General features: G+C 70.0%; 61 protein-coding genes and 2 pseudogenes (2 of these 63 only partly in view). 41 read left to right on the top strand and 22 right to left on the bottom strand.

Features of this window, described 5'->3' with window-relative positions:
- A protein-coding gene (locus tag EL493_RS16900; protein ID WP_019050567.1) for an acyl-CoA dehydrogenase family protein crosses the window boundary here: on the bottom strand, positions 1-493 show its beginning. It extends 728 nt beyond the left edge of the window; only the first 493 of its 1,221 coding nucleotides appear in the window; the start codon lies at positions 491-493; its stop codon lies off the left edge, out of view.
- A 141-nt stretch (positions 494-634) separates the two neighbouring features.
- On the opposite strand from EL493_RS16900, the gene EL493_RS16895 reads away from it, so the two are divergent.
- From EL493_RS16895 to EL493_RS16885, 3 genes are all read left to right on the top strand, one after another.
- A complete protein-coding gene (locus EL493_RS16895) occupies positions 635-1,831 on the top strand; it encodes a zinc-dependent alcohol dehydrogenase (RefSeq protein WP_030203041.1) in 1,197 nt (398 codons plus the stop codon).
- A 29-nt stretch (positions 1,832-1,860) separates the two neighbouring features.
- Positions 1,861-2,067: a hypothetical protein gene (locus tag EL493_RS16890; protein WP_019050565.1), complete on the top strand. Its 207-nt coding sequence runs from the start codon at positions 1,861-1,863 to the stop codon at positions 2,065-2,067.
- A gap of 87 nt (positions 2,068-2,154) precedes the next feature.
- Complete coding sequence (locus EL493_RS16885) at positions 2,155-3,498, top strand: cytochrome P450 (protein ID WP_019050564.1); 1,344 nt, start codon at positions 2,155-2,157, stop codon at positions 3,496-3,498.
- A 3-nt stretch (positions 3,499-3,501) separates the two neighbouring features.
- Here the strand turns inward: EL493_RS16885 and EL493_RS16880 are convergent, their stop codons facing one another.
- Entirely contained in the window at positions 3,502-4,065 is a 564-nt protein-coding gene (locus EL493_RS16880) for a CGNR zinc finger domain-containing protein (RefSeq protein ID WP_019050563.1), read from the bottom strand.
- Positions 4,066-4,166: 101 nt separating this feature from the next.
- On the opposite strand from EL493_RS16880, the gene EL493_RS16875 reads away from it, so the two are divergent.
- The 5 genes from EL493_RS16875 to EL493_RS16855 all read left to right on the top strand — a co-directional run bounded on the left by EL493_RS16875 (position 4,167) and on the right by EL493_RS16855 (position 8,455).
- On the top strand, positions 4,167-5,360 hold the full coding sequence (locus tag EL493_RS16875; RefSeq protein ID WP_019050562.1) for an epoxide hydrolase family protein: 1,194 nt from the start codon (positions 4,167-4,169) through the stop codon (positions 5,358-5,360).
- Between the two features lie 309 nt (positions 5,361-5,669).
- On the top strand, positions 5,670-6,194 hold the full coding sequence (locus tag EL493_RS16870) for an OmpA family protein (RefSeq protein WP_019050561.1): 525 nt from the start codon (positions 5,670-5,672) through the stop codon (positions 6,192-6,194).
- Between the two features lie 266 nt (positions 6,195-6,460).
- Entirely contained in the window at positions 6,461-7,357 is an 897-nt protein-coding gene (locus EL493_RS16865) for an NAD(P)H-binding protein (protein WP_022565670.1), read from the top strand.
- The gene (locus EL493_RS16860; protein ID WP_019050559.1) at positions 7,354-8,016 is read left to right on the top strand and encodes a CPBP family intramembrane glutamic endopeptidase; all 663 of its coding nucleotides are present in this window, start codon (positions 7,354-7,356) and stop codon (positions 8,014-8,016) included. Before EL493_RS16865 ends, EL493_RS16860 begins: the two co-directional genes overlap by 4 nt.
- Before the next feature lie 85 nt (positions 8,017-8,101).
- Positions 8,102-8,455 carry a histone-like nucleoid-structuring protein Lsr2 gene (locus EL493_RS16855; RefSeq protein WP_019050558.1) on the top strand — a complete coding sequence of 118 codons (354 nt, stop codon included), beginning with the start codon at positions 8,102-8,104 and terminating at the stop codon, positions 8,453-8,455.
- Between the two features lie 645 nt (positions 8,456-9,100).
- Here EL493_RS16855 and EL493_RS16850 read toward each other — a convergent pair.
- Positions 9,101-10,699 (bottom strand): GMC family oxidoreductase, encoded by a 1,599-nt coding sequence (locus tag EL493_RS16850; RefSeq protein ID WP_019050557.1) that lies wholly within the window; start codon positions 10,697-10,699, stop codon positions 9,101-9,103.
- 17 nt (positions 10,700-10,716) lie between these two features.
- The gene (locus EL493_RS16845) at positions 10,717-12,429 is read right to left on the bottom strand and encodes an aldehyde dehydrogenase family protein (RefSeq protein ID WP_019050556.1); all 1,713 of its coding nucleotides are present in this window, start codon (positions 12,427-12,429) and stop codon (positions 10,717-10,719) included.
- 169 nt (positions 12,430-12,598) lie between these two features.
- Here EL493_RS16845 and EL493_RS16840 point away from each other — a divergent pair, with 169 nt between their 5' ends.
- Positions 12,599-13,792 (top strand): PucR family transcriptional regulator, encoded by a 1,194-nt coding sequence (locus EL493_RS16840; RefSeq protein WP_019050555.1) that lies wholly within the window; start codon positions 12,599-12,601, stop codon positions 13,790-13,792.
- A 51-nt stretch (positions 13,793-13,843) separates the two neighbouring features.
- Here the strand turns inward: EL493_RS16840 and EL493_RS16835 are convergent, their stop codons facing one another.
- A complete protein-coding gene (locus tag EL493_RS16835) occupies positions 13,844-14,320 on the bottom strand; it encodes a nuclear transport factor 2 family protein (RefSeq protein ID WP_019050554.1) in 477 nt (158 codons plus the stop codon).
- A gap of 180 nt (positions 14,321-14,500) precedes the next feature.
- Here EL493_RS16835 and EL493_RS16830 point away from each other — a divergent pair, with 180 nt between their 5' ends.
- Positions 14,501-15,367, top strand: coding sequence for an alpha/beta fold hydrolase (locus EL493_RS16830; protein ID WP_022565674.1), 867 nt, complete (start codon positions 14,501-14,503; stop codon positions 15,365-15,367).
- A 160-nt stretch (positions 15,368-15,527) separates the two neighbouring features.
- Here the strand turns inward: EL493_RS16830 and EL493_RS16825 are convergent, their stop codons facing one another.
- Both EL493_RS16825 and EL493_RS16820 read right to left on the bottom strand, forming a co-directional pair.
- Positions 15,528-16,421 (bottom strand): alpha/beta fold hydrolase, encoded by an 894-nt coding sequence (locus EL493_RS16825; protein WP_197724350.1) that lies wholly within the window; start codon positions 16,419-16,421, stop codon positions 15,528-15,530.
- 9 nt (positions 16,422-16,430) lie between these two features.
- On the bottom strand, positions 16,431-16,925 hold the full coding sequence (locus EL493_RS16820; RefSeq protein WP_019050551.1) for a MarR family winged helix-turn-helix transcriptional regulator: 495 nt from the start codon (positions 16,923-16,925) through the stop codon (positions 16,431-16,433).
- A 113-nt stretch (positions 16,926-17,038) separates the two neighbouring features.
- On the opposite strand from EL493_RS16820, the gene EL493_RS16815 reads away from it, so the two are divergent.
- Complete coding sequence (locus EL493_RS16815) at positions 17,039-17,425, top strand: hypothetical protein (protein WP_019050550.1); 387 nt, start codon at positions 17,039-17,041, stop codon at positions 17,423-17,425.
- 119 nt (positions 17,426-17,544) lie between these two features.
- Entirely contained in the window at positions 17,545-18,351 is an 807-nt protein-coding gene (locus tag EL493_RS16810) for a GNAT family N-acetyltransferase (protein WP_019050549.1), read from the top strand.
- Between the two features lie 661 nt (positions 18,352-19,012).
- Here the strand turns inward: EL493_RS16810 and EL493_RS16805 are convergent.
- From EL493_RS16805 to EL493_RS16795, 3 genes are all read right to left on the bottom strand, one after another.
- Positions 19,013-19,423, bottom strand: a complete 411-nt coding sequence (locus EL493_RS16805; RefSeq protein WP_019050548.1) for a MerR family transcriptional regulator — start codon at positions 19,421-19,423, stop codon at positions 19,013-19,015.
- Positions 19,413-20,930 carry a SulP family inorganic anion transporter gene (locus EL493_RS16800; protein WP_019050547.1) on the bottom strand — a complete coding sequence of 506 codons (1,518 nt, stop codon included), beginning with the start codon at positions 20,928-20,930 and terminating at the stop codon, positions 19,413-19,415. Before EL493_RS16800 ends, EL493_RS16805 begins: the two co-directional genes overlap by 11 nt.
- A 189-nt stretch (positions 20,931-21,119) precedes the next feature.
- Positions 21,120-21,674, bottom strand: coding sequence for a DUF6968 family protein (locus tag EL493_RS16795; protein WP_019050546.1), 555 nt, complete (start codon positions 21,672-21,674; stop codon positions 21,120-21,122).
- 147 nt (positions 21,675-21,821) lie between these two features.
- Between EL493_RS16795 and EL493_RS33585 the strand changes: the two are divergent.
- The 3 genes and pseudogenes from EL493_RS33585 to EL493_RS33575 all read left to right on the top strand — a co-directional run.
- A pseudogene (locus EL493_RS33585) lies at positions 21,822-22,967 on the top strand (molybdopterin-dependent oxidoreductase); the annotation flags it as partial.
- Between the two features lie 148 nt (positions 22,968-23,115).
- Positions 23,116-23,367, top strand: a pseudogene (locus EL493_RS33580) (molybdopterin-dependent oxidoreductase); the annotation flags it as partial.
- A gap of 6 nt (positions 23,368-23,373) precedes the next feature.
- Positions 23,374-24,300: a molybdopterin oxidoreductase family protein gene (locus EL493_RS33575; RefSeq protein ID WP_267904613.1), complete on the top strand. Its 927-nt coding sequence runs from the start codon at positions 23,374-23,376 to the stop codon at positions 24,298-24,300.
- 312 nt (positions 24,301-24,612) lie between these two features.
- On the opposite strand, the gene EL493_RS16785 is transcribed toward EL493_RS33575, so the two are convergent.
- Positions 24,613-25,377 (bottom strand): translation factor GTPase family protein, encoded by a 765-nt coding sequence (locus tag EL493_RS16785; RefSeq protein WP_019050544.1) that lies wholly within the window; start codon positions 25,375-25,377, stop codon positions 24,613-24,615.
- Positions 25,378-25,509: 132 nt separating this feature from the next.
- Between EL493_RS16785 and EL493_RS16780 the strand changes: the two genes are divergently transcribed.
- The 9 genes from EL493_RS16780 to EL493_RS16740 all read left to right on the top strand — a co-directional run bounded on the left by EL493_RS16780 (position 25,510) and on the right by EL493_RS16740 (position 34,572).
- Positions 25,510-25,965 (top strand): Zn-ribbon domain-containing OB-fold protein, encoded by a 456-nt coding sequence (locus tag EL493_RS16780; protein ID WP_198041073.1) that lies wholly within the window; start codon positions 25,510-25,512, stop codon positions 25,963-25,965.
- Positions 25,949-27,151 carry a lipid-transfer protein gene (locus tag EL493_RS16775; protein ID WP_019050542.1) on the top strand — a complete coding sequence of 401 codons (1,203 nt, stop codon included), beginning with the start codon at positions 25,949-25,951 and terminating at the stop codon, positions 27,149-27,151. Before EL493_RS16780 ends, EL493_RS16775 begins: the two co-directional genes overlap by 17 nt.
- A gap of 229 nt (positions 27,152-27,380) precedes the next feature.
- Positions 27,381-28,598, top strand: a complete 1,218-nt coding sequence (locus EL493_RS16770; RefSeq protein ID WP_019050541.1) for a lipase family protein — start codon at positions 27,381-27,383, stop codon at positions 28,596-28,598.
- A 145-nt stretch (positions 28,599-28,743) separates the two neighbouring features.
- Complete coding sequence (locus EL493_RS16765) at positions 28,744-29,775, top strand: LLM class flavin-dependent oxidoreductase (RefSeq protein WP_019050540.1); 1,032 nt, start codon at positions 28,744-28,746, stop codon at positions 29,773-29,775.
- 100 nt (positions 29,776-29,875) lie between these two features.
- Positions 29,876-30,811: a TauD/TfdA dioxygenase family protein gene (locus EL493_RS16760; protein ID WP_019050539.1), complete on the top strand. Its 936-nt coding sequence runs from the start codon at positions 29,876-29,878 to the stop codon at positions 30,809-30,811.
- A gap of 140 nt (positions 30,812-30,951) precedes the next feature.
- Positions 30,952-31,596, top strand: coding sequence for an ABC transporter permease (locus EL493_RS16755; RefSeq protein ID WP_019050538.1), 645 nt, complete (start codon positions 30,952-30,954; stop codon positions 31,594-31,596).
- Positions 31,593-32,870: an ABC transporter ATP-binding protein gene (locus EL493_RS16750; protein ID WP_019050537.1), complete on the top strand. Its 1,278-nt coding sequence runs from the start codon at positions 31,593-31,595 to the stop codon at positions 32,868-32,870. Before EL493_RS16755 ends, EL493_RS16750 begins: the two co-directional genes overlap by 4 nt.
- Positions 32,867-33,604, top strand: a complete 738-nt coding sequence (locus EL493_RS16745) for an ABC transporter permease (RefSeq protein ID WP_019050536.1) — start codon at positions 32,867-32,869, stop codon at positions 33,602-33,604. Before EL493_RS16750 ends, EL493_RS16745 begins: the two co-directional genes overlap by 4 nt.
- Entirely contained in the window at positions 33,601-34,572 is a 972-nt protein-coding gene (locus EL493_RS16740; protein WP_019050535.1) for a glycine betaine ABC transporter substrate-binding protein, read from the top strand. The genes EL493_RS16745 and EL493_RS16740 overlap by 4 nt, the downstream gene beginning before the upstream one ends.
- A gap of 127 nt (positions 34,573-34,699) precedes the next feature.
- On the opposite strand, the gene EL493_RS16735 is transcribed toward EL493_RS16740, so the two are convergent.
- Both EL493_RS16735 and EL493_RS16730 read right to left on the bottom strand, forming a co-directional pair.
- Positions 34,700-36,532, bottom strand: a complete 1,833-nt coding sequence (locus EL493_RS16735; protein ID WP_019050534.1) for an acyl-CoA dehydrogenase — start codon at positions 36,530-36,532, stop codon at positions 34,700-34,702.
- Positions 36,533-36,869: 337 nt separating this feature from the next.
- Complete coding sequence (locus EL493_RS16730) at positions 36,870-37,562, bottom strand: PAS and ANTAR domain-containing protein (protein ID WP_019050533.1); 693 nt, start codon at positions 37,560-37,562, stop codon at positions 36,870-36,872.
- A gap of 200 nt (positions 37,563-37,762) precedes the next feature.
- Here EL493_RS16730 and EL493_RS16725 point away from each other — a divergent pair, with 200 nt between their 5' ends.
- The gene (locus tag EL493_RS16725) at positions 37,763-38,068 is read left to right on the top strand and encodes a MerR family transcriptional regulator (protein ID WP_019050532.1); all 306 of its coding nucleotides are present in this window, start codon (positions 37,763-37,765) and stop codon (positions 38,066-38,068) included.
- 39 nt (positions 38,069-38,107) lie between these two features.
- Entirely contained in the window at positions 38,108-38,557 is a 450-nt protein-coding gene (locus EL493_RS16720; RefSeq protein ID WP_019050531.1) for a hypothetical protein, read from the top strand.
- A 4-nt stretch (positions 38,558-38,561) separates the two neighbouring features.
- On the opposite strand, the gene EL493_RS16715 is transcribed toward EL493_RS16720, so the two are convergent.
- The 5 genes from EL493_RS16715 to EL493_RS16695 all read right to left on the bottom strand — a co-directional run bounded on the left by EL493_RS16715 (position 38,562) and on the right by EL493_RS16695 (position 43,088).
- The gene (locus EL493_RS16715; protein WP_019050530.1) at positions 38,562-40,094 is read right to left on the bottom strand and encodes a molybdopterin-dependent oxidoreductase; all 1,533 of its coding nucleotides are present in this window, start codon (positions 40,092-40,094) and stop codon (positions 38,562-38,564) included.
- A gap of 45 nt (positions 40,095-40,139) precedes the next feature.
- Positions 40,140-40,871: an anti-sigma factor gene (locus EL493_RS16710; protein ID WP_019050529.1), complete on the bottom strand. Its 732-nt coding sequence runs from the start codon at positions 40,869-40,871 to the stop codon at positions 40,140-40,142.
- Entirely contained in the window at positions 40,868-41,515 is a 648-nt protein-coding gene (gene sigK, locus EL493_RS16705; RefSeq protein ID WP_019050528.1) for an ECF RNA polymerase sigma factor SigK, read from the bottom strand. Before sigK ends, EL493_RS16710 begins: the two co-directional genes overlap by 4 nt.
- A 122-nt stretch (positions 41,516-41,637) precedes the next feature.
- The gene (locus EL493_RS16700) at positions 41,638-42,288 is read right to left on the bottom strand and encodes a fasciclin domain-containing protein (RefSeq protein WP_022565681.1); all 651 of its coding nucleotides are present in this window, start codon (positions 42,286-42,288) and stop codon (positions 41,638-41,640) included.
- Positions 42,289-42,383: 95 nt separating this feature from the next.
- Positions 42,384-43,088, bottom strand: a complete 705-nt coding sequence (locus EL493_RS16695; RefSeq protein ID WP_019050526.1) for a hypothetical protein — start codon at positions 43,086-43,088, stop codon at positions 42,384-42,386.
- Between the two features lie 160 nt (positions 43,089-43,248).
- Here EL493_RS16695 and EL493_RS16690 point away from each other — a divergent pair, with 160 nt between their 5' ends.
- The 11 genes from EL493_RS16690 (at position 43,249) to EL493_RS16640 (ending at position 49,630) form a co-directional block, all read left to right on the top strand.
- Positions 43,249-44,562 carry an APC family permease gene (locus EL493_RS16690; RefSeq protein WP_022565683.1) on the top strand — a complete coding sequence of 438 codons (1,314 nt, stop codon included), beginning with the start codon at positions 43,249-43,251 and terminating at the stop codon, positions 44,560-44,562.
- 87 nt (positions 44,563-44,649) lie between these two features.
- Positions 44,650-45,528 carry a nitrilase-related carbon-nitrogen hydrolase gene (locus EL493_RS16685; protein ID WP_022565684.1) on the top strand — a complete coding sequence of 293 codons (879 nt, stop codon included), beginning with the start codon at positions 44,650-44,652 and terminating at the stop codon, positions 45,526-45,528.
- Positions 45,529-45,656: 128 nt separating this feature from the next.
- Entirely contained in the window at positions 45,657-46,223 is a 567-nt protein-coding gene (locus EL493_RS16680) for an RNA polymerase sigma factor (RefSeq protein WP_019050524.1), read from the top strand.
- Entirely contained in the window at positions 46,214-46,789 is a 576-nt protein-coding gene (locus EL493_RS16675) for a hypothetical protein (protein WP_019050523.1), read from the top strand. Before EL493_RS16680 ends, EL493_RS16675 begins: the two co-directional genes overlap by 10 nt.
- Positions 46,786-47,151, top strand: coding sequence for an Asp23/Gls24 family envelope stress response protein (locus EL493_RS16670; RefSeq protein WP_019050522.1), 366 nt, complete (start codon positions 46,786-46,788; stop codon positions 47,149-47,151). The genes EL493_RS16675 and EL493_RS16670 overlap by 4 nt, the downstream gene beginning before the upstream one ends.
- A gap of 2 nt (positions 47,152-47,153) precedes the next feature.
- Positions 47,154-47,477, top strand: a complete 324-nt coding sequence (locus EL493_RS16665) for a hypothetical protein (protein ID WP_022565685.1) — start codon at positions 47,154-47,156, stop codon at positions 47,475-47,477.
- A 73-nt stretch (positions 47,478-47,550) separates the two neighbouring features.
- On the top strand, positions 47,551-48,021 hold the full coding sequence (locus EL493_RS16660; RefSeq protein ID WP_019050520.1) for an Asp23/Gls24 family envelope stress response protein: 471 nt from the start codon (positions 47,551-47,553) through the stop codon (positions 48,019-48,021).
- A gap of 1 nt (position 48,022) precedes the next feature.
- Complete coding sequence (locus EL493_RS16655; RefSeq protein ID WP_019050519.1) at positions 48,023-48,211, top strand: hypothetical protein; 189 nt, start codon at positions 48,023-48,025, stop codon at positions 48,209-48,211.
- Positions 48,208-48,525 carry an Asp23/Gls24 family envelope stress response protein gene (locus EL493_RS16650; RefSeq protein ID WP_019050518.1) on the top strand — a complete coding sequence of 106 codons (318 nt, stop codon included), beginning with the start codon at positions 48,208-48,210 and terminating at the stop codon, positions 48,523-48,525. The genes EL493_RS16655 and EL493_RS16650 overlap by 4 nt, the downstream gene beginning before the upstream one ends.
- Entirely contained in the window at positions 48,522-49,058 is a 537-nt protein-coding gene (locus tag EL493_RS16645; RefSeq protein WP_022565686.1) for a DUF6286 domain-containing protein, read from the top strand. The genes EL493_RS16650 and EL493_RS16645 overlap by 4 nt, the downstream gene beginning before the upstream one ends.
- A complete protein-coding gene (locus tag EL493_RS16640; protein WP_019050516.1) occupies positions 49,055-49,630 on the top strand; it encodes a hypothetical protein in 576 nt (191 codons plus the stop codon). The genes EL493_RS16645 and EL493_RS16640 overlap by 4 nt, the downstream gene beginning before the upstream one ends.
- Before the next feature lie 23 nt (positions 49,631-49,653).
- On the opposite strand, the gene EL493_RS16635 is transcribed toward EL493_RS16640, so the two are convergent.
- Positions 49,654-50,136: a hypothetical protein gene (locus tag EL493_RS16635; RefSeq protein ID WP_022565687.1), complete on the bottom strand. Its 483-nt coding sequence runs from the start codon at positions 50,134-50,136 to the stop codon at positions 49,654-49,656.
- 194 nt (positions 50,137-50,330) lie between these two features.
- A complete protein-coding gene (locus EL493_RS16630; RefSeq protein WP_019050514.1) occupies positions 50,331-50,900 on the bottom strand; it encodes a TetR/AcrR family transcriptional regulator in 570 nt (189 codons plus the stop codon).
- 204 nt (positions 50,901-51,104) lie between these two features.
- Here EL493_RS16630 and EL493_RS16625 point away from each other — a divergent pair, with 204 nt between their 5' ends.
- Positions 51,105-52,058, top strand: coding sequence for an alpha/beta hydrolase (locus EL493_RS16625; RefSeq protein ID WP_019050513.1), 954 nt, complete (start codon positions 51,105-51,107; stop codon positions 52,056-52,058).
- Between the two features lie 204 nt (positions 52,059-52,262).
- On the top strand, positions 52,263-52,712 hold the full coding sequence (locus EL493_RS16620) for a hypothetical protein (protein WP_022565688.1): 450 nt from the start codon (positions 52,263-52,265) through the stop codon (positions 52,710-52,712).
- Here EL493_RS16620 and EL493_RS16615 read toward each other — a convergent pair.
- Positions 52,672-53,880, bottom strand: a complete 1,209-nt coding sequence (locus tag EL493_RS16615) for a YbfB/YjiJ family MFS transporter (RefSeq protein WP_052023862.1) — start codon at positions 53,878-53,880, stop codon at positions 52,672-52,674. The two genes, EL493_RS16620 and EL493_RS16615, sit on opposite strands and share 41 nt — an antisense overlap.
- 129 nt (positions 53,881-54,009) lie before the next feature.
- Between EL493_RS16615 and EL493_RS16610 the strand changes: the two genes are divergently transcribed.
- Both EL493_RS16610 and EL493_RS16605 read left to right on the top strand, forming a co-directional pair.
- Positions 54,010-54,621 carry a LysR family transcriptional regulator substrate-binding protein gene (locus EL493_RS16610; protein ID WP_019050510.1) on the top strand — a complete coding sequence of 204 codons (612 nt, stop codon included), beginning with the start codon at positions 54,010-54,012 and terminating at the stop codon, positions 54,619-54,621.
- Between the two features lie 71 nt (positions 54,622-54,692).
- Positions 54,693-55,298: a TetR/AcrR family transcriptional regulator gene (locus EL493_RS16605; protein WP_019050509.1), complete on the top strand. Its 606-nt coding sequence runs from the start codon at positions 54,693-54,695 to the stop codon at positions 55,296-55,298.
- Between the two features lie 19 nt (positions 55,299-55,317).
- Here EL493_RS16605 and EL493_RS16600 read toward each other — a convergent pair whose 3' ends face one another.
- Positions 55,318-55,372, bottom strand: partial view of a nuclear transport factor 2 family protein gene (locus tag EL493_RS16600; RefSeq protein ID WP_019050508.1) — the final stretch only. Its footprint extends 428 nt past the window's final position; the window shows 55 of its 483 coding nt (coding positions 429-483); its start codon lies beyond the right edge, outside the window; the stop codon is at positions 55,318-55,320.

Here is a 55,372-nt window from a genome sequence, read left to right as displayed (position 1 = left end):
GGATGTGGTCGGCGTAGAGCGAGCCGGTGCTGTAGTACTTGGTGCCGTCCAGGCGCCAGTGGTCGCCGTCGCGGGTCAGCCGGGTGCGGTAGCGGTCGACGGCGCCCACGCCCGGTTCGGTGATGGCGTTGCCCACGAGGGTGCCCTCGCCGATCGCGCGCAGCCACCCGTCCCGTGCCGCGCCCGGCGCCGCCAGCAGCTGGTCCTCGACGAACGAGAAGTGCACACGCAGGGCCTGCGGGAGGTTGGATTCGGCGGCGGCGAGGTCGATGAGCAGCCGGAACAGCTGGCGTACGCTCGCGCCGTAGCCGCCGTGCTCCACCGGCACCCGCAGCGCGCCGAAGCGCGCCGCGCGCAGGGCGTCGACCTCGGCGTGGGTCAGGGTGCGGTCGGTCTCCCTGGCGACCGCGCCGTCGGCGATCCGGGCGAAGATCGGGGCGAAGACGTCATCCAGTTCGGAATCGGCCGCGCGTTTCGTCTCTGTGGATGTCATGCCCTCACCATGACGCCGCGCGGCCCGGCACTCACCGGTTGCGCGCAGCGGGATCGCAATGGGTGCGCTCCGGGTACATCGCGCGATTGCGGGTAGTCGCCTCCGTACGCGGCCGAACTTCGGCACGCCAGAGAGGCAGCTATGCGAGCGGTTACCTGGCAAGGCAGACGAAAGGTGTCGGTCGACACCGTCCCCGACCCGGTCGTCGAATCCCCCACCGACGCGATCGTGCGGGTCACGTCGACGGCGATCTGCGGCTCCGATTTGCACCTCTACGAGGTGCTCGGGCCGTTCATGACCGAAGGCGACATTCTCGGGCACGAACCCATCGGCATCGTCGAGGAGGTCGGACCGGGCGTCGACAACCTGTCCGTCGGCGACCGCGTCGTGGTGCCGTTCCAGATCAGCTGCGGTCACTGTTTCATGTGCGAGCGGGGCCTGATGACGCAGTGCGAGACCACACAGGTCCGGGAGCAAGGTAGTGGCGCCGCGCTGTTCGGATACTCGAAGCTCTACGGGCAGGTTCCCGGCGGGCAGGCGGAATACCTGCGCGTTCCGCACGCGGATTTCACCCACATCAAAGTTCCCCACGGCCCGGACGACACCCGGTTCCTCTTCCTGTCGGACGTGCTGCCGACCGCCTGGCAGGCGGTCGAGTACGCCGCGGTGCCCGAGGGCGGGTCGGTGACCGTGCTGGGGCTCGGCCCGATCGGCGACATGTGCGCGCGGATCGCGATGAACCGCGGACTCCGGGTGTTCGGCGTGGACCGGGTACCCGAGCGGCTGCGGCGGGCCGCCGGACGCGGCGTGGAGACGATCGACCTGGACGCGTCACCGGAAACGGTCGCGCAGACCGTCCAGGACGCGACGCACGGCCGCGGCACCGATGCCGTCATCGACGCGGTCGGGATGGAGGCGCACGGATCGCCGCTGGCCTCGGCCGCCCAGCGAGCGGCGGGACTGCTCCCCGACGCCCTGGCCGCGAAGCTCATCGACACCGCCGCCGTGGATCGCCTGGCCGCGTTGCAGCTGGCCGTCGACATCGTGCGCCGCGGCGGGACGATCTCACTGGTGGGCGTCTACGGCGGCATGCTCGACCCGCTGCCGATGAGAGTCCTGTTCGACAAGCAGATCCAGCTGCGGATGGGCCAGGCCAATGTCAAACGCTGGGCCGACGACATCCTGCCGCTGCTCGGCGACGACGACCCGCTCGGCGTGGACGGTTTCGCCACGCACCGGCTCCCGCTGGCCGACGCGCCCGGCGCCTACGAGATGTTCCAGCGCAAGGCCGACGGCGCGATCAAGATCGTGCTCGACCCCGTGCTGCGATCGAATTGACGGCCGATCCCGATTGTCAGGAGGTTCAGATGACACGTACCGGAGCAGAACTCGCACGACTGCGCGAAGAGCGCGCGGAACTGGAGCGCACACGCACGGAACTGGCGAGGTCGATCGAGCGGGTAGCGCGCGTCGGCAGCCCGGCCCAGGGCGAGGAGTACGTGGCGGCGCGGGAGGAGAAGGCGCTCGTCCAGACCCGCCTCGACGAGATCGACGCGATCCTCGACGAGGGCTGAGCCACGGTGATCGACCGGCATCCGGCGTTTGGCGCTGTCGATCGGTGGAATGGCCGAGCCGAACGACCGACGAATTCAGGAGGTTCTATGTCGCATCCTCGGCTGACGGGTTTTCGTGCGGTAGCGACGCTCGCGGATCTGGGACTCGCCGGCTTCGCCGCGGGGGTGATCGCGCGCCGGCGCCGGACGATGGGCCTGCTCGAACGCACCGGTGCCGATGCGCGCGCGGTGGCGCGAATCCACCGGCTGCGCGACGAATTCGGTCCGGGCCCGGTCGAGTTGGTGCTGCCGAGACGGCGGGTGATCGTCGTGCTCGATCCGGCCGATGTCGGCCGGGTGCTCGCGGACGCTCCGTCGCCGTTCGATCCGGCCAACCGGGAGAAGCGGGCCGCGCTCGGCCAGTTCCAGCCGCACGGCGTCCTGGTGTCGCGCGGTGAACTCCGCGCACAACGCCGCGCGCTGAACGAGGCCGCGCTGGACACCGGCGCCGCGCTGCACCGGCTGGCCACGCCGTTCGCCGAGGTGATCGCCGACGAAGCCGCGCGCCTGACCACGGAGGCGACCACCGCGGGCCACCTCGACGCCGCCGGATTCACGGTCGCGTGGTGGCGGCTGGTCCGGCGCCTGACGCTCGGGTCGGCCGCGCGCGACGACGACGAGATCACCGATCTGCTGTGGACGCTGCGCTCGGCGGGCAACTGGTCGTTCCTGGCGCCGCGGCACCGGCGCACCCGCGAGAAGTTCTTCGATCGCCTCTACGACCACGCCGAGTCACCGGATCCGGACAGCCTGCTCGGCGCGCTGCTGGCCACGCCCACGACCGGCGCCACGGACCCGATCGGGCAGGTACCGCATTGGCTGTCCGCCTTCGACGCGGCGGGTATCGCGCTGAGCCGCGCCCTCGCGTTGCTGGCCACCCACCCCGACCAGCGCAGTGTGGCGACGACCGAGGCCCTGAACCAGACCGATCCCGCGACACTGCCCTATCTGCGCGCCTGCGTGCTCGAGTCGGTTCGCCTGTGGCCCACCACGCCGCTGATGCTGCGCGAGACCACCGAGGACACCGACTGGGGCGAGGGTGACCAGCGGTTCACTCTCGACGCGGGGGCCGCGCTGCTCGTGGCGGCGGTCGCGTTCCATCGCGACGACCGGACGCTGCCGTTCGCGCACGACTTCGTCCCCGACATCTGGCTCGACGGTCGCGCGCGCACCACCCCGCAGCTGGTCCCGTTCAGCGCGGGCCCGGCCGCCTGCCCCGGCCGCGACCTGGTGCTGTTCACCACCGGTACACTGCTCGCCCAGCTGCTGCGCACCTCCGATGTCGAGCTGCGATCCACCCCCGGTCTCGATCCGTCCGCGCCACTTCCGTTGACCTACAACAACTTCGGACTGGACTTCACCATCACCACCGCGGCGCTGCAGCAGCGATAGGTGTCAGCCGGTCGCGCGCCGGCCGGCGTGGAAGCGCGCCTTCTTCTCCCGATTCCCGCAGGTGTTCATGTCACACCAGCGGCGGGTCCGACTCCGGCTGGTGTCGAAGAAGGCGGCCCGGCAGGTCGGCGCCGCGCACAGGGCCAAGCGCCCGTCGCGCTCGCCCGCGATGATGCTGATCGCGTCGGCGGCGATCACGCCCAGGGCATCCTCGACGCCGGTGGCCGCACCGAGCAGCCATCGTCGGCTGCCCTCGGTCGTCAACGTGGCCGAGGCCCGGCCCCGAACGCTGTGGTCGTTGACGACCTGGACGGCGGCCGCAGGCAGGACGCCGTGGCTCGCCGCGGCGGTCGCGGCGGCGTGGATCGACTCCCGCAATTCCCTCGCCTGGTCGAGCTGGGCCGCGGTGCAGGAGTCCACGGTCAGGCCGTAGACGGCCAGCCAGTCGACGAGTCGCTGTGGCGTGGGTAGGCGCTCCACCGGATCGCCGTGCCGCTCCGACAGTGTCCCCGTGAAGCTGGTGGCCAGCACGGTACCGAGGCGGAAGTCGGGAAACTCAGCCGTCATGGAACCACCATAGCCGGTTGCCATTCGACGGGACCGCGTGTTAGAACCATCTATGCCGGTTCGCCACCGGCGTGCCGGTTTCGCGATCGCCAGGAGGTCTCGTGTACAACCCGACCAGCGACGTTCTTCCTTTCGCCGCCCACACGCCCGACGCCGAGCTGGACGATCTCCGCGCACGACTGGCCGCGGCGCGATTCCCGGAAGCCGAGACGGTCTACCGCGCCGCCCCCGATCCGCGCCGCTGGGATCAGGGTGTGCCACTCGCCGATCTCATCGAGGTCGTGCACTACTGGCGCACCGGATACGACTGGCGCGCGTTCGAGGAACGCCTCGACCGCATCGGCCAATTCCGCACGATCATCGACGGACTGGGTATCCATTTCCTGCACCGCCGTTCTCCCCGCGCGGACGCCACTCCCCTGCTCCTGACCCACGGCTGGCCGGACAGCATCGTCCGGTTCATCGACATCATCGACGAGCTGACGAATCCGAAAACTGATGGCGCGCAGGCATTCCACGTCGTGGTGCCGTCCCTGCCGGGATTCGGCTACAGCGACAAGCCGGCCACCACCGGCTGGGGAACCGAGAAGATCGCGGCCGCCTGGGTGGAATTGATGGGAAGGCTCGGCTATGGGACATTCCTGGCGCACGGTGGCGACTGGGGCGGCAATATCACCACCGTTCTCGGCGGCCGATTCCCAGGACACGTTCTCGGCATCCACACGACATTCGCCGAGGCTCCGCCCGGAGCGCCGGTCGGGAATCTCACGGCGGCCGAACGCACCTGGGTCGAGGAAACGCGCGATTTCTGGCGCCATCGCGCGGCCTACGCGAAGCAGCAGGCGACCCGGCCGCAGACCATCGGCTATTCCCTCGTCGACTCCCCGGTCGGCCTGCTCGCCTGGATCCTCGACAAATTCGCCGAATGGAGCGACACCGACGACAGCCCGTTCGAAACCATCTCCCTCGACCGCATCCTCGACGACGTCACCCTGTATTGGCTGACCCGGTCCGGCGCATCGGCGGCCCGCATCTACTACGAAAGCCACAACTCGCTGGACCCCGACCTCCGCGTCGACGTCCCGTCCGCCCTCACCATGTACCCCCGCGACACCGAGAAGTGCCCCCGCCCCTTGGCCCAACAGCGATACCGGAAGATCGTCCGATGGAGCACCCCCGAATCCGGAGGCCATTTCCCCTCACTCGAGGTTCCCGACTTCTTCGTCGCCGATCTCCGAGAAGGCCTCACGGCCGCCCTGACTCAGCGCAGGCTGGAATCCGCATCGTGGCGGTGATGCGGACGCAGGATTGGATGACAGGTGCCCGTGCGCCGAGCACGCCTAATCAGCGCACGCTGCAACGGGTTCGGACGATGCGTGAGTCCGACGGTCAGCTCCGTGCTCGTTGTGCCGGAATGAGGATTGATTGTCAGGTGAGTACCCGAGTCTCGAGAGAAGCAAGATTGATGGTGTGATGCGCATATCTCTGTATCCACATTGAACCTGGGCGGTCTGGTGAGCTGGGTTCACCCGATTCGGGTGAGGCGCGGGGACCGGAGTCGGCGCACGATTCGCCCATCCGGCCTTCACAGATCAGGAGACTCCGTGAAACTCGACAATCGCGTCATCGGCATCGCCTCGGTCGCGGTGGCTCTGCTGATGACCGCCGCGTGCACGTCCGACGACGACTCCTCCACCTCGGCGACCACCTCGACGGCCCAGGTCAGCACCATGAAGAGCAGCATTGTGGCGACGGCGTCCTCGGCGGTGAGTTCCGTGCGCGACAACGTGCAGCAGACGGTGCAGGATGCGATCAACAAGATTCTGGCCGCCGCGCCGATCTCGTTCGACGCGGGCAGTTCGGACCTCGACGCGGTCGACACCGCCACCCTCACGGCGGTGGCGGCCGCCCTGCAGGGCAACGACACCAAGATCGAGATCACGACCTACGCCCAGGATTCCAATGTCGCCGACGCCAAGTCCGTGGCCCAGGCCCGCGGCGACAATATCGCCGCCAAGCTCGAATCCGACGGTATCGACGAGTCGCGTATCACGGTCAAGGCCGACGCGAATCCCTCCGATTCGTCGGTGAATCCCGACCAGGCCAAGATCACGGTGGTCGACGGGTAGCCGGCGCCGACAGCGACAAGAGTCGGGTACCACTGAATGGTGGTACCCGACCTTCTGCATGCCGGTAGCCATGCCACGGCAGTACGACAACGTCTCACGCCACTGATCGTTGCCCGCCGTGGAAATCGGCGAATCTGCGGCTGTCGGTCGTCGTGTCGGCCGCTCCCCTGCGTGCCGTGGTTTGAGCTGGGCGCGCGCTCCGGTTGGTAGCCTGGCGCACACTGCACTGTCCTGGCCGTTTTCCGCCCGCGTGGAGAGGAAGCGTTGTGGACGTACTGGTCGCCGGTTCGACAGGGTTCATCGGGCGTCGGCTCTGCCCCCAGCTCGCGGAGTCTGGGCATTCCGTGCGCGCGATGACCAGACACCCCGACACCTATCGCGGCGCGGGCACGCCCGTCGGCGCCGACGTCGCCGACCGTGCCTCGCTCGAGGCCGCGCTGTCCGGTTGCGACAGCGCCTACTACCTCGTGCACTCGCTGGCCGAAGCCGACTTCGAGCGCCGGGACGCGGCGGCGGCCCGCAACTTCGCGCAGGCCGCCGCGGGGGCCGGGGTGCGGCGCATCATCTACCTGGGCGGGCTCGGCGACGACTCGGACCATCTCTCGGCGCATCTACGCAGCCGCAGGCAGGTCGAGACGTTGCTCGGCGAGGCGGGTGTCCCGGTGACGACGTTGCGCGCGGGGATCATCGTCGGGCACGGCGGCATCTCCTGGGAGATCACCCGGCAGCTGGTCGAGCATCTGCCCGCGATGATCACCCCGCGCTGGGTCCGTACCCGAACCCAGCCGATCGCGGTCGACGACGTGATCCGCTATCTGGCCGGTGTCCTCGACGACCCGCGGGCCACGGGCCGGACCTACGAGATCGGCGGCCCCGACGTCCTCGCCTACCTCGACATGCTGCGGCGGGTGGCCCGGATCCAGGGCAGGCCGACCCCGATCGTGCCCGTGCCGTTGCTGTCGCCACGGTTGTCGTCGCGCTGGCTCGCGCTGGTCACCGATGTCGATGTGCAGACCGGCAGGTCGCTGGTCGACTCGATGGTCAACGAGGTCGTGGTGCACGACACCGCGATTCGCGAGCTGCTGCCGTTCGAGACGATCGGCTACGACGAGGCCGTCCTGCGTGCGCTCGGCGAGCGCGTCGGGCTGCGGTACGACGCATGAATGCCCGCGCTCAGCGGCGTCAGGCCCGCGCGGTCGCCGCCGTCGGTGTGACCGGCACGGCACTGCTGGGCGCTTCCCTGGCCGCACCGCCCGCGAGCAACCGCTTCTACGGACTCACCTTCGCCACCGCCGCCACCTTCACCCTCGGCGGGCTGGCCACCACGCCGCCGTCGGCCGGGCCGCGCGACCGGCGCGTCCTCGCACCGGCCGCGACCGGAGTCGCGGCGTTCGGGGTGTTCTACGGGTGCGCCCTGGTCGCGCGTCGAATCCCGGTGCTGCGCAACGCGATCACGCGACTCATGCGCTACGCGGATCGCGGGCGGACACCGGCGGTGCTGCTGACCGCGCTGGCCAACGGCGCCGCCGAGGAAGTGTTCTTCCGGGGCGCTGTCTATCAGGCCGCGCCCCGCTGGCCCGTCGCCGTCTCGACCGGCGCGTACATCCTCAACACGACCGCCACCCGCAATCCCGCGCTGGTGCTGGCCGCCGCGGTCATGGGCACCCTGTTCGGCGTACAGCGGCGATACACCGGCGGTATCCAGGCCTCGCTGATCGCGCACCTGACCTGGTCCACCCTGATGCTGCACTTCATGCCACCGCTGTTCCTCGGCGGCGGTTCCGCGCGGCCTTTACCGAATACCGGAACGCGACAGGCCTGAGCGTGAATCGGATTTCGCCTCACTTCGCGCGGGGCGTTAGTATCGCGAACAACCGCGATCGACCGATGACGAACAGGATGCACTGATGGCTCGCAAGGTTGTTGTCACACTGATCGACGACTTCGACGGCACCTCGGTCGCCGAGGAAACCGTCGCGTTCGAATTCGACGGCGTCGCCTACGAAATCGACCTGTCCTCCGCCAATGCCGCCGCACTGCGCAAATCCTTCGACGAATGGATCGCGCACGCCCGCAAGATCGGCCGAGCCAAGAACTCCACGCGCCGATCCGAGGCCAAGGCCCCCGCCAAGCCCGCGGCCCGCCGCAACGACCTGAGCGCCATCCGCGCCTGGGCCAGCGAGAACGGCCACGCCGTCTCCACCCGCGGCCGCATCTCCGCCGACATCATCGCCGCCTACGAGAAGGCCTCGGCCGCTTAGTGGTCAATGTCTGAGCACCACTGACGACTGCGGCAGGCCTTTTCCCGCTCGAATCAGTAGGCAGCGTCAGAACGATCGGCAGGCTCCGAACGCCCCGCGAGCGTCCGGAGCCTGGCAAGTCCGGCCGACACCTCGGCGCGATTATCGGCACGCTTCATCCACAAGGGCATCTGCGACACCAGAGAGATACTCGAGTTTCGACGACTCCGTTCACGCAGCAACGCGCTGACATACGCCGACAACTCGTCTACCTGTGCCGCATTGTAGGCCCACAGAACACGCCCACAGCACCGGGTCTGCAACCACAGCGGCAGCCCGAAATGGGGATCCTGCCGCGCTCCGGGCTGTCTCGAACCGTTGTGCTCTGAGGACCAGTCGGCTACGGCACCGCATCGATCACAGATCAGTCTGCGCGGCTCGTAGTAGTACTGATTCCAATACCGCGCCGCGGGAAGACCGGGCCTACGCAGATTCGTCGCGCGCCCACCACACTTCGGGCAGGCGACCAGGATCAGTTCCGCGTACGACCACAGCGCCGGTCCGGGATCCAGGTGACGAACTGAGTTGTCTGACGGCATCGTCGGATATTGGCGCATTCAGGCCGTCAGCGCCACCGGGTTTGATACTCCAGCACAGGGCCATGGGTCAGCCCGCGGTCAGGATGGCGTCGGCGGCTTTTTCTCCGATGACCACCGTGGGGGCGTGGGTGTGGCCGCGGATGATCGACGGCATGACCGAGGCGTCGGCGACGCGGAGGTTGGCGACGCCGCGGACGCGGAGTTCGGGGGTGACCACGCTGGCCGGGTCGTTGCCCATCCGGCAGGTCCCGACCGGGTGGTAGAGGGTGTGCGCGTGCCAGGTGAGAGCTTCCTCGAGGGTTTCCTCGACCGTCGGCTGCGCCTGCTTCGGCTGGAGGAAGCCGCCCAGCCGGGTGCCGAGCGGCTCGGCGGTGGCGATGCGGTGGGCGACGCGCAGTCCCGCGAGCATGGCGGCCCGGTCCGCGCCCTGACTGTCGGACAGGTAGTTCGGGTCGACGAAGGCCTTGTCCAGCGGGTTGGCCGAGGACAGGGTGACGGTGCCGCGGCTCTCGGGACGCAGCAGGATGGGACCGATCGCGACGCCGTGGCCGGGTGCGGTCCCGATGCCTTCGTCGTAGAAGGGCGCGGGGCCGAAGATGATCTCCAGATCGGGCAGCTCGAGATCGGGGCGGCTGCGCACGAAACCGTAGGCCTCGCCGACATTGGACGTGAGCATGCCGCGCCTGCGGAGCAGATAATTCGCCAGTTGCAGCGGCTTCTCCGCGTCGAAGAGGGTGTCGGAGTCGGCGGCGAAACCGAGCAGGCAGACCAGGTGGTCGGTCAGGTTGCGGCCGACCTGGGGCAGGTGGTGCTGCACCGCGATGCCCCGGTCCCGCAACTGCCGTTCGTCACCGATGCCCGAGAGCATGAGCAGCTGCGGCGTGTTGATCGCGCCGCCGCACAGCACGACTTCCTTGCGGGCCCGCACGATCCGGGTGCCGGCCTCGGTGCGGTACTCGACGCCGACCGCGCGGGTACCTTCGAACAGCACCCGGGTGGCGTGCGCGCCGGTGAGCACCGACAGGTTGGCCCGTTTCCGCGCGGGCTTCAGGTAGGCGTCGGCGGTGCTGCAACGCGCGCCCCGGTCCTGGGTGACCATCGTGCGCGAGAAACCTTCCGGCTGCGACGAATTCGCCGGTTCCTGTTTGAACCCGGCATGCTCGGCGGCGGTCAGGAAGTCCGAGGTCCAGGATCGGGGGCTGCGCTGCCGGGAGACGCGCAGCGGGCCACCGCGGCCGTGCGCGGGATCGGTGGCATCCTCGACGGTCTCGATGCGGGTGAAGTAGTCGACGATGTTCGCCCAGGACCAGCCCGGACCGGCCAGCCTGCCCCATTCCTCGTAGTCGGCGGCAAAGCCACGCACCCACATCATCGCGTTCATCGACGACGAACCGCCCAGCAGCTTCCCACGCGGATAGAAGATCCGCCGGTTGCCGAGCTGGGCCTGCGGCGTGGTCAGGTAGTTCCAGTCGTAGTCGCTCTGGAACAGCTTGGAGAAGGCGGCGGGGATGTGAGCGAAGTTGACGCGGTCGGCGGCTCCGGCCTCCAGGGCGACGACCTGGTCGCGGGAACGTTCGCTGAGGCGGGCGGCGACGACGGCGCCGGCCGAGCCGGTCCCGACCACGACGTAGTCGGCGGTGGTGCTCGGAATGGTTTCGGTACTCATCGAGGTCTCCAGGTGGGTCAGCCGCGCAGCGCGGAGGCGAAGATCGCGGGCAGGGCACTCCAGCGGGGCTCGGCGGCGAAATCGGTGAGCAGGCGGCCGGTGGTGGCGGCGGTGCGGTTGGTGACGAACCACGGCGGTTTCGGCGCGAGAGTCCATTCGCCGCGCAGCAGCGAGCGCGGGGCCGGACGGAACGGGCCACGGACCACGGTGCGCTCGACCTGGTCGATCAGCCACGCGTTGTGCACGATGCCGATCCCGCTCTGCACATCGTCGAGGGTGTGGCCGGGGAACGCGCCCCAGGCGGCGGTGGGCGTGAGGTAGCCGACCGCGGTCCACGCGTTGACGGCGATGGTTCCGTAGCGCAGTCGCGCGACGAGGTCGTCGAACTCGGCGCCGAGCGCGGCGATCGTGGCCGGGTGGGCGACGATGTTCGCACCCAGCGTCCCGATGAATCGCTCGTTGGCGGTGTCGGCCGCGGTGCGCGCGAAGTCGGCTTCGCTGCCGGGGATCTCGACCACGCCGAGCACCGGGGCGAAGTACTCTCGCGTCAGCAGCTGCTCGTCGGGCGCTGTGGTCAGTCCCGTGATCAGCAACCGTCCGCCTTCCGGTCCGAGCGATTCGGCGGCGGGGTAGCCGGCGCGGGCGTCGGCGGAACGGTCCGTGCTGCCCGGGTAGTACGCCGGTCGCGCGGGCGCCCGGTCGACCGCCGCGCGCAGGGCGGCGAGGAACTCCGCCTTCTGCGGCCAGTCCGCCGAGATGATCACGGCCTGGGCGGCCACACAGTTGTAGCCGCCGTTGTGCAGGCGCTGGGTCGCGATGTGCTCGGCCTGGTAGGCGAGGTCGGCCTTGCTCCATACCCCGGGCAGCACGATGGTCGGCGACACACCACCGAGTTCGCTGCTGATCGGCTTGTCCAGCAGCGGCGTTCCCGCCTTCTTGCGCGTCTCGGCGTCCGCGCCGACGCCCCAGACGATCGCGTCGTGGGTGGCGGCGCTGCCGGTCATGTGGACGTGCGCGACGCGCTCGTGCGCCACCAGGTAGGCGCCGACCTCGGGGCCGCCGGTGAGCACCCGAACCACGCCCGCCTCGATCAGCGGCGCGAGCACCTTCTCCAGGACCGGGCGCAGCGGATCGGTGACCGGGTTGAGCTTGAGCGCCACCACCCGGTTGTGCGCGATCAGTTCGTAGAGGGTGTCCAGCGGGGCGATGGACGTGATGTTGCCGGCGCCGAGGACCGCGCCGATACCGCCGGTCCGGGACGGATCCCGTTGGGCCAGACCGGCTTCGGCCTTGGCGGCGGCACTGCTGACGCCCCGCCGCAGCCACACCTCGGCGCTGAAGCCGTTCAGCAGCAGCTCGTCGAAGACGCCGGTGGGCAGCACACCGACCGTCACCCGATCACCGGCGGCACCGAACTTCGCCTTCGAGAGGGGGCTGCGGCCCTGTTCGAGCTCGGCCAGCGTGTGCGACAGCACGCGCAGCGCGGAGGCCAGGGCATAGGGCCCCGACATCCACTCCTCGCCGAGCAGTGGCGACCCGGGCGCGAGACCCTTGATCGCCGCCGCGGTCTCCACCCATTCCCCCGCGTGGCCGCGGGTGAGTTCGAGGGTGCGATCGAGCAGCGCGCGGCGGCCCGCCAGCGGCAGGCGAGCCCAGGCCAGCTCGCCCTCGGCGAGATCGGCCAACGCGGCATCGACGGCCGTCTCGGCGGCAACCTGTTCTGTCTGCACTTCGCACCCTCCACTCACCTGGTCCGGCTTCGTCGGCCGACTGTGCCATCGAGTGTGGCCTCGCTCACGCCCGAACGGAATGTGTGCGGGTTGCCGAATCGCACCCGGATTTTGTGCTCGCGCACAAGTTGGCTGTGGTCCAGCCCACTTGCCCGGTTACCCTGGTCCCATGCACGCCACCTCGTTGCCGTCCTCGGTCTCCTCGCTCGCCGCGCAGCTGTCCACGGTGGTCGAGCCGATGACCGTCGAGCTCGTGCGGCGCATCATCGCCACGGATCCTTCCTACGCCGGGGCGGGCCTGCTCACCGAGGAACAGCTGCGTAGCACCTGCCTCGACAATCTCACCGCCATCGTCGGACTGCTGTCCGGAACGCAGCCGCTGCTGTTGCAGTCCGCGCGCGAGGCCGGGCGGATCAAAGCCGAGCAGGGCATTCCCGTCGCCGCGCTCCTGCACGCCTACCGGCTGGGCGGCCGGCTCATCTGGGAGGAGCTGACCGCGCGCTCCGCCGGACCGGGTGATGTGCGCCTGCACGAACTGGCCACCCGGCTGTGGGAGGTGATCGACCTCTACTCGGACGCGGCGGTGGAGTCCTACCGCGAGACCGAGGTGGACCTGGCCCGTGCCGACGAACAGGCCCAGAGCCGGCTGATCCGCACCCTCTTCGACGACCACTCGCACAGTCCCGGCCGGATCCTGGATGTCTTGCGCGGCCTCGGCCTGCCCGACGGTGGCACCTTCACGGTGGTGACCGTCGACGCCCAGCCCGCCGCGGTGCCGACGCCCACCCTCAGCGGCGCGCTGCGCACCCTTGGTATCCGGTCGGCATGGGATGTGCGGATCGACGGCGTGGTGGGGCTGATGGTCGCGCCCGCCCCGTCGACGATGGACCGCGCGGGCGAGGTGCTGTCCTCGATCGTCGCCGAGCGGGTCGGTCTCAGTACGCCGTTCACCACGCCGCACGGCATCGCCGCCGCCGTCGCCGAGTCCCGGCAGGCCTGTCGCTCGATTCCACCCGGTTCGGGCGGTGTGGTCCGCTTCGGCGAACGCCCGGTCGCCCATCTGCTGGTCACGGTTCCGGACGCCGCCCGCCGTGCCGCCACCCAGATCCTGGGGCCGGTCCTGATGCTGCCCCCGACCGAGCGCGCCGATCTGATCGCCGTCCTCGACGCCTGGTACCGCTGCGGTGGGTCCGCGGCCGCCGTGGCCGAAACCTTGCACTGCCACCGCAACACCGTCCGCTACCGCCTCCGCAAGATCCGCGACCTCACCGGCCGCGACACCACCGACCCCCGTCAATCCGCGGAACTGTATCTGGCCCTCGGCGCCATCACCCTGCTCGAAACACCTGCCCCGCAGGCGTGAGACACCGCCTCCGCCGCAGGTGCCGGCGTCCCGGAGCTGAGATCTGCCGGCTCACAGGGATTCGGGATCGATATGGATCGGCAGCGCGCCCGTGCGCCACACGATCCGCAACCGCAACTCCGACAGCCGCCATCCGGCATCGGTCCGCACCGCGATTCCGTCGAACACTCCCCCGGCCAGGAAGTGCGATTCGAGCGCGGCCGGATCGCTGCTGCCCGCACCCCACAGGTGCATGGCGGTGAGGTTCGCCCGCAGGCGGGCCGTGTCACCCGCGACGTCGATCAGGTAGTCGGAGGTGACATGGTGGGTCGCCCGGAACATGCGCACTGCCGCGGCCTGCTGCTCGGCGATCACCGCCCGTCCCACCCGGACCGCCCCTGTCGGACCGATCCAGCGGCCGTCCTCGGTGAACACCGAGTCGATCAGCGCTCGGTCAACCCGCTGCTCGTCGACAGCGCTGTAGTAGCGAACGACCAAACTACCGATCTGCGCGCGGTCGCCGGTCCCTGGCTCGAAAGTTTCACTCATGCGGGAAGTTTCGCCAGCCTGTCTTGCATCGGGCTTGCACCGGACATGCGTGTTCATCACCGGGGACAAATCGGGTCCGGCCGGTTCTTCGATGCGTGCAGTGACAGTCGCCGATGCGGCGTTCGATACTCGCCACGTCGGTTTCGCCGGGAGGCCGCTCGAGGGAAAGGGCAGCGGTAGATGGATGTTTCCGTCGAGCCGGCGGCACAGGGCGGGCGTGGCGAACCGCTGGTGCTACTGCACGATCTGGGGCTGAGCTGGCATTCGTGGGGACGATGTGTGGAGGGGCTGACACGGGCGTACGCGGTGTGGGCGCCGACCTTGCCCGGGCATTGGGGCGGACCCGCGTTCGAAGGGGCGGCCGCGCCGTCGACCATGACGGACGCCGTGGAGCGGATGCTCGACGATGCCGGGCTGGCGCGAGCGCATCTGGTGGGCAACGGTTTCGGCGCGTGGATCGCGGCGGAGCTGGCGCGGCGCGGCCGCGCCGGTTCGGTCACCTTGGTCGCGCCGCTCGGGTTGTGGCACGACGCGCCGTCGGTGGCGGAGTCGATCACCCACGAGCTGGCCCGGCGGCATGCGGTCAGCCCGTTTCTCGCGCTGGTCCGCAATCCGGTGGCCGGGGCGATGACCCGACGTGCGGCCCTGCGCTCGCTCACCGGCCGGTCGGCGCCGGCGCTCCTCGATCTGTGCCCGACCACCCGGAGCCGCGCCCTGATCACCACCGTGGCCCCCACGCACTGCACGGTGACGCGCGCTATCCTGCGCTCGCCGGAATTCGCCGAGGGGTGGCGGCCCGAGGCCGGGCCATCGCCGGTGACCACGGTCGTCACCGGCGGACAGGATCGGCTGATGCACCGGTCCGCCCGGGAACTGTTCCCCGACCCCCACATACGCGCCTATCACCGGCTCGAGCACGGCCGCGTGCCGATGCTGGACGATCCCGATCCGATCATCCGATACATCGATGCGGGAGCGGCCGCCGCCCCGTGGTTGCCCGGGCCGAGCGGCGGCCCGAAGCGCACCGTCCGGCGAACGGCCCGCTGACCCCGCCGGGCACACCGCTCGTGACTGTGTGCGGGTCAGGCGGGGACTCCAGGGGGATCGGTATAGGTGACGTCCGGAGTGAACATGCGCTGGATTGCCGCGATCCCGTCGTCGGGATCGGTCGGGTTCCAGGTTTCCGATCACTGCGCGACAGGGGTTTTCATCGGATCTCCGGTGGGTGTCGTGTGGCGGCGACGAGCTGGTCGACGAATTCCTCCACCAGCGTGTTGTAGGCGGTCGGCTGTTCCATGTTGGGGAAGTGCCCGGCCTCGTCGATCGTCGTTCTGCGCCCGCGCGGCACCGCTGCGAGCAGGGCGTCCACGGTCGCGGTCAGTTCGGGCGAGTCGAGCGCACCGTCGACGGCGAGTACCGGCACGGTGATCAGCGGTGCGCGCGGCGCCACATCGGCGACCGGTACGCAGTAATCAGGTTCCGTCGCAGCGTGTTTCGCCAAGGTGCGCGCCGCCATTGCGCGGAGGTCGCAGAGCAGGGCACTGTCGAGGGCGGCCGGTTGACGATACGGGCCGACCGCCCACCGCGTGAACGCGTCCAGCCAGGCGTTCAGGTCCTGCCTCGCCAAGGCGTCGGCCTGGGCCTGGATCAGTGCTCGCGACCAGTCCTCGCGGTAGTCCGGTTCGCCGATGCCGCGGCCGCTCACGATCAGACCTGTCACGAGATGGGGGTACTCGAGGGCGAATTCGACGGCGGTCATGGCACCCATCGACACACCGATCGCCACGACCGAGGTCAGGTGCAGGTGCCGCAGCAGAGCGGCGACATCGTCGACCTTGCGGAAAGGCTGTGTCGCATTGGCGGATTCGCCGTGCCCGCGGGCATCGGGTGCGATCACGCGGTATCGGTGGCGCAGCACCGACAGTTGGGGAGCGAACATGCCGGAATCCACGAATCCCGCATGCAGCAGGACCAGCGGCTGCCCCGTTCCGCCCGTATCGCGATAGGCGAGAACACCCTCTGGGCTCTCGAAACGAAGAATCTCATCCCTCATGACAACTAAGGTGTCATAGTGGCCATCATTTGACAACCAAGTTGTCATTAAGGGGAGCTAGTCCCCCGCCGACTCACTCCCGGATTCGTGATCGAACTCCACGCCCGTGAAGGGCTCGCGGAGATGATGGAGGACCTTCAGACAGGTGTCGATATCCGCGGCGGTCAGGTCGCCGCCGACACCGCGCAAGACCGCGAGTTCCCGGGAAGTCACCGCGGTGATCGCCGCTCGCCCCTGGGCGCTCAGCGCGATCAGCACCGAACGCCGATGCTGCGGATTGGGGCGAACTTCGACCAACTCCGCCGCGATCGCATCGTTGACCATGCGCTGCACGAATTGCCGGCTGAGCGCCTGCGCCCGACCCATCTCCGGCACGGTCATCGGCCCGCGCTCCGCCAGGAGTTCGAGCACAGCGCGCACCCCGACCGAGATCCCCACGGGCAGTGAGTCCTGCTCGATCTTGCGATACACCTGCCGGTACAGGATCCCGACCTGCGCGAACACGTCCACCAGCCGTCCCGCGAGGTCATCGGGGGTGAGTTTCTCGTCCACCTCGCCAGTATGACACCTGAGTTGTCATATCGGCGCCGGCGAGGCATGGCGCGGACCTCGTTTCGCGAGGACACTGTGAACGTAGGGTGCCCACTCGTCCAGGAGGATTTGGGATGGCGAATTTCGGTCCTTTCGATATCGATCCGGAGGATTTCGAGCGCGCGTTCCGGGACACCGGAAACGAGCTGCGCGACATGCTCGACCGGGCCGGGGAGTATCTGGGGCGGGTGGATCAGGGCGGCATCGGCGCGCTGACGTCCCTGTTCGGCCAGTTCACGCAGCAACCGCGGCCGACGGCGCCCGAGGGCGCGACCACCGGCGAGACCGGCAGCGGCGTGTGGGCGGCCTACACGATCGACGACGACGGTCAGGCCACGGTCGACCAGGTGTTCCCGAGCGAGCTCGAGGCGTTACGCGCCCATCGCGACAACACCGACAGCAGGCGCCGCGTGCGCTTTCTGCCGTACGGGGTTCCGGTGAGTGTGCTCGATACGCCCTGATCGAGGTTCGGCTACCGACTGAGGGCGTGGGCAGCGAGAATCTGATTCTGCACCCGATGCGGCGACGGCGGTTCCGGTGATCGGTCCGGCCGTCGACGGCATCGCACCCTCTGATCGGAGTGGCGTTGACAGATCTCATCGAGACCGTCGAATCGGTCGAACAACTCACCGTGGCCTGGCGGGCGCTGGTCCTCGATCGTGATCCCGGGGCCGATGTCCGGGATCTCGACGGTGTCGCGGTCCGCTGGGCGGACTGCCGCTTCGCGTTCTGGAATGCGGTGACGCTCACCGAGACCGGTATCGGCACCCAGCTGCTCGACCGGCGGCTGGGCGAGGTCGCGGCCGTCATGCGCGCCAAGCGGCAGCCGGGGTTCCTCTGGCTGTTCGAGGACCTGCTCGACGGCGAAGCACGCGCCGGACTCGCCGCTGCCGCCGACCGCGCGGGGTTGCAGTACGCGTTTCCCGGCACCGGGATGTCGGCGGAGCTCGCGGGGCTCGCCGAGCCCACGCATCCGGATCTGACCTTCGTCCGGGTCGGCACCGAGGAGCATCTGCGCGCCTACGCCGATCTCAATTCCGCCGGCTACGGCTTCCCCCTGGCCGACGGGCGTGACGGGCTGGCGGGTTCGGCACTGTGGACGTCCGGCGTGCACGCCTGGCTCGGGCTGCGGGCGGGCGAACCGGTGACCTGCGCGGCGACCGTGGCCACCCAGGGGCGGCTGTTCGTCGTGCTGGTCGCCACCGCGCCCACTTGGCAGCGCAACGGTTACGGCGAGGCGGTCACCCGCAAGGCGCTCTTCGAAGGGATCCGCGCCACCGGTCTCACCCGCGCCACCCTGCACGCCACCGCCGCGGGCGCGCCCGTCTACCCGCGCATCGGTTTCACCCCGAACTCACCGATCGCCTTCTACCAACTCGCGAACTGACCTTTCCGCTCCGGACCCCGAGGAGACCGGGCCTCGGCCCGCGAGCGTCGACGTGTGCGTCGGCCGTGGTCCGGAGCGGAACGGAGAGGTCAGCGCACGGGGGTGCGGGCCCTACTTCGGCTGACCGTAGGTGATCTTCCGGCGGGCTATCGTCGACGGGTGCCCCGGTCTGAAGAGATCCGATCCGCTCGCAGCAGATCAGATTCCCGATCCATTCTCGTTCGTGCTCGTCCACGGTGCGCACGGCAGCTCCGCGTCGTGGTCCGCTGCGCTCCGGGAGCCGGCCTTGCTCGGACACCGCGGACTGGCGGTCGACCGCCCGGCCACGGCCTCGACGGCCACTTCCCGCTCGCCTATCAAGCGCCCCAAAAACTCGGCGCCTTGACCGCATTGCCCTCGCCGCCCACGTCGATCACTCTGGAAGACAACGCAACTCACGTCATAGAGACGATTCGCCAGGTCCGCGAGTTCGGGCCGGTGGTCTTGGTCGGTACAAGTGGTGGGGGCGCAACGATCTCGGTCGTCGGGCACAGGGTGCCGGAGCTGATTGCCGGAATCGTCTATGTCTCCGGAGGGTGCTGTGTCGAGTTGCCCGGCGTCGCCGCGTATTTGGCGAACTTGGGACATCAACTCAGCGCGCGGCGGCGATTCCCGGGGGAGGTCAGACAGGCGGTGTCGCCGAGGTCCGCTCGGTGAGCAGCTCGGTGAATTCGGTCGCGTATGCGAGCTGACGGCGCAATCTGTCGGCACTGTCAGCGGCCTTGTCGCGGTAGGCCAGCAGCGTCGTTCGCGCCTGATCGCGGCGTGCGGTGCCGGCGGAATCGCCGTCGAGCACGTCGATCGCCTCGAGCAGCTCTTTCATCTCCGCGAGAGTGAAGCCGAGCGGTTTCATCCGGCGGATGACCAGCAACCTGTCGACATCGGCGGCGGTATAGAGCCGGAATCCGCCGGCCGACCGGGCCGAGGGCTGCACGAGCCCGACCTCGTCGTAGTGCCGGATCGTCTTGAGCGACAGGGCGGTACGGTCGGCCACCTGCCCGATCTGCAGGTAGCCGCCGGAATCAGTGGGCACCGGGCAGCAATCCGGACAACCGGCCGTGGCGGGCCTGTGAGGCCGCGTTCAATCCGACGATCCGCGCCGTCTTGCCCTTCGCCGCGTACTTCGTGGTGACGGCGTCGAGGGTGGCCACGGTGGAGGCGTCCCAGATGTGTGCGTCCGACATGTCGATCACGATATTGGCCGGATCACCCACGTAGTCGAACTGGTACACCAGATCGTTGCTCGACGCGAAGAACAATTCGCCGCGGACCTTGTACACGCGGGTGTCGATCGCGCCGTCGTGATCGGTGTCGGCCTCGGAGACCTTGTCCACCTCGGTGAAATGCGCGACGCGGTGCGCGAACGCGACCATCGCGGTCAGCACACCGGCGACCACACCGTAGGCGAGATTGTGGGTGGCTACCGTGACGACGACGGTGACGACCATGACCGTGGTCTCGGCGATGGGCATGCGCCGCAGTGTCTTCGGCGAGACGGAGTGCCAGTCCAGGGTGCCCACCGACACCATGATCATCACCGCGACCAGTGCCGCCATCGGGATGAGCGCGACCAGGTCACCGAGGCCGACCACCAGGATCAGCAGGAACGCGCCGGCGAGGAATGTCGAGATGCGGGTGCGGGCACCGGAGGTCTTCACATTGATCATGGTCTGCCCGATCATCGCGCAGCCACCCATGCCGCCGAAGAAGCCGGTCACCACGTTGGCGACGCCCTGGCCCCACGCTTCGCGGGTCTTGTCGGACCTCGTGTCGGTGATGTCGTCGACCAGCTTGGCGGTCATCAGCGATTCGAGCAGCCCGACCAGTGCCATCGCGAGGGCGTAGGGGGCGATGATACGCAGCGTGTCCAGGGTGAAGGGCACGTCCGGGAGCAGCCAGCCCGGCAGGTTCGACGGCAGCTCGCCCTCGTCACCGACGTCGGGCACATCGAGCGAGAAGGCGAGGGTGACCGCGGTCAGCAGCACGATCGCCACCAGCGGAGCCGGGACGGCCGTCGTCAGCTTGGGCAGGAACACCAGCACCAGGATGCCGGTCACGACCATCGGGTACACCAGCCACGGCACGCCGATCAGGTGCGGGATCTGCGCGCTGAAGACCAGGATCGCCAGGGCGTTGACGAAGCCGACCATGACACTGCGCGGGATGAACCGCATGAGCCGCGCGACCCCGACCACACTGAGCACGATCTGCAGCACCCCGGCCAGGATGACCGTGGCGATCAGATAGTCGAGCCCGTGGTCGGCGACCAGCGGGGCGATAACCAGGGCGACAGCGCCGGTCGCCGCCGAGATCATCGCCCGGCGACCGCCGACGACGGCGATCGTCACCGCCATGGTGAACGACGCGAACAGCCCGACGCTCGGGTCGACGCCGGCGATGATCGAGAACGAGATCGCCTCCGGAATCAACGCCAGCGCGACCACCAGACCGGCCAGCACCTCGGTCCGCAGTCGTTTCGGACTGCGCAGCGCCGCCAGCACCGATCCCTCGTCGACCGGTCGCTGCGTCGTCGACACCATCAAAACCCCATCTCCCAACCCACACGCGAACTCGCCGGAACGGCGACCCGCCCTCCAGCGGCCCGAACTCTACCCTTACGGGAGGGTAAGGTTCCCCCTCGGAAAGCCGCATCGTGTCCCAACTCTCAACCCTGATCCCCGGCCGATCGTTGTCCCGTCGCGTGCCCTGAGCTGGATGATGTTCGGACGCTAGGGGTTGGTGGGGCGGGCGGGCCAGTCTCGGGGGATGGCGAGGATGGCGGCTACGTCGGAGATGGCCGCGGTCAGGGCGTGGACGTCGTCGAATCCCTGGCCGAACGCCTCGGTGCGGTCGCCGATGCGGAACGGGCACAGGCAGGTGTGGGGGCGTTCGGGGTCGCGGCGAGGGCGGCCGAGCAGGACGACCACCGGGCCCGCCGCGGTGTCGACGGTGCGGGCGCCCAGAGGTTGGCCGAATTCGCGGGGTCGCGGTGGGGAACCGCGGTGCGCTGGGAAGCGGGCGGCGGTGGGTTCGCGGGGGCCGGATGCGGAGCCCTGAGCGGCGAACCGGGAGGGTGCGCTGTGCACATCCAGCAGGGCCGCGTACAGCGCGGAGAGCCGGTCGGCTCCGCGCACCCGATGGGTTCGTGCGCCCGCCACACGGTAGGTGCAGTGCCAGAGCTGTGTCGTGGTGTCCTGCCGGGGGTCGGCGATCTCGATGCCGATCTCGCGGTCACCGTCCCGGACGGTACTCGCCACGACTACTTCGCCCAGTTCGCTGTGCACGGTTCCTCCTGATGGATGGTGGGGCGGCCATCGGCCGGCGAACCCGGCCGTCGTGAAGTGCGGACGGAGTTCGCGCAGCGATGACCCCGGGATGGGTCGGGCGCTGATTTCTCCGTCCGGCGATACCCACGGCGGCGCGCGTCGATCATGGTTCGGTCGCGCCCGCCGGGGTACGTCGCCGATATGGAGCGACGGGACCGGATCGCACAGCCGTGGGGGAAGCGGACGCCGTACGGGCCCGGCGAGGAATGGCCGGTGCGGGTCGACAGATATCTCGACGGGGTCGAGCCCGCCGGCGTCGACCGCTGGGTGCAGTCGGCCTCGGTGCTGCATTCCAACGGCGACGCGCTCGACATCGCGGTCGCCGACGGCCGGATCGTCGGGGTGCGCGGCCGCGCGGCCGACCGGGTCAATCGTGGCAGGTTGGACCCGAAGGACCTGTTCGGCTGGCAGGCCAATCATTCCCGGGAACGCCTCGCCTGCCCCCTGATCCGGCGCGGCGGTGCGTTGGTCGAGACCGACTGGGATACCGCCATGCGCCGGATCACCCAGCACACCAAGGCGCTGCTGGCGGCGGAGGGGCCGTCCTCGATCGGGTTCTACACCTCCGGCCAGTTGTTTCTCGAGGAGTACTACACGCTCGGGATCGTCGCGCGGGCGGGCATCGGCACCAACCATGTCGACGGGAACACGCGCCTGTGCACCGCCACCGCGGCCGAGGCGTTGAAGGAGTCCTTCGGCTGTGACGGGCAGCCCGGTTCCTACACCGATGTCGACCACGCCGATGTCATCGCCCTGTTCGGACACAATGTGGCCGAGACCCAGACCGTCCTGTGGGCCCGCATCCTGGACCGGCTCGCGGGCACGGATCCTCCCCTGCTCCTCTGTGTCGATCCGCGACGGACGGCGGTGGCCGAACGGGCCGCGGTGCATCTGGCGCCGCTGCCGGGAACCAATGTCGCGTTGCTGAACGCGCTGCTGCACGAGGTCATCGTCCGTGGCGGCGTCGACCTGGACTATCTCGCGCGGCACACGGTGGGCTACGACGATTTGCGCGCCACGGTGGCCGGGTACGCACCGGATGTCGTCGCACCCCTCTGTGGGGTCGCCGCCGACGACATCCGCGCGGCCGGGGCGATCCTCGCCGGCGCCCAGCGCCTGCTCTCCACCGTGCTGCAGGGCTTCTACCAGTCACATCAGGCCACGGCCGCGGCCGTGCAGGTCAACAATCTGCAGTTGATCCGGGGCATGCTCGGCAGGCCGGGGTGCGGTGTGCTGCAGATGAACGGTGCCGACGGCGCAGAACACCCGCGAGTGCGGTGCCGACGGCGACATCGCCGGTTTCCGCAACTGGGCCAACGACACTCATCTCGCACAGCTGGCCGAACTCTGGAATGTGGAGCGGGAGCGGATAACACACGACAGCGCGCCGACCCATGCCATGCAGATGATCGACAACGCCGAACAGGGCACGTTGCGGATGCTGTGGGTCAGCGCCACCAACCCGGCCGCGTCGCTCCCGGACCTGGGCCGGATCCGCTCGATCCTCGGCCGCGACAGCCTTTTCCTGGTGGTGCAGGACATCTTCCCCACCGAGACCACCGCGCTGGCCGATGTGGTGCTGCCCGCGGCGGCGTGGGGCGAGAAGACCGGATGTTTCACCAATGCCGATCGCACCGTCCATCTCTCGGACACAGCGGTGGAGCCACCGGGTGCGGCCCGGCCCGACCTCGACATCTTCCTGGACTTCGCGCATCGCATGGGCTTCCGCGACAAGGACGGCGCGCCGCTGGTGTCATGGGATGACGCAGAGGGGGCCTTCGAGGCGTGGAAGCGGTGTTCCGCGGGCCGCCCGTGCGACTACACCGGACTCACCTACGCCGCGTTGCGCGGCGGTTCCGGAATCCAATGGCCGTGCACCGCAGAGCATCCCGCGGGCACCGAACGCCTGTACGCCGACGGCCGTTTCTGGAGCGACCCCGACTACTGCGAGTCCTACGGCAAGGACCTGATCACCGGCGAACCGTACGATGCCGCCGCGTACCGCCGCACCGATCCGGCCGGTCGGGCGATGCTGAAATCCGCCCACTATCTGCCCGCGTCCGAGAGGCCCGATACCGAATTCCCGTTCGCGCTGATCACCGGGCGCACCCTGTACCACTTCCACACCCGGACGAAGACAGCCCGGGCGGCACAGCTGGACGCGGCCGCCCCGCAGGTGTGGGTGGAGATGTCCGAGGACGACGCGGACCGTCTGACGATCGGCGAAGGCGACCTGCTCGAAGTCCAGACCAGGCGGGGCGCGGTGCGGGCCCACGCCCGGATCAGCGGTATCCGGCCGGGAGTTCTGTTCCTGCCCTTCCACTACGGCTATTGGGACACCGGCGGCGACCATGACCGGGCCGCGAACGAGCTCACGCGCACCGAATGGGACCCGGCGTCGAAACAACCGCTGTTCAAGACGGCCGCCGCCTGCGTTCGGAAACTGGCGGCGTCGTCCGGTCCGGCACCGGCGCCGACCGTCGGCGCTGCCGCGCCGGTCGGAGGCGGGGTCGCCGAGACGATGGGCGGGCCCGCCGCATCGGTCGAGGAGGATACTGGGGACGACGTCACCCGCCCGGTGTAGCGGCGGTCCAGGGGTAGCCGCCGGTCGACTCTTGGATCATCGGGTCAGCGTTCGACATCGATGCCGCGGGAGGGAATCTCGCTGGGCGCGAAAACCACCTGGTGGAATGAGATTCCGCATATCGGGCACCTGCTGTCGCCGCTGGTGGACCTGCACCGTGCCGAGTCCGCCCGCGGTATGTGGCGGCGTGCCGCCGAGGTAGGCGATGCCTGCGTCCGGGATTCGGCCTTCGGCCACATGCTGCGTGAGACCCTCGACGGCCGGCGGATCATCGAATTATTTAGGGCGAGTAGGGCTCTCGGACAACGCTCGTCAATAGTCGAGGGCGTGTTCCGGCTGGCAGACGTGCAGCGGGGACGGTAGATAGCGGATGACGGCGTCCAGGAACGGGGCGATGTCGTTACGCCCGCCCGCGTCGCACAGGACCGGTGCGGCGTCGCCGATGTGGGTGAGGTGGCGGACGCGGTCGTACATCCGGCTGGGCGGGAGCCGGCGCGGGGCGTCCTGATTCGTCACCGCGGTCACGAGGGCGCGGTAGTGCTGTTCGGCGATCGGCCAGTGGTGGCCGTAGAACTCGGCAGCCATCGGTTCCAGTGCCCACATCGGGACCAGATCGATGACGCCGGTGAACTCGGCGCCGAGGCCGTGCGGAATCTGCACCGTCAGCGGGACCGCGCCGTGGGTGTGCGCGATCGTGCCGACACAGCGGTCGAAGTCGGCGCCGGGGTGCTCGAGCCCGGTCACCAGGCACAGGCGGGCGACCTGATGATCGTCGGCGACGCGCAGGATCGCCTCGAGCCGGGGCGCGCGTGGCACCGCGGCGCTCATGACGACGACCACTCCGTCGGCCAGCCGGATGGCCCGCTCCAGTGTCGCGAGGGGCGCGTGGCTCGACAGCTCGGTGAGGCGGATCGTGTGATCGGCGTGATCCGTCGTCCACGCGAGCGTGACCTCGGCGCCCGCGGTGGTGGCCGCGGCACGGCGGGTCAGGCGGCGGACGAGCCGCGCGGTCTCCTCCGGGTCCCCGATGATCGTGGCATTGCGGATCGACTGCGGTTCACAGAGTTCGGTGTCCATCGCGTTGTGGTACTCCAGCTCGACTCGAGAATGTCGGCGCATCCTCAATCCGGTCCCACCGTACCCGCGCCTCGCCGCCGGGGAAGCGGAATCCGGCCCCAAAATAGAACGTGTTCCTATACCGTCGGGCAGGTGCAGAAAGAACAACGCCCTGCCGTGGACGACTGGTTCACCGCGGACGACGGCGCGGTGCGTCTGAAGGGAAGTCGCTGTACTGCCTGCGGCACGCCGTACTTCCCCCGGAACACCCTGGCCTGCCGGAACCCGCAGTGCACCGGCCCCAAGGACGGCTCCGAACTCGCCGAATACCTGTTCTCCACCCGCGGCCGGATCTGGTCGTACGCCGATGCCAGGTACAAACCGCCACCGCCCTACGTCTCGCCCGAGCCGTTCGTGCCGTACATCGTCGCGGCCGTGGAACTCGAGGTGGAGCAGATGGTGGTTCTGGGCCAGGTGGTCCGGGGGCTGACGGTGGACGACCTCGCGGTCGGCATGCCGGTCGAGCTGACCCTCGGCGTGCTGTACGAGGACGAGGACACCGAGCACACCGTGTGGATGTGGAGGCCGGTCGATGACCGAGAGCAGTAATCGCGATATCGCCGTCCTCGGCGCGGGCATGCACCCGTGGGGCAAGTGGGGCCGCAACTTCGTCGAATACGGGCTGGTCGCGGCCCGCGCGGCGCTGGCCGACGCCGGGATCGACCACCGCGACGTCGGCTACATCGCCGGCGCCGACACCATCCGCAACGGCTACCCCGGTTTCGTCACGGGCGCCACCTTCGCCCAGGCGCTCGGCTGGACCGGCGCGCGGATCTCGAGCAGCTACGCCGCCTGTGCCTCGGGCGCCCAGGCCATCGCCAACGCGCGCGCCCAGATCCTGGCCGGACTGTGCGACGTGGCGCTGGTGGTCGGCGCGGACACCACCCCGAAGGGCTTCTTCCAGCCGGTCGGTGGCGAACGCCGCGACGACCCGGACTGGCTGCGCTTCCACCTGCTCGGCGCGACCAACCCGATCTACTTCGCGCTGTACGCCCGCAGGCGGATGGCGTTGCACGGTGCCACGCTCGACGACTTCGCCGCGGTCAAGGTGAAGAACTCCCGGCACGGCCTGAACAACCCGTATGCGCGCTATCGCAAGGAGGTGGCGGCCGAGGAGGTCGCCGCGTCGGCGATCGTGTCGGACCCGCTGCGGCTGCTCGACATCTGCGCCACCAGCGACGGCGGCGCCGCCGTGGTGCTGACCTCGATGGAGTACGCGCGCAAGCACGGCATCGCCGATCCGGTCCGCATCCGGGCGCTGTCGACGGTGACGCCGACCTTCCCGAAAACGGTGCTCGACCTGCCGGATTTCGCGACCGACTCCGCCGTGGCCGTCCCGGCACCGGCGCGCGAGTTCCGTTCCGCCGTGGCGCACGCCGCCTACGAGGAAGCCGGGCTCGGTCCGTCGGAGATGTCCTTCGCCGAGGTCTACGACCTGTCGACCGCGCTCGAGCTGGACTGGTACGAGGACATCGGGCTGTGCGAGGTGGGCGGCGCGGAGAAGCTGTTGCGCAGCGGCGCGACCACCCTGGGTGGCAGCGTGCCGGTGAACCCCAGCGGTGGGCTGGCCTGTTTCGGTGAGGCGATCCCGGCGCAGGCGATCGCCCAGGTCTGCGAGCTGACCTGGCAGTTGCGCGGGGAGGCCGACGGCCGTCAGGTCGAGAACGCGAGCGCGGGCATCGCGGTGAACCAGGGCCTGTTCGGCCACGGTTCGGCCATCATCGCCACCCGCTGATCCGGACACGATGGCCGCCGGGACCGGGTCCCGGTGGCCATCACGCCCGCGTGCGCCCCGCACCGGGCCGGAGTACCACGTCGTCAACGGCCGCGGCGTAGGTCGATCCAGAGTCCCGTCCGAGCATTCGCGGATGGCCGCCACTGGGAGGGAAGTCCGAATGGCAGGTAGTCTCGTATCAGATTGGGATGCAGCGTGTTCGACGATCGAACACGGTCGACTGCGCTCAGTGCTGATCGCCTTGGCCGCCGTGTTGTGCTTGACCGGCACCAGCATGGCGGTCGGCCATGCGGAGCCGCTGCCCACCCCGCAGCACGACCCGTTCTACACCCCGCCCCTGGGCTGGGATTCGCAGGCACCGGGCACAATTCTGAACTCGCGCCCAGTCGAGGTGGCCTCGCTGACGCCGCAGACACAGGACGCCGACGCATGGCAGTTGCTGTATCGCACAACCGATACCGGCGGCATGCCCATGGCTACCGTGACGACGGTGCTGCGCCCACGAACCGGACAGGTCAAGGGTTTGATCAGTTATCAGCCTGCCACCGACGCCTCGGCCCCGCAGTGCGCACCCTCGTTCGTGCTCCGGCAGGGCGCGCCGGACAAGTACGATTCCTCGCTGGATCTCATTCAGATCGAGCAGATGCTGTCGTCCGGTCATGCCATTTCGGTACCCGATTGGGAAGGGCCGAAGGGAACGCTGTTCACGCCGCGGCAGCCGGGTTATGCCGTGCTCGACGGCATGCGCGCCGCCCAGGACTTCACGCCGCTCGGACTGTCGGGTACCGATACTCCAGTCGCGGCGATGGGCTACTCCGGTGGGTCCTTCGGGACCAGCTGGGTCGCGCAGATGCAACCGACCTACGCCCCCGAACTGCGGCTGGTCGGTATCGCCATGGGTGGTTGGACCGTTCCCATCGGACCCTACGCGGCCACGCTTGACGGCGGCCCCTTCTCCGGCTTCCTGCCGTCGCTGCTACCTGGCATGCTGCGCTCCGATCCGGTGCTGGCGGCGGCATTCGACAAATATCTGACACCTGCCGGACACGCGCTGATGGCCGCGGGCGACAGCAAATGCGTGACACAGAACGTCGCTCAGCATGCGTTCCTACACATGGACGATTACCTGACGATCCCCTTTTCGCAACTGCTCGAAGAGGTGCGGCCGTCGTTCGACGCGCTGAACTTCAACCCCGTGACTTCGACTGTGCCGCTGTTCCTCTACAACGCCGTGCACGACGAGATCGTCACGATCGCCGGGCCCGACCAGGCGGTGGCGCAGTGGTGCGCGGAGGGTGCGCCGATCACCTACACGCGGGACCAGTTGAGCGAGCACGTCAGCCTCGCGATCACCGCGACGTCCGCGGTTCTGCGCTGGATCGATGAGCGTCTGTCGGGGCAGCCCGCGCCGCAAGGTTGCTCGACGCGCACGGTGCCGACCTTGTAGTTCGTCGGCTCCGACAGCCGCCGAATCTCGAATTACCTTCGGGCTGAACGCAACCCTGGCCAGGCCGAAACGTCTCCGATGTCATCGACGACATGACTACGCAGATACAGATCGCCGGCGAGCAGATCCCGTACGAGCGCCGGGCATGAGCGCCGACGCGCCGCGAATCAGCTCGCTGGCCTTCCTCACCCCGGGCAACTACCTCGACGACGATCCCTACACCGGCCTCGAGGACACCCTGCAACTGTTCGAGTACGGGGAACGGCTCGGCTTCGACGGCGCGTGGGTCCGGCAGCGCCACCTCGAACACGGGGTGGGTTCGGCGGCGGTCTTCCTGGCCGCGGCCGCCCAGCGCACGAGCCGGGTGGAGCTGGGCGCCGCGGTGATCCCGATCGGCTACGAGAGCCCGTTCCGGCTGGCCGAGGACCTCTCGCTGGCCGACGTGCTCTCGCGCGGCCGCCTGCAACCGGGATTCAGCGCGGGCACCCCGCCGCACGCCGACCTGATCGGCGATCTTGTCTTCGACGGCGACTGGCGCACCTTCGACCTGTCCTACGGCCGGGTCTCCCGGCTGCTCGAGAATCTGCGCGGCGGGTATCTGGGCGAGGCCGACACCGTCATCCACTCGCCCGGCAACACCCAGCGCCCCCGCCTCCAGCCGCACAGCCCGGGCCTGGCCGACCGCGTCTGGTACGGCGGCGGCAGCCCCAGGTCGGTGCACTGGGCCGCGGAGGCCGGGCTGAACCTGCTCACCGGCAATATCGTCTTCGGTGACCGCAGCGACGACTTCGCCACCGCCCAGCTGAGCCTGATCGACGACTACCGCGCGCGGATCGATCCGGCGCGGCCCGCGCGCCTCGCGGTCGGCCGGGTGATCGTCCCGTTCGACAGCGCCGACCGCACGACCCGCGAACGCTACCGGTCCTATGCCGCGAGCCGCCACGCCCGCACTCTCGTCCCCCAGGGCGAGCGCCGGATTCTCTACGCCCCGGATGTCGTCGGCACCGCCGAGGAGATCCTGGACCGGCTGCGGGCGGACCCGGTGCTGGCCCGGACCGGCGAACTCCGCCTGGAACTCCCGTACGAGTTCCACCGCGCGGATTACGAGCAGATCCTGCACGACACGGTGGAACTGATCGCACCCGAGCTGGGCTGGAAACCGGCGCCCACCGGGTGAGGCCGGTTGCGCTCGCGGTGAGTTCAATTCTGGTCGGCGCGGCGGGCGGATGGTTTCGTGGGGAAACGAGATCGTCCCGCTCCGAACGAAAGGCCACCGTATGTCCGTCGATGACGCAGCCGTCCCCACCGGCGGTGCGCGCGTGGTCCAGCTGGGAGCGCACATCGGCGCGCGCGTCGACGGGGTGCGCCTCGGCGGCGAGCTGGACGCGCACACCGTGGCCACGATCCGGGCCGCGCTGCACGAGCACAAGGTGATCTTCTTCCGGGGCCAGCACCACCTCACCGAGGACGGGCAGTACGAGTTCGCGCGGCTGCTCGGCACCCCGACCACCCCGCACCCCACCGTCACCTCGGCCGGCGCCAAGACCCTGGCCATCGACTCGCACCAGACCCGCTCGAATGTCTGGCACACCGACGTCACCTTCGTCGACCGGGTCCCCAGCGCCTCGATCCTGCGCGCGGTGGCGCTGCCCAGCTACGGCGGTTCCACCACCTGGGCCTCCACCGTCGCCGCCTACGACGCACTGCCCGAACCGTTGCGGCGACTGGCCGAGACCCTGCGCGCGCGACACAGCAATCGCTACGACTACGCCGCCGACATCGAGGACCGCCCGGACGACAACGACCGCGCCTACCGCCGCGAATTCGAGTCCACCTACTTCGAGACCGAGCATCCCGTCGTGGAGGTCCATCCCGAGACCGGCGAGCGCGCGCTGCTGCTCGGCTGCTTCGTGAAGGAGATCGTCGGGCTGTCCAGTGCCGAATCGCAGGCGCTGTTCCGGATCTTCCAGGACCGGGTGACCCGGCTCGAACACACCACACGCTGGAACTGGTCGCTCGGCGACGTCGCCATCTGGGACAACCGCGCGACCCAGCACTACGCCGTCGACGACTACGACGGCGCCGAACACCGCAGGCTCACCCGCATCACGCTGGCGGGCGCTGTCCCCGTCGGGGTCGACGGCTCGACCAGCACGGTGATCGCCGGCGACGCCACGCCGTACGCGAGCGCTCCGCTGACGCGCGCGGCCTAGGCCGTGACCACCACCGCAACGCCTGCGACGCCGCGGGTCCCCGGCCGGACGCGCCGCATCGATTACCCTTCGGCGACACGTACGACCGGTGATCACGCGCTGACAGGTCCGGCCAGGTCCGGCCCGACGATGGGATTCCCGTGAACTTGTGGAGCTATGTCCAGGGGCGGGGCGAGACGCTGGCGTTCCTGACGTATCAGCATGCGTCGCTGGCCTTTCAGACCGTGCTGGTCGGCACGGTCGTCGCCGTGCTCGTCGCGGTGGCGGTCTATCGGCTGCCGCTGGCCTCGGCGCTCACGCTCACCTCGAGCCGGGTCGCGCTGACGATTCCCTCGCTGGCGCTGCTGGCGCTGCTGCTGGTGCCGTTCGGGCTCGGCGTGGTGCCCTCGTTCATCATGCTGGCGTTCTTCGCCGCCCTGCCGGTGATCGGCAACGCCATCGTCGGACTGCGCTCGGTGCCGGCCTCGGTGGTCGAGTCGGCGCGCGGAATCGGCCTGTCGCGGTGGCGGATCCTGCTGACCGTCGAATTCCCGATCGCGTGGCCGGTGATCCTCACCGGCATCCGGGTCTCGACCCAGATGATCGTCGGCGTCGCGGCCATCGTGGCCTATGTCCTCGGCCCCGGCCTCGGCTCGCTCATCTTCAACGGCCTGTCCCGCCTCGGCGGAGCCAACGCACTCGAAATGGCGCTCACCGGCACCATTCTCATCGTCGTCATCGCGTTGGTGTTCGACGCCCTCCTCGTCCTGCTCGGACGTCTCACCATCGCCAAAGGACTGACATGACCGAGGTGACCAGCCAGCCGGCGCCCGACGCGCCGGAGCGCACCGTGACCGGCGCGTCCATCACGCTCGACGGTGTCGTCAAGCGGTACAAGGGCCAGGACGAGCCCGCCGTGCGGCGGCTCGACCTCGAGATCGAGGCCGGTGACATCGTCGCGTTCGTCGGCCCGTCGGGCTGCGGCAAGACCACCACGCTCAAGATGATCAACCGGCTGATCGAGCCGACCGAGGGCCGGATCTTCATCGGCGGCCGCGACGTCACCCGGGAGGACCCGGACAAGCTGCGCCAGTCGATCGGCTACGTCATCCAGTCGGGTGGGCTGTTCCCGCACTGGACGGTCGCCAAGAACATCGGCGCGATTCCGCGGGTACTCGGCTGGGACAAGCGGCGCATCGCCGAGCGCACCGAGTATCTGCTCGACCTGGTGGGGCTGGACCCGGCCACCTTCGCCGACCGGCTGCCCAAGGACATGTCCGGCGGCCAGCAGCAGCGCGTCGGCGTGGCCAGGGCGCTGGCCGCCGACCCGCCGGTGCTGCTGATGGACGAGCCGTTCGGCGCGGTGGACCCGATCACCCGGGTTCGCCTGCAGGACAGCCTGATCGCGATCCAGCACGAACTCGGCAAGACCATCGTGATCGTCACCCACGACTTCGAGGAGGCCACCAAGCTCGGCGACAAGGTGCTGATCCTGTCCGAGGGCGGGCACATCGAGCAGTACGCGCGGCCGGAGGAGATCCTCACCGACCCGGCGACGCCGTTCGTGGAGGAATTCGTCGGATCCGGGGCGAAACTGGCCTATCTCACGGTCTCGCGGGTGCGCGATGTGGAGGTCGACCCGGTCACCACCGCGCGGATCGGGGAGTCCGCGCAGACGGTGATCGGCCGGGCGAAGGCCGCCGGGCACACCTGGGTGGTGGTCGTCGACGAGGCCGGGCGCCCGCGTTCGTGGCCGTCGCTGACCGAGGTGGCGAGCAAACCGGAGGTCTCCGACTACCTGGACCGCAGGCTGCCCGTGGTCGCGCAATCCTCCACGCTCAACGACGCTCTCGACGCCATGCTGGCCGCCAGCCAGGGCGCCACCCTGGTCACCGACGGTCGCGGTGCGGTCGTCGGGTCGCTGAGCATCGGGTCGGTGACCGACGTGATCCAGACCAAGCTGGCCGAGGGGCACGCCGCCGACGCCGAACCGTCCTACGAGACCTACGTCGACGGCTCCGACCCCACGCCGACCCCGGTGGTGGCCGCCGAGGGGCCCGCGACGGCCGATCCGTCATGAACCGGCTGCGGCGCGCGCCCATCGACGTATGGTTCGAACCGATCATCATCGTGGTGATCGGGGTGGGCTATGTCCTCTGGTATCGGTCGACCACGTTCACCGCGACCGAGCAGGCCTCGCTCGGCTGGGACAACCTGCGGACCACCATTCTCGAGCACATCCGGCTGACCGTGGTCGCCACCGCGATCGTGGTGCTGGTGGCGATTCCGCTCGGCATCGCGCTGACCCGGCCCGCGCTGAAACGGTTCGAGCCGATCGCGGTCAACATCGCCAATATCGGGCAGGCCGCGCCCGCGGTGGGTCTGCTCGTGCTGTTCACGTTCTGGCTGGGCACCGGATTCCGGACGGCCGTCGTGGGCCTGGTCGTGTACGCGATCCTGCCGATCCTGCAGAACACCATCATCGGGTTGCGCCAGGTGGATCAGCGCACGATCGAGGCGGCCCGCGGCATCGGTTTCTCGGCGGCGCGCACGCTCGTGCAGGTGGAGTTGCCGCTGGCGGTGCCGGTGATCCTCAACGGCGTCCGCACGGCGCTGGTCATCCTGGTCGGCACCGCGACGCTGAGCACCTTCATCGGCGCGACCAGCCTGGGCACCCTGATCACCACCGGGGTCACGCTGTTCCTGCCCAAGCTGCTCGTGTCCGGCGCCATTCTGGTCGGGCTGCTGGCGTTGATCATCGATTGGCTCGGCCGGCTCGTCGAACTGGCCGCGACCCCCCGAGGTGTCTCATGAGCCGGACCCGGTCGATCCCCCTGCTGGCCCTGCTCGCCGCGCTGGTCGCCGGGTGCGGGCTGGTGAGTTCGTCGGGGACCTTCCACGACGCGACCCTGCCCGGCGGTGACCGTCCGCTCGACGGCGCCACGCTGGTCGTGACGTCCAAGAGCTTCACCGAGGGCGTGCTGCTGGGCAAGATCACCGCCACCTACCTGGCCGCGGCGGGCGCGTCGGTGACCGACCTGACCGGGGCACCCGGCTCGGCCTCCTCACGGCAGGCCCAGCTCAACGGGGACGCGGACGTGCTGTGGGAGTACACCGGCACCGGCTGGGTGAACTATCACAACCAGACCGAGACGATCACCGACCCGCAGGAACTGTGGCAGCGCGTGCACGACATCGAGAAGCGCGACCACGACCTGGAGTGGTTGCCGCCGGCCAACTTCAACGACACCTACGCCTTCGCCGCCGCGGGCCCGACCGCGCAACGGCTGGGCGTGACCTCGCTGTCGGACGTCGCCGCCCTGCCGGTGCCGGAGCGGACCTTCTGCGTCGATGACGAATTCTTCAGCCGCTCCGACGGATTCCTGCCGATGCTGCAGAAATACGGTATCCCCTACAACGATCCGAACGGGGTGCCCGCGGGCAATGTCACCCGGATGGACGCCGGTGTCGTCTACACCGCGACCGCCGACAGCGCACCGTGCCACTTCGGCATGGTCTACACCACCGACGGCCGGGTGAAGAACCTGAACCTGACCGTGCTCGACGACGACCAGAAGTTCTTCCTGCCCTACAGCGGCGCCGCCGTCGTGCGCGGCGTGGTCATCGAGAACCATCCCGAACTGCGCGCCCTGCTCGGCACCATCTCCGAACGCCTCACCGACGACCTGATGCAGGAACTCAACGGGCGCGTGGACATCGACGGCGAGGATCCGGCGGATGTGGCCTACGACTGGTTGAAGGGCGAGGGCTTGATCGAGTAGCCGCCGCTCCGGCTGCCGAGTGCCGACGCCTCGTCGCCGGCGCACAGCTCCGACAGTGGTGAGCCCGTGCCGGCGAGCACGCCGTAGTCGCGCGGCAGGGCGCGCGCGGCCAGGACATCTATCCCGGTCAGAAGGCGGATTCGTCGAGATCCATGATGTCGGCGTCGAGATTCTGGAGTACAGCGCGGGTGGCGCTCAGCTGCGGCAGCACCGTGCGGGCGAAGAATCCGGCCACGGCGAGTTTGCCGCGATAGAACGCCGCGTCGCGCCCGGCGGCACCGGCGGCCAGCGCCGCGTCGGCGACGACGGCCTGCGCCAGTAGCCGCCAGCCGATCAGCAGATCGCCCACGGCCAGCAGGAAGCGCACCGAACCGAGGCCCACCTTGTACAGCTCCCGCGGATCGTTCCGTGCCGCCATCAGGTAGCCGGTCAGCGATGCCGCCATGCCCTGGACATCGGCCAGTGCGGTGGCCAGCGACTCGAGATCCGACTTCACCGCCTCGCACCCGCCGTCGATGGTGATCGTGATCCGGTCGGCCAGATGGGCCAGCGCCACACCCTGTCCGCGAATGATCTTGCGGAAGAAGAAGTCCAGGGATTGGATGGCGGTGGTGCCCTCGTACAGCGAGTCGATCTTGGCGTCGCGGATGTACTGCTCGATCGGATAGTCCTGGAGGAAACCCGAGCCGCCCAGCGTCTGCAGCGATTCGGTCAGCAATTCGTAGGCCCGTTCGGAGCCCACCCCTTTCACGACCGGCAGCAGCAGATCCTGGACCTGGTGCGCCAGCTCCGGGCCCGCGCCGGACACCGTCTGCGCGACGATCTCGTCCTGGTGTGCCGCCGTGTAGAGATAGACGGCGCGCAAGCCCTCGGCGTAGGCCTTCTGCCGCATCAGGCTGCGCCGCACATCGGGGTGGGCGATGATCGGCACCCGCGGTGCGGACTTGTCCTGCATTTCGGTCATGTCGGCGCCCTGCACCCGCTGTTTGGCGTAGGCCAGCGCGTTGAGGTAGCCGGTGGACAGGGTGCCCGCCGATTTCACGCCGACGGTCATGCGCGCGTTCTCGATCACCTTGAACATCTGCGCGATGCCGTCGTGCACGTCACCCACCAGGTAGCCCACCGCCGGGATGCCGTGGCCACCGAAGGTGACCTCGCAGGTCGGCGAGGATTTCAAGCCCATCTTGTGTTCGACGCCGGTCACGAAGACACCGTTGCGGGCGCGCAGTTCGAGGGTGTCGGGATCGAACAGGTGGTTCGGGACATAGAACAGGCTCAGGCCCTTGGTGCCGGGGCCGGCTCCCTCGGGGCGGGCCAGCACGAGGTGGAAGATGTTCTCGGCCGTGTCGCCGACGTCGCCGCCGGAGATGAACCGCTTGACGCCCTCGATGTGCCAGGTGCCGTCGGGCTGCTCGATCGCCCTGGTGCGTCCGGCGCCCACGTCGGAGCCGGCGTCCGGTTCGGTCAGCACCATCGTCGCCGACCAGCCCCGGTCGATTCCGCCTGCGGCCCAGCGCTTCTGCTGTTCGGTGCCCACCGCGTAGAGCACGTTCGCCATGGCCGGGCCCAGGCTGTAGTAGAAGGCCGCCGACGGGTCGGCACAGTGCAGGATCTCGTTGATCGCCCAGGTGAGCGGGGCGGGCGCGGTGTGGCCGCCCGCGCCTTCGGCCAGTCCCAGCCGCCACCACTGCGCGTCCTTGGCCACCCGCACGGTCGCCGCCAGCGCCTCGGGCACCTCGATGCGGTGTTCGCCGGGCAGGAAGGCCGGCGGGTTGCGGTCGGCGGCGGCGAACGACTCGGCCAGCGGGCCTTCGGCCAGGGCGGCGGCCTCGCTCAGCATCACCCGCGCCGTCTCGGCGTCCAGGTCGCCGAATGCGCGGGAATTCAGGACGGAATCCACTCCCAGGACTTCGAACAAGTTGAATTCGATATCGCGCACATTCGCGATGTAGTGACCCATTGCCGCCTCCGTATCCGAGCAGATGACGAATTACGGAGGAAACGGTGCACGGCCCGCCGGTATCTACGCAACCGTAACCCGGAAAACCTACGGCAACGAAACCGTAGGAACCCAGCAAAAGGGGCTCTGTGATCCCGATCACATAATTTTGGTCAGCTGACCATTGATTTGCCTTGGACGGCCGCCCAGATTTGTTGGATCGCAAGGAATCCGGAGTCGGTGCCACGCGGGATCAGGGTCGCGCGGCAACCATGCCGCAATGTCCGTCATTCGACGTCAGCGACCGCTCCGGCGCACGGAACGAGGAATTCCCGATATCGGTATTCCGCCGTGCCGATCACGTATCGCGCTGCCGGTTGATCCGCTCATGATTGGTCAACAGCAGGTGATCGAAAGCAGTGATGGTCTCCGGTGGCGGCGGCGGGACCAGTTTCAGGTCCGCGATCACCTGGGCGGCGACGTCGCGCAATTTGATGTTGGCTTCCTGCGACCGCCACACCAGCACTTTGAACGCCTGCTCGGCGTCGATGCCGTACATGCGCATCAGCACGCCCTTCGCCTGCTCGGTGACGGCGCGCGCGGCGACGACACCGGCGAAGGCCTCGTCGACGGCCTCCCCCGCGGCGGTGGCGGCCGCGGCGTCGACGGTGCCGGTGAGATCCAGGTAGTAGCCGGTGGTGGCGACCGGCTCGCCGTAGTCGTTGAGGAGGCGATCGGCGACCACCATCACCGTGTGCACCCGGCCGGCGGTGTCGAGGAACCGATGCCTGCTGGAGAAGGGCGCACCCTCGGTGATGGTGCGGTGGATCAGCCCGGCCACCACGTCGCGGTCGTCGGGATGCTTGTGCGAGAGCAGCAACTCGGTGGTCGGCTCGACCTCGCCGGGGGCGTAGCCGTGCATCCGGTACACCTCCGGCGACCATTCCCAGCGGCCGGTGGTGAACCAGAACGTGAAACGCCCGACCTGGGCGGGCCGGTACGCGCGCGCGAACCGCTCGTCGTCGCCGCCCACGGCCTCCGATTCCGTCACGACCCCATCCTTTCGCCTACGAGGTATTCGGAGCGGCAGTGGACGCCGGTTCGTAGGGCTCACTCCGATCTCGATAGGATGCCTGCCAGATAACCTATGCCCTGTGAAGCAGATATTATTTAGCACTCAACCCAGATGAGTGCAAGTACGGACGGCAGGTAATCTGAGACGGATCCAGAGCAACCGAGGTGAGGACGCATATGGTCTCCCCGCACGACGCGGTGCCGGCAGCGCAGGCGGTGTACGCGATCTCCGTGGCCGCCGAACTGGCGGGCATCGGAGTCCAGACTCTGCGCCTGTACGAACAGCACGGGCTGCTCACGCCCGCCCGCAGCGCGGGGGGTACCCGCCGCTACAGCGGCGACGACCTGACCCGTCTGCGCCGGATCACCACCCTCACCGAGGAAGGCGTCAACCTCGCGGCGGTCGCGCGCATCCTCGAGCTCGAAGACACCGTCGCCCGGCTGCGCGCCGAACGCGACCAGCTTCGTGACAGGCGGAAATAGCGGGCCTGCCACAGGCGGGTCCGCGCTAGCCTCGACACTGTGACTGCGAACCGGCCCGTACCCGACCGCCCCGCCGAACGGCATCGGCGGCCCGACGGGGTCGACGACGCGACCGTCGAGGCCGTGGGCAAGCTGTCCGAGGCCCTGGAGACGACCGAACGCGCCCGCGGCGCCCTCTTCGACTTCCACCAGCTCACCGGCGGAGCCGATCTGGCGCTGGGCGAAGCCGTGCAACTGCTGCGCGACGCCGGCCATCACGCCGTGGCGGATCGGCTGGAGACCGAGATGGTCGGCCGCAATGTCGTCCCCGGCCGCTGGACCTTCCAGCTCGTGGAGGAGTACGACGAGGGCTACTACGCCGACTTCCGCCGCGCCGAACGCGAGATCAGGGACGAACTCGTCGGCGGCCGCACCCACCTGTACGAGGCCGAGATGAAGGAAGCCCGCCGCACGCGCGGCCGTCCCGGCCACGAAGCCACGCCGAGCTAGCCGGTCAGCGCACGGTCACCACCCGGCTGTGCCTGCCGGTGGCGCCGTCGGGAAACGGGCTGACCCGCGCGTCGGTCTGCACCGTCCCGGAGCCGTCGACGGCGCGCACCCGCAGCGTGTGGCTGCCGGGCAGCGCGTCCCAGGTCCAGGTCCACTGCCGCCAGGTGTCGAGGGAGTAGGCCGCGGCGAGCGTGGCCTGCTGCCAGGGTCCGTCGTCGACCTGGATCTCGACGGCGGTGATGCCACGGCCTTGCGCCCACGCGACACCCGCCACCGTCACCGGTCCCGGCGCCAGTGTCGCGAAGGCGGCCGGAACGTCGATTCGCGAGGCGGTCTTGATGGGCGCGCGCTGCGCCCAGCCGCGGTCGGTCCAATACGCGCGGGCGCGGTCGAAGCGGGTGAGTTCGAGGTCGACGACCCATTTGGTCGCCGAGACGTACCCGTAGAGGCCGGGCACGAGCATCCGGACCGGATACCCGTGGGCTTGGGGCAGCGCCTCGCCGTTCATGGCGACGGCCAGCAGGGCGTCCGGGTTACCGAGGACCGCGTCGAGCGGGGTGCCCGCGGTGAAGCCGTCGACGCTGCGCGACAGGATCATGTCGGCGTCGGGGTCCGGGCCCGCCTCGGCCAGCAGGTCCGCCAGGCGGTAACCGGTCCAGGTGGCCGTCCCGGCGAGACCGCCCCCGACCTCGTTCGACACGCACGTCAGCGTGATCAGCGATTCGACGGCGGGCCGCGAGCTGAGCGCGTCGAAGTCGAGTTCGATGTCCCGGGCCACCATGCCGTGGATCCGCAGGCGCCACTGCGCACGGGTCAGCGCGGGCAACTGCAAGGCCGTGTCGATGCGGTAGAACTCCGCGTTCGGGGTGACCAGGCGGGTCAGGCCCGGAACGCCGAGGTCCATGGCGGGCAGCACCGGTGACGCGGGAGCCGTGACGCGCGGAAGCACGAAACCCGCACGGTCGGCGGCGATATCACGCAGCCGGGCACCGATGACCCGCCCCGCGGCGCCCGCGGCCGCCGCGCCTGCCGCCACACCCGCCACCGCCAGCAGGAAGCCGCGGCGGGACAGCCCGGCCCCGGGTCCGCCGGCGGCGGGAATCGTGAACAGCAACCAGGCCACCGCGACACCCAGCGCCGCCCCCACCAGCGCCGGAACGGCGAAGGACAGCTCCGCGGTAGGCCGCAGCAGCGCCAGACCCGCCACCACGACACCGAGCGCGCCCAGCACACCCGCCCCGAGCGCCGGCCTGCGACGCGCGACCAGGCCGAGCACCGCGGCCGCCACCGCCATGACCGCGAGCATCGTGATCGCCAGTGCCAGTTTGTCGTTGGTGCCGAACCAGCGAATCGCGCTGTCCTTCAACCATTTCGGTGTGTGGTCGACCACGGTGGCGCCGAGCACGTAGAACGAGGACGCGTCGGGATCGAGGAACGCGGCGACGAGGTGTCCGGCGCCGAGGACCGTCGCCGCGGCGGCGGTCATGGCGAGCACGGCGGTGGTGCGGCCGGGCAGCCGGGGGATGCGGCGGGCCATGGTGTCACTCCTGGGATATCGAGTGCCGGCCCGCCGCGGGGCGGGTCAGCCGACAGTCATGCTGACGATCGCCGGGGTGGTCGGCCCGGGGGAACCACCCGCGGGTTCGACCGTCACCGCGAGGGTGTCGGCGGCGACCACCGGCGTGACGACCGTGGATCGGCCGTCCATCACGGCCACCGATCGCGGTGTGCCGCCCTGGGGCACCACCCACAGCTGGTACGCGCGATCCGCGGGCAACGCGGGCAGATCCCGCATCGACACCGCCGCGGCGCCGAGCGACGCCGACTGGTACACCGTCATCGCGCCACCTCCGGTGACCCCGACGGAGTCCTCCCGGCTGTCGGGCTGGTCGACCACCTGCTGAGCGGTCACCGCGCCCGGGTTCTCGTTCGCCCGATCCAGGACCACCGCGATCCCGACACCGCCGACGGCGACGACCGCCGCCGCGGCGACCGCCAACCAGCGCAGCCGCCACAACTTGCCGGTGCTGTCGCGGCGGACGAGCGGACGCACCTGGGGATCGAGCTGATCCAGCGCGGCCATCAACGCGGTCTCCAGCCGGGCCGGCGGCGGCACCGCGTCGGACACGGTCAGCGCAGCCAGGGTCTCCTGGATGCGGCGCACCGCGGTGTGGAACTCCGCCGACAGGTCGGGGCCCGCGGCGGCGAGCCGCTCGTCGATCGCGCGCCGTGCCGCGGGGTCCAGCGCGTCCATGGCGTAGGGATAGGCCTCGTCGAACCACGACCAGGGGGTTCGCCGATCTGTCTCGCTCATCGGGAATTCCCTCCGGTCAAACAGTTCTCGAGTCGTTTCAAGCCGTCCCGGATCCGGCTCTTCACCGTCGGCAACGGCACCGCCAGGGTCTCGGAGACCTCGACGTAGGTGCGCCCGCTGTAGTACGCCAGCGCCACCGCCTCGCGTTGCAGGTCGGTCATCGTGTCGAGACAGTCCTGCACCGACTGTTCGTCGAGCCGCTGGGTGACCTCCTCGGCCACGCTGTCGTGGTCACGGCCCAGATGGGTGTGCCCGAACACCAGGTCGCGGCTCGTCGCGGACTGCTCGGCGCGCACCCGGTCGACCGCGCGCCGGTGGGTCAGCATCATCAGCCAGCCGATCGGGCTGGCCTTGTCCGGGTCGTAGTCGCCGGCCAGTGACCAGGCCTGCAGGAACACCTCCTGGGTGATGTCCTCGGCGGCGCCGTGGTTGCGCACCACCCGCAGCGCCAGCCCGAACACCCGGGGGCTGGTCGCGCGGTAGAACTCGGCGAACGCCGTCCGGTCGCCGTTCGCGACCTCGCCCAGCAGTGTCACCAGCCGGGCCTGGACGGCGCGATCGGGCCCGGCGGTGGCCGGGCAGGCCGGAGCCGGGTCGGCGACCGCGCGCAGGCGGATCGGTGCGGCGCCCGGCGAGTTCGTCATCGTGTGGTCCCTGCGTGCATCGGCATGAGAGGGATTTCGGCCAGGCCCACGGTTCGGATGGGCGCCGCCGAGAACTTTCTCCCGCGACTCTACGGCCCGCGGCGGCGCAACCATCGTCGACATCACGCCGCCGGCGGCATGAGCACGCTGTCGATCATGTACACGGTCGCGTTCGCGGTACGCACGCCGCCGCAGATCACCTTGGCGTCGTTGACCTTCAGGTTGTCACCGGATCCGGTGACCGTCACGGTGGCGCCCTCGACCGTCTTGTGCTCGCCGGGGATGTCCTTCGGCGCGGTCTGGCCGGGCACCACGTGGTAGGTGAGGATCTTGGTCAGGGTGGCCGAGTCGGTCTTCAGCGAGTCGATCGTGGCCGGGTCGATCTTCGCGAACGCGGAGTCGACCGGCGCGAACACGGTGAACTGCCCGCCGTTGAGGGTGTCGACGAGGTTGACCTGCGGATTGAGCTGACCCGACACCGCCGCGGTGAGGGTGGTGAGCATCGGGTTGTTGGACGCGGCCACCGCCACCGGGTCCTGGGCCATGCCGCTGACCGAGCCGGCACCGCTGGGCACCTGGGCCGCGTATTCGGCGCAGCCGGCGCCGACGAGGCCCGCGGCGGCGTCGGTGCCCGTGGTGGGGGCGGCGGACGAGGTCATCGGGGCGGACGAGGTCGCGGCCGAGGTGGTCGACTCGTCGTCGGAACAGGCGGAGGCGCCGAGCACCGAGCCGAGGAGGGCCGCCGCCACGAGGGTTGTGCGCAAGGGTCGCATGGGTTTTCCGTCGCTTCCGGGAGGGCGGCACGGGGCCGCGCTGAGATGAACGCAACGGAGTTCGGCCAGCCGCTCGGCCCGGATGGGTCCCCGCGTCAGCTGGTCTCGTGCCGTCCGCGCCGGCTGCCCGTGTACGCGAGTTCGCGCAGGCGGCTCACCGCTTCCGGGAGCAGCGCGACGCCGTCGGGCCGGTTCAGCATCGGGTCGAAGAAGTCGGTGCGGTGCTCACCCGGATCGGCCCGGCGCAGATCCAGTTCGCCCAGGGTGTGGACGTCGCCCGCCGCGTCGGCCACGAGCCGGAAGCGGATCACCCGGTCCTCGTCCAGTGCGTCGGCCACCGCGGCCAGCGACGCGGTGCCGGGCATGTCGTCGGTGTCGAGCGGATCGGCCAGCACCCAGGTCGGCGCCGAGTCCCCGAAACGGTAGGGCAGCAGCGAGCCGAAGCGGGCGGTGGCCCAGCTGCGCGCCGGCGTCACGACCATCCGGCCCAGCGTGCCGCGTCCGGTGGTCGCCAGGGCGAAATCCCAGGGATGATCGTCCCGGTCGAGCACCCGGAAGGCGAGGCCGAGCACATCGGGCAACCCGGCGGGCGCGCCGAAACCCTTCGACAGGCGGGCGATCACCGCGCGCTCCCCCGGCCCGAACCACGGGACGTAGTCGGCGGCGGCATGGAACCGGCCGGCCAGCCGGATCCCGCGCGGATGGAACACCCGCGCGTGCCGGACCCGCGCACCGGTCTCGAACACGCCACGCACGACGGCGGCGGGAATATCGGTCAGTGGCAGTCCTGAATTCTCCATATCCCGGGACATGCCCGGCGCCCGGCGGAACAAACAGCCGCCGCCCCGGCGCGCGGCACGGAGTGATTCGACGCCGGCAGGGCGGGTAGGTCCTTGCGGTGACGTCACATCGGCTCGACCAGCGCGACGCGCCACCCGGGCACCGATCATGATCGGCTCGGTGTCCGCCCCGGAGGCGGGAACTCTACGGCGGGCGGTGACCACGCCGCTGCTGTACTTCTTCATCCTCGGCGACGTGCTCGGGGCGGGGATGTATGTCCTGGTCGGCGATATCGCCCGGGAATCCGGCGGTGCCGTATGGCTGCCGTTGCTGACCGCGCTCGGCCTCGCCGCGCTCACCGCGGGCTCCTACGCGGAGATGGCCACGAAGTACCCGCGCGCGGGCGGCTCGGCGCACTACGTCACCACCGCGTTCGGTCCCGCGGCCGGGTCGTTCGTCGGCTTCTGCATGCTCGCCGCGGGCATCGTGTCGGTGGGGGCGCTGGCCCGCGCGTTCGCCGGGGACTATCTGCGGGCGCTGGTGACGGTGCCGACCGTGCTCGTCGTCGTGGTCTTCCTGGTCGCGCTGGCGGCGCTCAACATCCGGGGTATCAAGGAATCCCTCGGTGCCAATGTCGCCGCGACCGTGGTGGAACTGGGCGGTCTCGTGCTGATCATCGGCCTCGGCGCGTGGGTGATGCTGCGCGGCGACGCCGACCTGGACCGGCTCACCCAGGTGGGCACCGCCGAGCACGGCCCGGTCGGGGCGGTCCTCGCGGGCACCGTGCTCGCGTTCTACTCGTTCGTCGGCTTCGAGACCTCGGTGAACCTGGCCGAGGAGGTCGAGAATCCCCGCAGGTCCTATCCCACGGCGCTGTTCGGCGCGCTGTTCACCGCGGGCGTGGTGTACGTGCTGATCGGCATCGTCGCGAGCGCGTGTGTCCCGACCGAACAGCTGGCCACCTCGAGCGGTCCCTTGCTCGAGGTGGTGCGCGCGGCGGGGACCGTGCCCGACGGTCTGTTCAGCGTGATCGCGCTGGTGGCGGTGGCCAACGGCGCCCTGCTCACCGGCATCATGTCGTCGCGGCTGGCCTACGGCATGGCAGGCGACGGACTGTTGCCCGCGGCCCTGCGCCGGATCCTGCCCCGGCGCCGGACGCCGTGGGTGGCCGTTCTCGCCACCTCCGCCCTGTCGCTGATCCTGGCGCTGACCGCCGAAGTCGACTCGCTCGCCGCCACCCTGGTGCTGTTGCTGCTGATCGTGTTCGCCGCCGTCAACGCCGCGGTCCTGGTCCTGCGCCGCGAGCAGGGCGAGCCCGGCCACTTCCGGATCCCGGCCGTGGTGCCCTGCCTCGGCCTCGGCGCGTGCCTGTTCCTGTTCACCCGGATCGACCGCGAGGTGTGGGCGCGCGGACTGCTGCTCGTCGCCGCGGGTCTCGTGCTCGCCGGTGCCAACGCGATCCGGGCCCGCCGGGCCGCCGAGGCACCCGAGTGATCGGCATCTCAGCCCTCGCCGCGTGAGGTCCGGGGATGTCGGGTGTCTTCCTCGTACAAGGTGTCACAGCTGGGAACGAGGAGAACGATGACGAGCAGGGTGCGAGTGGCGGCGGTGCAGGCCGAGCCCCGATGGCTGAACCTGTCGGCCGGCGTCGACCAGGTCATCACGTTGATCGAGGCCGCCTCGGAGCAGGGCGCCCGGCTGGTCGCCTTTCCCGAGACGTTCGTTCCCGGTTTCCCGTGGTGGCTGTGGCTGCGCGCGGTGCAGTGGGACGGCGACATCCTGGCCAGGTACCGCGCCAACGCGATGGCCGCCGACGGTCCGGAGCTGCGGGCGATCCGCTACGCCGCGCGCCGCCGCGGCATCCACGTCGGCCTCGGGTTCGCCGAGCGGGCCGGGCAGCAGGTGTTCATGTCGCAGGCGTTGATCGACGACCAGGGCGACATCACCGTGTCCCGCAAAGCCCTGCCCACGGCGCTGGAACGGACCGTCTTCGGCACGGCGGTCCGCCGTCCGCTGGTGCGCGACACCACGCTCGGCCGGATCGGTGTCCTCGGTGGCACCGACCATTTCCTGCCCGGTGTCTGCGATGCCATGCACCAGGCAGGCGAGCAGATCCATCTGGCGTCCTGGCCCGGCTTCACCTTCGCCCGCCAGGACACCGAGAGCGAAGCTGCGGAGCTGAGTACCGCGGCAGGCCGCCGGTACGCCCGCGCCGCCCGTAGCTACCTGATCGCGCCGACGGCGGTGGTGCCGGTGCGCGGATGGCGGGCCGCCGACGCGGGCCGCCCCGAGGTCCTGCACGGCGGCAGCGGTGTCGCCCGCATCCTGGGCCCGGACGGTCGCGACCTCGCCACGCCGCTGCGCCCCGACGAGGAGGGCCTGCTCGTCGCCGACCTGATCGTCGCCACCGGCACCGACCGCCGCCCCGCCTTCCCCGGCACCGATCGCGCCCTGGCCTGATCCCGTCCGCCCACCGCGACACACCCGCGCCTCGCGGACGACCGGATGAGACGACCATCACTGATAGTTTGCGTGACGAATTCCTGCGCATCGGTGTCCATCACAGGAGCAGCGGAGGAGGTGCCGGTGTGACCACGACGTCGCCCGCACCCGAGACAGCGCTGGACGACGCGACCCTGGCCGGTCGGGCGCGTGACGGCGATGTCCGGGCATACGAGCAGCTGGTGCTGCGCTATCAAGGACCGATGTTCCGGCTGGCCGCCAAGATGCTGGCGGATCGGGCCGAGGCCGAGGACGTCACCCAGGAGGTGTTCCTCAAGGCCTGGCGCACGATCGGGCATCTGCAGGACGACGCCGCCTTCGCCGGCTGGCTGTACCGGATGACGACCAACCGCTGCCTCAACGTCCTGCGCGCCCGGCGGATCCCCGCCGACGTCGACCCGGACACGACGGCGTCACCACGCGCCGACACCAGGCCCGAGCACGCCACCGAGGTGAGCAGCCAGATGGCCGCGCTCACCGACGCGCTGCAACAGCTGACGCCCGAACAGCGCGCCTGCTGGCTGCTGCGCGAGGTGCACGGCCGGTCCTATGACGAGATCGCCGAGATCGTCGGCGCCAACAGCACAGCGGTGCGCGGGCGGATCGCGCGCGCCCGCGCCCAACTGGCAGAGGTGATGAAGCCATGGCGGTGACCCCCAGCACCGACAACGACTACCTGCTTCCCTGCGGACAAGGCCTGGAACAGGTGTGGGAACGGCTCGACGACCCGGCCACCGGCGACCACGACCCGGACTGCCCGCACTGCGCCGCGGCCAGGGAGAGCCTGCTGACCCTGCGCAACGCCACCCGCGAGCTGATCGACGAACCCGATCCCCCACCACCCGACCTGTTCGGCCGCATCATGTCCGCCGTCCGCGCCGACGTGCGTCGCGGCCGCACCCTCACCCTCGACACCCCGCATCCCGGATCGATCCAGGTCAGCGAGCAGGCGGTGGCCGTGATCCTGCGGTTCGCGGCCGACACCGTCGACGGCGTGCGCGCCCGCCGCTGCCGGGTGCGCGGCACCGAACCGGGCGCCGACGGCGAGCAGGTGATCTCGGTCGAGATGACCATCGCCGTGCGCCACGACGAGCACGCCATCGACACGCTGGTCGCCGCGGTCCGGGAACGGGCCCGCGCCGCCGCCACCGCTCGCATCGGCGTGCGCCTCGGCAGGCTCGACATCACCGTCGTCGACCTCTTCGAGGAGGAGCGGTGACGGGCACCGAACTGGTCGTCGGGGACGCGGTGATCGCGAGCGTGGCCGCCAGAGCCGCCCTGCTCGTTCCCGGCGTCGCCCGGCTCGAACCGGGCGTGCTCGGACTGGTCGGGCACCTGGCACGCTCCGGACGTCAGCTGTGGATCGGCCAGGAACCGGCCGCCTCGGCCGGGGTCCGGGTGCGACGCGCGGGCGGTCTGCTCGACATCCAGATCGATCTGGCGCTCTCGGCGTCGGGCCATGTCGCCGAGGTCGGCCGGGCCGTCCAGGCGGCGGTGGCCGGCGCCGTCGCCGAATCCACCGGCACCGAAGTCGACTCGGTGCAGGTCTTCGTACTCGATATCGAACCGGGACGACCGTGAGCATGCACGAGGACCTGACCGATCGGATCGTCGCGGCGATCGACGCCGTGGACGGCGCCCGTCCCGCGGTGCCGATGGGTCTGCACAACAGCCGCTGGCTGCCCTGGAACGCCGGGCGGGCCGCGGTCGATTTCGGCGAGTCGGTGGTGGAGATCCGGGTGGTCGCCACCACGCTGCCGCTGCCGCCCCTGCTCGACAAGCTGGACGCGGCGGTGCGCCCCGCGCTGGCCGGGACACCGTGGGACGGTGCGCGGTTGCGCGTGCACGTCGTCGATCTGCACGTGGACGCGTTCGACAGCGATCCAGATCACACCGTGGGCCCGTGACGATCCGCGGACCGCGGTGTCCTACCTATGACAGTTCGTCAACCCCTGCAGCACAACACAATCGGGAGGAACCATGACCGGCACGACCACCGAGAACAGCAAGGCAGTGGAGAAGACCGGCCGGGACGGGGCCAACCGGCCCAGCACCCTGGTGACCGACCAGGGCACGACCACCATCGCCGACACCGTCGTCCAGAAGATCGCCGGACTGGCCGCGCGCGAGGTCCGCGGCGTGCACGACCTCGGCGGCGGCACCGCCCGCGCGATCGGCGCGCTGCGCGACCGCATTCCGGGCGCGTCCTCGAGCATCGGGCAGGGAGTGTCGGTCGAGGTCGGCGAGAAGCAGGCCGCGGTCGATCTCGAGCTCGTCGTCGAATACGGCGTGGCCATCGCCGAACTGGCGATCGCCGTGCGCCGCAATGTGATCACGGCCATCGAGCAGATGACCGGGCTCGAGGTGGTCGAGGTGAACATCAACGTCAACGACGTGTTCATCGAGGACGACACCGACGAGCCGCAGCCCACCCGCGACCGGGTGCAGTGACATGAACGCCACCACGATCTGCCTCGTCATGGGTCTGTCCCTGGGATTCGCCGCCGCCTTCGGCGGGCTGGGCGCGTTCGCCGTCGTGCTGATCTTCGGTGGCCTCGGTCTGCTGATCGGGCGCTGGCTCGACGGTGAGGTCGACCTGTCCGGGCTGCTGCGCTCGGCGCAGGATCGGGGCAGGCGGTGACCAGCTCCGCCGCCGAGCTGCCGGGCGCGACCACGGTCGGTGAGCGCGCGGTCCGCCGGATCGCCGAGCGGGCCGCGCGCGAGGTGGCCGGGGTCGAGCCGGGCGCGCAGGTGAACGCGCAGGTCGTCGGGACCGGCGCGACCCTGCGCGTCCGGCTGCCCGTCCGCTACCCGCAGCCGGTCGGGCGGGTCACCGCCGAGTGCCGCGCCCATCTGATCGCCCGGACCGAGGAACTGACCGGCCTCACTGTGCCCCGGGTCGACATCGAGGTCTCGGCGATGGTGCCGGAACCGCCGGAGAGGAGAGTCCGATGACACGCCGTCCACGCCGGGTGATCCCGGCCGTGCTCACCGCCGTGATCCTGTGCGGCGCCGCCGTTCTCGTCGCGGTGTCGCTGATCCAGCGGCTCACCGGAACCCGGGAGTGGGTCTCCTACGACAGCCTCGCCACCCGGCTGCACGACACCACCTGGGGCAGCGCCTGGGTGCTGGCCGCGGGCATCGTCGTGGCGGTCCTCGGCGTGGCGCTGCTGGCGGTGGCGGCACTGCCGGGCAAGCCGGTCGTGCTCGCCCTGGAAGCCGGCGACGGGATGGACGCGGGAATCACCCGCCGCAGTCTGCGGCACGCGCTGACCGACGCGACCGGTCGCGTCGACGGGCTGGACAAGTCCCGGGTGGCGTTGCGCCGCAAGAAGATCCACGTCAAGGGCCGAACCCACCATACGGCCGAACACACCGCTCGTGAGGTCGGGCAGGCCGTGGCCGAGCGGCTGGACCGGATCAAGCCGGCCACCGTGCCCCGTCTGCGCACCAGCCTGCGCACGATCGGCCACCGAGGTTCGCGATGAGCACCACCGCCAACCGGCCCGCCCGGCTCAATCGCGGCATCCTCGGCCTGCTCGGCCTGCTGACGGCCACGGCGGGCGGGTTGCTGATCGCGGCGCATTTCGGCGCCTTTCACGTCGACGCCGGGGCGCCGCTGGTTCCCGGCACCGAGGATCCGCCGGGGCCGGTGTTCTACCTCGTCGTCGCCGGCGCGGTGGTCCTCGCACTGCTCGCGCTGCGGTGGCTGGCGGCGCAGTTCACCCGGCTGCCCAAGGCGAGCAGCTGGCTGCTCGACGATACCGGCGAGCAGGGCCGGACCGTCCTGGGTTCCGAGATCGCGGCCACCGCGGTGGCCGCCGATGTGGAGACCTACGAGGGCGTGCGTTCGGCGACGGCGCGGCTGTCGGGCAGCGCACTGGGCCCCGACCTGCACCTGCTCGTCGACACCGACCCGGCGGCGGATCTGCCCGCGCTGCGGCAGCGGATCCTGGCCCATGCCGTCCCCCGCCTGCGGACGGCACTCGAGCTCGCCGCCATCCCGGTGACGGTCGAGTTCCGGATCGCCGACCGCGGACGCACCCAGCGCACGCGGTGAGAGCTCAGCCCCGGCGCGGGCGATCAGGCCTTGGCATCGCCACCCGGCTTGTGCTCGCCGGGCCCGACGCGCCGCGGCATCACCTTCGGCCGGGTCCGCGCGGGCGCGCCTTCCGCGCCTGCGCGTTTGCGCCGTGACGCGCTCAGATCGAGGACGTTGTTCTCCTGGTCGGCGGTCTCGGCGGCCGGTGCCGCGGCCCACTCCGGCGGGTTCACCAGCCACGAACCGGATTCCCCCTGCAGTTCCGCGCGGGTGACCGGGCGGGTGGGCGCGGGATCGTGCACCCCCTCCGGCATCCAGGGCTGCGGGCGGGCGTCGCCGTTCTCGCGACCGCGTCGCGGGCGGCGCGGCAGCCGCACCACATTCGACGGCCCGGCGGGGGTCGTCTCGGGACCGGCCTCGGCGGCCTTCGCCTCTTCCCAGCGCCGGCGCAGCCGGTTCACCGCGTCGTATCTGCTGTCGTCCGCTCCCATCGTGAACCCCGGCCCGGTTTCCTGATCCGTCATCGAACTAGCCGCGAACAGGCGCCGCGACACCCATCGTTCCCACAGCGGTCAGCATTCCGAACTCCGTCCCAGGTCTATCGTCCACCTGCCCATTCTGCATCAAGCCACCGCAAGGGGTGTCCGGCACGTCCCGACGAGTCGGTAGTTCTTTCCCGGACGGCGGCGCGATTCGCACCGGAGTGCCGCGTGGACGTTCAGCGCGTCGGCAGGGTGGCGGCGGCCGCCCGGATGAACGACATCGCCAGCTCGAGGTTCCCCGGCTCGGGTTGGTGGGTCAGTTCCACGATCACGCTGGCGACGGTCGCCGCCAGCATGCGCGGGGCGAGGTCGTCGGGATTCCAGCCCTGTTCCTCGGCCAGCAGCCGCGCGCCGTCCTGGATCACGTCGGTGAGGCGTCCCCGGCACAATCCCTCGAGCTGCGGATTGGCCTGCAGCATGCGGTTGTACAGCTCGTCGACGCTGTCGCGCTCGGCCTGTTTGCGGCGCAGCCACTGCTCGACCGTGTCGAGGATGCCCTGCCCCGCCGGCCTGGCATGCAGGACGCCGGCGAACTGGTCGACGTACTCGGTGAAATGCGTCATCGCCAGCTCGAGCTTGGTCGGGAAGTACAGGGTGACCGTCCGCGGCGACACCTCGGCGACCTCGGCGATATCGGCGATGCTCGTGGCGTCGAAGCCCTGCTCGGCGAACAGCTGGTAGGCGGCGGCCAGGATCGCTTCCCGGCGCCGCGCCTTGCTGCGCTCCCTCAGACTGCCCGCGGTCATCCGGCAACCTTACCAGCGGCGGCGTTTTTACCTTTGACTGCAATTTTCCAGGTACGGCGTGACTGGACGCTTGTTCTCGATTTTCGGTGCTATGCAGGTAATAGCGCACTGCCATGACCGAGGGCCAGATCGTCCGAACAAGCCGGTCCCCCGCAGTACCGATCACGTGACCGGCACCAGTTCCATCTACCGAAGGAGACTGCGATGACCGATATCGAGCCGGTGCTCGAACCTGAGGCCGCCGAGTTCTGCCGGGCCACCGACACCCCGCCGTTCCTCTACCAGTTACCCCCGGAAGAGGGCCGCAAGGCCGTCGACGAGGTGCAGTCCGGCGACGTCGACATGCCGGACGTCGACGAGGAGTGGATCACGGTGGAGGGCGGGCCGACGGGCACCGTGCCGGTCCGCATCGTCAAACCCGCCGGGGCCACCGGACCGCTGCCGGTGGTGTTCTACATCCACGGCGCAGGCTGGGTCTTCGGCAACGCCCACACCCACGACCGGCTGGTGCGCGAACTCGCCGTGGGCGCGGGCGCGGCCGCGGTGTTCCCCGAGTACACCCTGTCGCCCGAGGCGAAGTACCCGACCGCGATCGAACAGAACTACGCCGTGGCGCAGTGGGTGGTGGCGCACGGCGCCGAGAAGGGACTGGACGCCTCGCGGCTGGCGGTCGCCGGCGATTCGGTGGGCGGCAACATGTCCGCCGTGTTCGCCCTCATGGCCAAGGACCGCGGCGACGTCCGGATCAGCCACCAGGTGCTGCTGTACCCGGTGACGAACGCCGACTTCGACACCGGCTCCTACCACCAGTTCGCCGAGCACTACTTCCTCACGCGCGAGGGCATGAAGTGGTTCTGGGACCAGTACACCGAGAACGACGCGCAACGGGCCGAGATCTACGCCTCCCCGCTGCGCGCCACGGCCGAGCAGTTGCGGGGCCTGCCACCCGCCCTGGTGATCACCGGCGAAGCCGACGTGCTGCGCGACGAAGGCGAGGCCTACGCGGCCGCACTGCGCGCCGCGGGTGTCCCGGTGACCCACGTGCGCTACGGCGGGATCATCCACGACTTCATGATGATCAACTCGATGCGCTCGACCCATGCCGCGACCTCCGCCGTCAAGCTGGCCCAGGACACCCTGCGCGACGCCCTGCACTGATCAGGCTCCCCCACGCCGTCCGGCAGTCCCACCGCCGGACGGCGTTTTCCTGCCGCCTCCGGCCCCACTGCAACGCACGTCACTGCCCTCCGCCGATGTGAGTGCTCTCATGCCCCGACTCTGTTGCCTCCCCGCAGGAATCGACTATTTTTGCAGTAGACAGTAATTCTGCATGGCGATGTAATCTTTGAGGAGATGGGCACCATGACGACCGCACTTCCCACCCACACCGTTTCCACCACCTTCCGCACCGGCGGCGGTTCGCGCGGCGGGGGGTTCCTGCGCGGCGACTCCGCGCCGATCCGGACCCTGCGCGTAATCGGCGCCACGCAGGCCGCGGTGGGCGTCGCCCTGGCGGTGTCCGCGGTGGCCGGGGCCTCGGTCGGCTCGGCCGCCGCCGCCATGGCGGTGCTGGGGCTGGCGTTCCTGCTGCTCGGCGCGGCAACGGCGGTTCGCCCCCGCGCGATCATGGACCGGGTTTCGCTCGGTACCTCGGCGGTACTGGCCGACGCGGTCCTCACCGTCGCGGCACTGGGCCTGATGATGGTCGGCTGGGCCGATCTGAGCACCGGCGGCGCCGTCACGATCCTGGCCGCGATCACCGTGGCCGTTGTCACCGCGATCGCGACAGCGTTCGCCGGGGTGCGCGACTGACCGGCATCGCTGGAATCGCCCGCAGCGACGCGGACGCGGCCGCGGCGAGCACCGCCGACACGGCGACGATCCCGGCCGCGATCGCGAACGCGGTGGCATAGGACTTCCCGACCACCGGCGCCACCACCAGCGGTCCCAGCATCTGACCCACGGCGAAGACCGCGGTCAACGTCGCCGCGGTCCGGGCGACGGGCAACCGGCCACCCACCTCGACGGCGAGCATCACGATGGCCATGAAGGTCGCCCCGAAGCCGGTCGCGGCGATCAGCGCCGCGAGGACACCGCGGTCCAGCGCCGGCGCCGTGATCGCGAGGCACTGCACGACCAGGGCCGCCACGAGCGCCCGATCCGCACCGACGCGGCGGGCCACCCGGTGCCAGAGCACCGTCGCGGGCGCGGCGGCCACGCCGACCAGGATCCACAGCGACGACCCGGCCGTGGACACTCCGCCACCGGCGCCGGCCACCGCCGCGACCAGGAACGTCCCGACGATGATGTAACCGAGCCCCTCGGCGAAGTACGCGGCCGACAGCAGCACCCAGGCCCGCCGGACCCGCCGATCGCGCCCCGCCCCGTCTCGCGGCAGGTCACCGCCGGTGGTCTCGCCGCGGATGTCGAGGGCCGTGGCCGGAATCAGCAGCAGCGCGGTCACGATCGCCGATCCCACCCACATGCCCTGCCAGGACAGCCAGTTCCCGGCGAGCAGGGTGAACACGCCGCTGATCGCGATACCGACGCCGACACCGGCGAACGCCACACCCGAGGACGCGCCGTCACGCCGGTGCCGGGCGACAGTGGCGGCACAGGCGATGAAGATCGCCGCACTGGCCGCGCCCGCGACGAACCGCAATCCGGCCTGGATCATCACCTGCGCCGACAGCGCCATCGCCGCCTCGCTGACGACCAGTACCAGCGACCACGCCAGGAAGGTGCCGCGTCGGCTCAGGTGCGGCCTTCTCGTCAACAGCACCGCACCGGCCAGATAGCCCGCGTAGTTGCCGGTCGCGATGACCGCTCCGTCCGCCGCGCCGATCCCGGCCGTCGCCGTCATGATCGGCAACAGCGGCGTGAAGACGAACCGCCCGACGCCCATCGCGGCCGCCAGGCCGGCCGCGGCGGCCACGCCGACACGCGGCCCGCTGAGACGGGAGGCGGAAGCAGACGACATGGTCACCGCATTCTCGACTGCGCCCTCATCGACCGTTCCGCGCGACGCGCCGCACCCACCGCCGACGGCGAGCTGTTCCTGCGGCGCAGCCGCGCCATCCTGACCGAGCTGACCGAACTGCAGGCGGAGATGCGGTCGCTGACGCAGGTGCGGGTGGGGTTCTCCTGGTTGCTACCCACCGACTGGTTCGCCGCCACGCGGGCGCGCTACGAGCGATCCGGTGCCCAGGTCAGCCTTGTCCGCAGCGACAACCCGGCCACGGACCTGCGCAACGGCGTGATCGACATCGCCGTGGCCCGCACCGTCGGACGCGCCGACGGATCGATTCGCTGGCGGCCGATCGGGACCGAGGAACGGGTACTGGCGGTGTCGAACCGCTCCGAGCTCGCCCGATCCCCGGAGCTGCGCTGGTCCGACCTCGCGCACTATCCGCTGGTCGTGAACACCGAATCGGGGACCACCACCCCCGATTGCTGGCCGGATCCCGATCCGGACCGGGAGACGGTCACCTGCCGCAACTTCGACGAGTGGATCGAGCTCGTCGCCGCCGACCGCGGTATCGGCGCGGTTCCGGCGCTGGCCACCCATCGCGCACCCCATCCCGGCGTCGTCTACCGGCGGCTTCCCGACATCCCGCCGTCGACCCTTTATCTCGGCTGGCGGCGCACGCCGGAACCCTCTCGATCCCTTCGCCGGTTCCTCGACGCCGCGCTCACCGATCCCCCGGCGGTCCTCCACTGATCCACGCCCCCACCTAGGAACCCGCAGTTACCCACGATGTAAGCAGTGTCGACACTTGTTAAATTGGGGACATGGCAACGACGAACACGCCGTACCACCACGGCGACCTCCCCACCGCGCTGGTCCGCGCGGCGATCGAGCTGCTCGAGGAGAACGGCGCCACCGAGTTGTCACTGCGTGCCGCCGCACGGCGCGCGGGGGTGTCCACCGCGGCGCCCTACCGCCATTTCGCCGATCGCGACGCGCTGCTGTCGGCGGTGGCCGCGGTGGGATACCGCGACCTGGCCATGGAATTGGCGGCGGCGGGAACCGCCCCGGCCACTGCCGAGGATTTCACGGCGATCGCCGTCGCCTACGTGCGCTTCGCATTGAACCGGCCGGGCCTGTTCCGCGCCATGTTCGCCGAACCGTGCGATCCGTCCGACCCCGACCGGCTGGCGGCCACCACCGCCATTCACGAATACGTCAGATCGATTGTGCGGAAAGCATTTCCGGACTCCGACGAAGAAGCTCTCGCCACCGCGCTGTGGTCGATGGTGCACGGCCTGGCTTTCCTGTACCTGCACGGAAAGTTCGACGCGAGCGTGCCCGGCGAACTCGAGCGCCGCGTGCACGCGACGGTCGTCGCGATTCTCGATCTGCCGACGCCCGCGGCCGAGGCCGGGCACAACGGCTGACCGTGTCGGGACGCGCCGGTCAGCGGGCGAGCGAGGGATCCCAGCGGTTGGCGATCAGCTTGAAGCTCGGAGTG

Source organism: Nocardia asteroides (assembly GCF_900637185.1).
In the GTDB taxonomy this organism is placed as follows: Bacteria; Actinomycetota; Actinomycetes; order Mycobacteriales; family Mycobacteriaceae; genus Nocardia; species Nocardia asteroides.
Note: the sequence above shows the minus strand (reverse complement) of the source record. Positions and strands in the feature narration are given on the sequence as shown.

Coding starts and splice junctions, on each gene's coding strand:
- EL493_RS16715 (WP_019050530.1), bottom strand. CDS start 40,094: ATGGCCCGCCGCATCCCCCGGCTGCCCGGCCGCACCACCGCCGTGCTC.
- EL493_RS16765 (WP_019050540.1), top strand. CDS start 28,744: ATGAGCGCCGACGCGCCGCGAATCAGCTCGCTGGCCTTCCTCACCCCG.
- EL493_RS16860 (WP_019050559.1), top strand. CDS start 7,354: ATGAATGCCCGCGCTCAGCGGCGTCAGGCCCGCGCGGTCGCCGCCGTC.
- EL493_RS16750 (WP_019050537.1), top strand. CDS start 31,593: ATGACCGAGGTGACCAGCCAGCCGGCGCCCGACGCGCCGGAGCGCACC.
- EL493_RS16610 (WP_019050510.1), top strand. CDS start 54,010: ATGCGGTCGCTGACGCAGGTGCGGGTGGGGTTCTCCTGGTTGCTACCC.
- EL493_RS16825 (WP_197724350.1), bottom strand. CDS start 16,421: ATGACAACTTGGTTGTCAAATGATGGCCACTATGACACCTTAGTTGTC.
- EL493_RS16725 (WP_019050532.1), top strand. CDS start 37,763: ATGGTCTCCCCGCACGACGCGGTGCCGGCAGCGCAGGCGGTGTACGCG.
- EL493_RS16745 (WP_019050536.1), top strand. CDS start 32,867: ATGAACCGGCTGCGGCGCGCGCCCATCGACGTATGGTTCGAACCGATC.
- EL493_RS16635 (WP_022565687.1), bottom strand. CDS start 50,136: ATGACGGATCAGGAAACCGGGCCGGGGTTCACGATGGGAGCGGACGAC.
- EL493_RS16895 (WP_030203041.1), top strand. CDS start 635: ATGCGAGCGGTTACCTGGCAAGGCAGACGAAAGGTGTCGGTCGACACC.
- EL493_RS16855 (WP_019050558.1), top strand. CDS start 8,102: ATGGCTCGCAAGGTTGTTGTCACACTGATCGACGACTTCGACGGCACC.
- EL493_RS16830 (WP_022565674.1), top strand. CDS start 14,501: ATGGATGTTTCCGTCGAGCCGGCGGCACAGGGCGGGCGTGGCGAACCG.
- EL493_RS16835 (WP_019050554.1), bottom strand. CDS start 14,320: ATGAGTGAAACTTTCGAGCCAGGGACCGGCGACCGCGCGCAGATCGGT.
- EL493_RS16840 (WP_019050555.1), top strand. CDS start 12,599: ATGCACGCCACCTCGTTGCCGTCCTCGGTCTCCTCGCTCGCCGCGCAG.
- EL493_RS16735 (WP_019050534.1), bottom strand. CDS start 36,532: ATGGGTCACTACATCGCGAATGTGCGCGATATCGAATTCAACTTGTTC.
- EL493_RS16615 (WP_052023862.1), bottom strand. CDS start 53,880: ATGTCGTCTGCTTCCGCCTCCCGTCTCAGCGGGCCGCGTGTCGGCGTG.
- EL493_RS16660 (WP_019050520.1), top strand. CDS start 47,551: ATGACCGGCACGACCACCGAGAACAGCAAGGCAGTGGAGAAGACCGGC.
- EL493_RS16620 (WP_022565688.1), top strand. CDS start 52,263: ATGACGACCGCACTTCCCACCCACACCGTTTCCACCACCTTCCGCACC.
- EL493_RS16655 (WP_019050519.1), top strand. CDS start 48,023: ATGAACGCCACCACGATCTGCCTCGTCATGGGTCTGTCCCTGGGATTC.
- EL493_RS16665 (WP_022565685.1), top strand. CDS start 47,154: ATGCACGAGGACCTGACCGATCGGATCGTCGCGGCGATCGACGCCGTG.
- EL493_RS16630 (WP_019050514.1), bottom strand. CDS start 50,900: ATGACCGCGGGCAGTCTGAGGGAGCGCAGCAAGGCGCGGCGCCGGGAA.
- EL493_RS16685 (WP_022565684.1), top strand. CDS start 44,650: ATGACGAGCAGGGTGCGAGTGGCGGCGGTGCAGGCCGAGCCCCGATGG.
- EL493_RS16700 (WP_022565681.1), bottom strand. CDS start 42,288: ATGCGACCCTTGCGCACAACCCTCGTGGCGGCGGCCCTCCTCGGCTCG.
- EL493_RS16885 (WP_019050564.1), top strand. CDS start 2,155: ATGTCGCATCCTCGGCTGACGGGTTTTCGTGCGGTAGCGACGCTCGCG.
- EL493_RS16675 (WP_019050523.1), top strand. CDS start 46,214: ATGGCGGTGACCCCCAGCACCGACAACGACTACCTGCTTCCCTGCGGA.
- EL493_RS16645 (WP_022565686.1), top strand. CDS start 48,522: ATGACACGCCGTCCACGCCGGGTGATCCCGGCCGTGCTCACCGCCGTG.
- EL493_RS16625 (WP_019050513.1), top strand. CDS start 51,105: ATGACCGATATCGAGCCGGTGCTCGAACCTGAGGCCGCCGAGTTCTGC.
- EL493_RS16785 (WP_019050544.1), bottom strand. CDS start 25,377: ATGGACACCGAACTCTGTGAACCGCAGTCGATCCGCAATGCCACGATC.
- EL493_RS16815 (WP_019050550.1), top strand. CDS start 17,039: ATGGCGAATTTCGGTCCTTTCGATATCGATCCGGAGGATTTCGAGCGC.
- EL493_RS16880 (WP_019050563.1), bottom strand. CDS start 4,065: ATGACGGCTGAGTTTCCCGACTTCCGCCTCGGTACCGTGCTGGCCACC.
- EL493_RS16740 (WP_019050535.1), top strand. CDS start 33,601: ATGAGCCGGACCCGGTCGATCCCCCTGCTGGCCCTGCTCGCCGCGCTG.
- EL493_RS16800 (WP_019050547.1), bottom strand. CDS start 20,930: ATGGTGTCGACGACGCAGCGACCGGTCGACGAGGGATCGGTGCTGGCG.
- sigK (WP_019050528.1), bottom strand. CDS start 41,515: ATGACGAACTCGCCGGGCGCCGCACCGATCCGCCTGCGCGCGGTCGCC.
- EL493_RS16605 (WP_019050509.1), top strand. CDS start 54,693: ATGGCAACGACGAACACGCCGTACCACCACGGCGACCTCCCCACCGCG.
- EL493_RS16760 (WP_019050539.1), top strand. CDS start 29,876: ATGTCCGTCGATGACGCAGCCGTCCCCACCGGCGGTGCGCGCGTGGTC.
- EL493_RS16890 (WP_019050565.1), top strand. CDS start 1,861: ATGACACGTACCGGAGCAGAACTCGCACGACTGCGCGAAGAGCGCGCG.
- EL493_RS16775 (WP_019050542.1), top strand. CDS start 25,949: ATGACCGAGAGCAGTAATCGCGATATCGCCGTCCTCGGCGCGGGCATG.
- EL493_RS16710 (WP_019050529.1), bottom strand. CDS start 40,871: ATGAGCGAGACAGATCGGCGAACCCCCTGGTCGTGGTTCGACGAGGCC.
- EL493_RS16695 (WP_019050526.1), bottom strand. CDS start 43,088: ATGGAGAATTCAGGACTGCCACTGACCGATATTCCCGCCGCCGTCGTG.
- EL493_RS16640 (WP_019050516.1), top strand. CDS start 49,055: ATGAGCACCACCGCCAACCGGCCCGCCCGGCTCAATCGCGGCATCCTC.
- EL493_RS16850 (WP_019050557.1), bottom strand. CDS start 10,699: ATGAGTACCGAAACCATTCCGAGCACCACCGCCGACTACGTCGTGGTC.